This is a genomic window from Bradyrhizobium sp. CCBAU 11434, assembly GCF_028128895.1.
Classification (GTDB): domain Bacteria; phylum Pseudomonadota; class Alphaproteobacteria; order Rhizobiales; family Xanthobacteraceae; genus Bradyrhizobium; species Bradyrhizobium zhengyangense.
In genome coordinates this window covers 396925-451507 of the sequence record NZ_LBJX01000103.1, presented here as the reverse complement: position 1 = coordinate 451507, position 54583 = coordinate 396925, and the positions used below count along the sequence as shown (strand labels likewise).

The window sequence follows — 54583 nt, the reverse complement described above, 5'->3', positions numbered from 1 at the left end:
CGGTCGAACAGCAGCGCGCGGCTACCACGGAGATCTCGCGCAACTTCCAGCATGCCGCCCAGGGCACCCGCGAGGTCACCGACACCATCGGCAGCGTGGCCCAGCTCAACCAGGAGACGGGCAATGCCGGCACGGTGCTGTTCCAGTCCGTGACCAAGATGTCGGCCGACGCCGACCGCCTGCGCGTCGCGGTGGAAGGCTTCCTCGGCGCCGTAAAGTCCGCTTAAGGCCTCATTCCCGGCTCAACGGAACGCGGTTCGGCATTGCCGCGCCTGCCTGCGACCTGTAAATGGTAGCGGTACCAAGCTCTAACGGACGGGACTACAGGGAGATAATTTCGATGCCGGTCACCCCACATAAGGCCCAGCGCCCCTATCGCGGCGTGTTTCCGGTCGCACCCACCATCTTCGACGAGCGCGGCGAGCTCGATCTCGAGGGCCAGCGCCGCTGCATCGACTTCATGATCGATGCCGGCTCGCATGGCATCTGCATCCTTGCCAATTTCTCCGAGCAGTTCGTGCTGACCGATGCCGAGCGCGAGAGCGTCATGCATGCGGTGCTGGAGCAAGTCGCCGGCCGCGTGCCCGTCATCGTCACCACCACTCATTTCAGCTCGGCGGTGTGCGCGGCGCGCAGCAAGCAGGCGGAGGCCGCCGGTGCCGCCATGGTGATGGTGATGCCGCCCTATCACGGCGCCACCTTCCGCGTGCCGGAGAAGGGCATCGTCGAATTCTTCAAGGTGCTCTCGGGCGCGATCGACATCCCGATCATGATCCAGGATGCGCCGGTTGCGGGCACGCCGCTGTCGGTCGAGCTGCTGGCGCGGCTGGCGCGCGAATTCTCCAACATCCGCTATTTCAAGATCGAAGTGCCCGGCGCGGCCGCGAAGCTCCGCAGCCTGATCGAGGTGGGCGGCAAGGAGATCGAGGGCCCCTGGGATGGCGAGGAAGCGATCACGCTGATGGCCGATCTCGACGCGGGCGCGACCGGTGCGATGACCGGCGGCGGCTATCCCGACGGTATCAGGCAGATCATCGATCCTTATTTCGCGGGCGATCGAGAGAAGGCGAAGGCCGCCTATGAACGCTGGCTGCCGCTGATCAACTACGAGAACCGCCAATGCGGCCTGATCGCTTGCAAAGCGATGATGCAGGCTGGGGGCGTGATCAAGTCGGATATGGTCCGCCATCCGCTGCAACCGCTGCATCCGGCGACGAGGGCGGGATTGCTGGAGCTCGCCAAGGAGCGCGACGCGCTGGCGCTGCGGTGGGGGAAGTAGAGCCACGCGCTCAGCCCTTGTAGGGTGGGCAAAGCGGCTTGTCCGCCGTAGCTCGAAAAGCGGAGCGGAAGCGTGCCCACGACCTGCGTATTTTTGAAAAAAGAACGTGGGTACAGCGCTTTGCGCCTTTGCCCGCCCTACGAGACCGGTGCCAGCGTCCACTCGCTGATGATGCGGAAGCACGCCTTCGCATCATCCTGCTTGAACAGCGCAATGCGATCGATCTCCAGCGTATCGAGACCAAGCCCCGCAAATCTCGCTCGCAGCATCTCCAGGATCGGGCCGCGGCGCTCCGCATCGAGCCGTCCGGTCAGGGTCATGTGGAAGCGGAATTCTTCCATCACGTAAGGGTAGCCCCAGCGGTCAAGATGCTCACGCTGCCGCTCGCTGAGCTTTTCGGGTCGGCGACGCGCGCGGTCTTCCGCCGTGAGGATAGGGCGGAAGCAATCAAAATCGCGGGTGCAATCGGCGGCGAGCTGTTGAAGCGCGTCGCCCGGCTCGGCCGGAATGACGGCAATGAAGCCGCTGATGGAATCGACGATTGGGCGGATCACCGGGATCGGGCGCGCCTTGCCGGCGAATGTCGCACAGGCCGCCACGAGTTCGGCCTCGGTCTTGCCTGAGGCCAGCGCCATCGGCGCCTTCAGCGTGCCGTGAAAACCGTATTTGCGGGGATCGGCGGTGACGTCGTGCCAGTCGGCGGCGACGCGCAGGGCGTCGCCGGGAAAGGGCACTTCGTCACCCGTGTAGGCATCATAGCCCAGCAGCTCGGCGCCGAAGCGCGAGAGCGCGTTGTCGGCGCCGGCGGCAAAATAGATCGCGTAGCGGGGGAAGCCTGTCATCCGCAAAGCATAGCCAATTTATGCCGCAACGACAGTCTCGCGCGATGTTGCCGCCATGCCAGCCAGCCGCGCCGCATCGGTGAGATGGACGAGTTTGCCGGCCGCGATGACCGCGACCAGCCGCGGACGCATCGGCGTGCTGTCGTCGACGAGCAGGATGTCGGCGCGACGGCCGGCAGCGAGCGTGCCGCGATCGGTCAGGCCGGTGGCCTCTGCTGGCGCCGACGAGATCAGCTTCCAGGCTTCGTTAAGCGGTAGCACGCCGTCGGCGGCAAGCCGGAATGCGGCGAGCAACGGCGCCGGATAATAATAGTCCGAGGCCAGCACTGTGCAGAGTCCCTTGGCGACCATGTCGGACGCCTTGGTCCAGCCGGTGTGGCTGCCGCCGCGCACGACGTTCGGTGCGCCGTAGACGATGGCATCGCCATGACAAGCGGCCTCGCGCGCCGTCTCCTCGTTGACCGGAAACTCGGCGAGCCTCACGCCCATGTCGCGAAAATTCCGGCGCATCTCCGGCGTCTGATCGTCATGCGAGAGCATCCGCACCTCAGCCGCGCGCGCCGCTGCTGCGAGCCGGGTGATCGAGGCCGGAACATCGGCCGCGCGCGAGACGATATGCGCGACGAGCTGGTCGAAATCCTCGCTCGACAGGCCAGTGCGCTCCACCATGCGGTTGCGCTTGCGTGGATTCGAGATGTCGGCAACGACCCCGTCCATGTGGTCGTTGAAGGCGAACAGGTCGACGCGGCCCTCGGCCAGCCACTGTCTTATCTCGGCCTCCGCATCGAGATTGTAGGTCTCGTGCCGCAGATGGAAACGGGTGTCGGCGGCGAAGTGAGGACGCTGCCGCTCGATCGCCTCGAGTAGGCGCCTGGCATTGTCGCCGCTGCGCAGGCCCGGCTCCCACGACCAGGTGGTGGCATGGAAGACTGTGGTGATGCCGTTGCCGATGACCTGGCGGTCGGTATCGGCTAGCGCGACGTCGATCGGGAAATCGACGCCGGCGCGCGGCATCATCTGCCGCTCGAAGGCATCGCCATGCAGGTCGACGATGCCGGGCAGCACCAGCAAATTGCGCGCGTCGATCGCCATGAGCGCGCGGCCGCGAGGTGCATCGATCTGCGCAATATCGGTTCCGAATGTGGTGAGCGATGTTTCGGCAAGCTCGGAGCCAATCAGGGTCCGGCCACCCTCGATGAAAATGTCTGTCACGCGACCGCGCTTCGTTTGCTGGAAGAGGAACTTGCTTCTGCTTCGTATGCCGACAGGAAATCTTCAATTGCGAGCTTGCGGAAATTGGGCAGCGCGTCACGCAATTTGTCGTGATCCCAATCCCACCATGCCAGCTTGGCGAGCCGTCCGGCAACCTCCTCCGAGAACCGTCGCCGCAAGATGCGCGCCGGATTGCCGGCGACAATGGTATAGGCCGGCACGTCCTTGGTGACGATGGCACCGGCCGCGATGACCGCGCCGGTGCCGATGTTGCGGCCCGGCAGCACCACCGCCCCATGGCCGATCCAGACGTCGTGGCCGATGTGAACGTGATGCTGGCGCCGCCAGTCGAAGAACTCGTGGTCGTCGCTCTCGCCCGGAAAATAGGCGCTGGAGCGGTAGGTGAAATGTGCCTGCGTGGCGCGGTGCATCGGATGGTTGCCGGGATTGATGCGCGTCATCGCCGCGATCGAGCAGAACTTTCCGATGGTGGTGTAGGTGATCTGCGCGTCGTTGACGACGTAGGAGTAATCCCCCATCGCCACCTCGTGAAGGATGGTGCGCGCTCCGGCCTCGGTATAGGCGCCGAGCCTGACCACGTGCAGCTTCGCCGAAGGATCGATGGTCGGCTCGACCGATAGCACCTTGGCCATGTTGCATCCGGACGTTCGAGGGCGGGGCGCTCGTCTTCGAGTGGCTTGATGACATCATCATGACGATGCGATGACAGGGGATGAAGTGTGTAGGATCGCCGCACCGCATTGTGCATGTCACACAAGTGTCAACCGCCGGGGATAGCGGTGGGCTCCAGCTACTCTGGAGCCCTGCATGCTGGTGGTTGAAGGTCTGACGTGCTGCTTCGGCGCAAAAGCCGCGGTGGACGAGGCTTCGTTTCAAATCTCCCCCGGCGGCTTCGTCGGCGTGATCGGGCGCTCCGGCGCCGGCAAGTCGACGCTATTGCGAACCATCAATCGTCTGGTGACGCCGACGCAAGGCCGCATCCTGTTCGACGGCCGCGACGTGACGGCGCTGCGCGGCAAGGAATTGCGGCAGTGGCGGGCGCGATCGGCGATGATCTTTCAACAGTTCAATCTGGTCGGCCGGCTGGACGTGCTGACTAATGTGCTGATGGGACGCCTCGCCACCATGCCGGCCTGGCGTTCCCTGTCGCAGATCTGGCCCGAGCAGGACAAGGCGCTCGCCATGTCGGCCCTCGAACAGTTCGATATCGCCGCGCTGGCCGCCCAGCGCGCCGACCAGCTCTCCGGCGGCCAGCAACAGCGCGTCGCGATCGCGCGGGCGCTGGTACAGCAGCCCGACATTATCCTCGCCGATGAACCGATTGCCTCGCTCGATCCGCGCAACACCAAGATCGTCATGGATGCGCTGCTGCGCATCAACAAGCATTTCGGCATCACCGTGCTTTGCAACCTGCATTCGCTCGACCTGGCGCGCAGCTATTGCGATCGCCTGATCGGTATGGCAGCGGGCCGGGTGGTGTTCGACGGCGCGCCGTCCGCGCTGACTGACCTTGTCGCGCGTGACCTCTACGACCTCGAAGCCGCCGATGTCATGGGCGGCACATCTGCCCCGGCGCCCGAGGCCGTCCCGGCACTCGGAACGGCAGCGGCGGCCTGAGCGGCTCCGCATCGCTACTTTCGCTTCAACCGACCTCAACCTGGGAAGAGGACTAATATGATCACTCGCAGACTCATTCTTGCCGGCGCCGCCGCACTGACCTTTGCCGGATCCGCTTCCGCCGAAGACTGGAAGACGAAATATCCGGAGATCACCTTCGCCGCCATTCCGGCCGAGAACGGCTCGGGCGTGACCGAGCGTTATGGCCCCTTCATCAACTATCTGTCGAAGGAGCTCGGCGTGAAGGTGACGCTGCGCGTCGCCAATGACTACGCCGCCCTCATCGAAGGCCAGCGCGCCGGCAACATCCACATCGGCTATTACGGTCCGGCTTCCTTCGCGCGTGCCCGTCTCACCGGCGTCAAGACCGACGCTTTCGTCATCGACGTCAACTCTGACGGCTCGAAGGGTTACTACTCGGTATTCTACGTGCTGGCGAAGTCTCCGTACCAGAAGATCGAGGATCTCAAGGGCAAGAATCTCGGCCTGGTCGACCCGAACTCGACCTCGGGCAACAACATGCCCCGCTTCAAGCTGAACGCGATGGGGATCGATCCGGACGCTTACTTCTCCAAGGTCGTCTTCACCGGCAGCCATGAGAACGCGGTTCTTGCTCTCGCCCAGGGCACCGTCGACGTCGCCGCCAATTGGTGGAACGCCGACGATGATTCCAACCTGACTCGCATGCTCAACAAGGGCATGGTGAAGTCGCCCGATGGCGCCGTGATGAAGAAGGAGGACTTCCGCATCATCGTGAAGTCCGACCTCATCATCAACTCGCCCTATGCCTATCTCAGCGATCTGCCTGAAGACATGAAGGCAGCGATCAAGAAGGCCTTCATCGACGCGGCGACCAAGGACCCCGAGGCGTTCAAGAAGCTCTCCGACGGCAAGAACAAGCCGTGGGAGCCGGTCGCCAACGACGATTACAACAAGACCATCGAGCTGATTAAGTTCGTCGACAATCTGCGTAAGAAGGCGTCCTGAGCTCGTCGGGACGACGCACTGGAGCCGGGTCGATGGACCCGGCTCTTTTTCTTGATGGACCCGTATTCTCAATGACGGTTGCGGTTTCGATCCTTCCCGAGCAGCAACTCGCTGCCCTGAACGCCGCGTATAGCAAGGCGCTCGCGCGCAAGCGCTTGCGCCTGCTGGCGGGCTTCGCCGTCTTCGTTGCCGCGCTGATCGTGGCGTCGATCGGCGCCGAAGTGAACTTGCGTACTTTCTTCACTTATTTCGGCAACTTCATCAGCTATTTCGACCGTATCCTCACCCTCGACAGCGGCCAGCGGGTCTGGACCAATTTTGGCGAATGGTTCTGGGGCCTGCGCAAATGGCTGAAGCTGCTCGGCGAGACGCTGCTGATCTCCTATGTCGGGACGCTGATCGGCGCCGTTCTCGCCTTCCTGCTGAATTTCTTCTCCGCTGAGAACACCTCGCCCGCGCCCTGGTTGCGCTTCACCGTCCGGCGCCTGCTGGAATTCGCCCGCACGGTGCCAGGTATCGTCTTCGCGCTGATCTTCGTCATGGCCTTCGGCCTCGGTCCGGTGGCGGGCGTGCTCGCGATCGCGATCCACTCCACCGGCGCTCTCGGCAAGCAGTTTTCCGAGATCGTCGAGAACGCCGACATGAAGCCGGTCGAAGGCATCCGCTCGACCGGCGCGAGCTGGATCTCCTGCATGCGCTTTGCGATCCTGCCGCAGGTCTCCGCGGGCTATGCCAGCTACGCGCTGCTGCGTTTCGAGATCAATGTGCGCGAGGCCTCGGTGATGGGCTTTGTCGGCGCCGGCGGCATCGGGCAGGAGCTGATCGTCGCTATCAGAAAATTCTACTACTCCGACGTCAGCGCCATCCTTGTGACCATCATCGTCACGGTCTTCCTGATCGACATCACCACCGGCTGGGTGCGCACCCACCTGTTCGGCAAGGAGGCGCGGAATTGAGCAAGCCGCAGGACGTCAACACCGCAGAGCTCCGCGCGCGCTATCCCGATGTCTTCAACGGTCCGGCATCGGCGCGCCTGGCGACGCCGTCGATGCTCGTCGCGGCGCTTGCGATCTTCGTGTTCGGCCTGGTCGATCTCGATTTCTCGCCGTCGCGCTTCATCTCGGGGCTGAGCCAGCTCGGCTGGATCAGCATGATGATGATGCCGCCCGATCCCGGCTCGTCGTTGCCGCTCTATCTGAAGGCGCTGGGCGAGACGCTGTCGATCGCGCTGCTCGGCACCACGCTCGCCGCCCTGCTGGCGCTGCCGGTCAGCCTGCTTGCGGCCCGCAATATCGTGCCGGGCATCGTCCGCTTCCCGGTGCGGCGCTTTCTCGATTCGATCCGCGGCGTCGACACGTTGATCTGGGCGCTGGTCTGGATCAACGTCGTCGGGCTCGGTCCGTTCGCCGGCGTGCTCGCCATCGCGGTGTCGGATTTCGGCGCATTCGGAAAACTGTTCTCGGAAGCGATCGAAGGCGCCGACCAGAGGCAGGTCGAGGGGATCCGTGCCTCCGGCGGCAGCGCGCTGCACGAGATCCGTTTCGGACTGCTGCCGCAGGTGCTGCCTGTCATCGCCGGCCAGGTGCTGTATTTCATCGAGTCGAACACGCGCTCGGCCACCATCATCGGCATCGTCGGCGCCGGCGGCATCGGCCTCCAGCTCGCTGAGCAGATTCGCGTGCTGGAATGGCAGAAGGTGTCGTTCCTGATCCTGATGATCCTGGTCGCCGTTGCCGCGATCGATTTCATCTCGGGCAAGCTGCGGTTTGCGATCATTGGACGAAGGGCCGTCGCCTAAGCGCAGGTGCCGTAGGGTGGGCAAAGCGTAGCGTGCCCACCACTTCTCTCGAATCATGGAAAGATCGTGGGCACGGCGCAAGAGCGCCTTTGCCCACCCTGCGGCACCGTTTTCGTGGAGAGAGCGGCCGCCCTACGGCTCGACCAGAAACTCTACCCGCTCCGCCGCAAACCGCGAATGCTTCGTCACCAGCGGCTTGCCCTCGAGATCGAGGTCCGTCGCGTCGACCACCAGGATCGGCCGCCCGAGCGGCAGGTCGAGCCGCGCGGCATCGGTCGCATCGATGATGCCGGCGGTGATCCTGGTCGCACCGCGGCGATAGTCGCGGATCCCGTAATGCTCGAGCATCTTTGTCATCGAGCGCGTGGCTGAAAACACCGTGCCGGCGCCTGGAAACCGCTCCGCCGACAGCCAGGTCGTGGAGACGCAGATCGGCGTGCGATCGGCGAGGCGGATGGCCTCGATCCGCACCAGCGGCGCGCCGGTCTTCAAACCCAGTTCGCGCGCCAGTTCGCGGGTTGCGACATCCTCTGACGCCTCAATCAGGCGGCCATGCGGCTCGCGGCCTTCGGCGCCGACGATCTCCGAGAAGCGCGTGCGCGAGCGCAAGGGATAGGCGAGCTTCTGCGCCTCGACATAGGTTCCGCTGCCGCGCTCGGCGCGCACGATGCCGCGCTCGGCAAGGGCTGCGAGCGCGCGCCGCACGGTGTGCCTGTTGACGCGATAAGTTTCGGCGATCTCCATCTCGCCCGGCAATTTATCGCCGGCGGCAAAACGGCCGTCGGCGATGCCGCGCTCGATGCCGTCGGCAACGAGGCGCCACAGCGCGACGCCTGAAGAGGCGGTGTCCTGCATACTCATGTCGGCGGCCAGCCTAGCCCGGAAATCACACGTTTGTCACGAAACAGTCATGGCGCTTCCGTATCAAGTTGTCTATTATCATAGACAACTTGAGTTCGACAAGAGTCGGTGGATTCGGTGAGCCAACACAACACCCAGCAAGCCCAGCGCAAGGCCGCCATGGCCGTGCTGGCGCACGCGGAGGCGGGCGAGATCGCCGCCCGTCTCCGCACAATCTCCTTGCCCGGTCATCAGGATTTACGCGAACCGGAGAATGGTCTGGTGATGCTGCGCGGCCGGGTCGGCGGCGATGGCGCGCCTTTCAATCTCGGTGAGGCCACGGTGTCCCGCGCAGCGGTGCGGCTTGCGAGCGGCGAGGTTGGTTTTGGCTACACGCTTGGGCGAAATAGCGAGAAGGCGCGGCTGATCGCCCTGTGCGACGCATTGGTGCAGTCGCGCGACTTCGGCGCCGCCGTCGAACGCGACGTAATCGCACCGTTGCGCGAGCAGCTTATGGTCAGACGCAAGCAGCAGGCCGAAGAGACCGCTGCGACGAAGGTTGATTTCTACACCATGGTGCGCGGTGAAGGGTGAGGCCATGACAACGATTGCGGAACTGCCGCCGGGGTTCGTCGACAAGGTGTTGTCGGCGCAATCGACCTTTCGCTCGGTCATGGACGCGATGGCGCGGCCGGGTGCGGTCCAGCGCATCGTGCCGATGGCGGGAACACCTGAAACGATGATGCGCGGCACCGCCGCGATCGCGCTGACCCTGTTCGATCACGACACCCCGCTCTGGCTCGATGCGCGCATGGCTGAGAGTACTGACGTCCTGAAGTGGCTCAAATTCCACACCGGTGCACCGGTGATTCAGGATTGCTCCATCGCGGCTTTCGCGCTGATCAGCGACGGCGTGTTGCTGCCCAATCTCGAGCGTTTCGCGCTGGGCACCAACGAATATCCAGACCGTTCGACCACCGTCATCCTTCAGGTCGAGAGCCTGGATTCGGGGCAAAACTTCGAGCTCCGCGGCCCCGGCATCGACGGCGTCGCGACGCTCCAGGCCTCGTTCAAGCCTTTCGATTTGTTCGAGCAGCTGCGCTTCAACGAGACCCTGTTTCCGCGCGGCATCGACGTGGTGCTGGTCGCCGACGATGCCGTGGTTGCGATCCCGCGCACCACGCGTGTCATGAGCAAGGGAGGCTGATGCATGTATGTCGCGGTCAAAGGCGGCGAACGCGCCATCGAGAACGCCCATCGCCTGCTCGCCAATGCCAGGCGCGGCGACCAAAGCGTTGCGGAAGTCTCGCTCGACCAGATCTCGGAACAGCTTGGGCTCGCCGTCGACCGCGTCATGAGCGAAGGTTCGCTCTATGACCGCGAGCTCGCGGCGCTCGCGATCAAGCAGGCACGCGGCGATCTGATCGAGGCGATCTTCCTGGTCCGCGCCTTCCGCGCCACCCTGCCGCGCTTTGGCGCCAGCGAGCCGGTCGACACCGGCGCGATGCGGGTGCAGCGGCGGGTGTCCTCGACCTTCAAGGACATTCCGGGCGGCCAGATCCTCGGGCCCACCTTCGACTATACCCATCGCCTGCTCGATCCCTCGCTCGCCCAGGGCTTTGTGCCGGAAGCGCCGGCCGTGGCCGAAGCATCCACGGCGCCGACGCCGCGCGTGACCGACATTCTCGGCCGCGACGGGCTGATCGAATCATCGCCGCAGGCCGAAGACGGCGCCAGCGTCGGCGATCTCACGCGAGAGCCGCTGAACTTTCCGGCGGACCGCGACCTGCGCCTGCAAAATCTCGCCCGTGGCGACGAAGGCTTTCTGCTGGCGATGGGCTACTCCACCCAGCGCGGCTACGGCCGCAACCATCCCTTCGCCGGCGAGATCCGCTTCGGCGAGGTCGAGGTGGAGTTCGCTGCCGAAGACGTTGGCTTCGCCGTGCCTCTCGGTTCTATCGAGCTGACCGAGTGCCAGATGGTCAACCAGTTCAAGGGCTCGGCCACGGAAGCACCGTGCTTCACCCGCGGCTATGGCCTTGCCTTCGGCCAGAGCGAGCGCAAGACCATGTCGATGGCACTGGTCGACCGGGCGCTGCGTGCCCGCGAGCTCGGTGAAGAGGCCTTGGCCCCTGCGCAAGATGAAGAATTCGTGTTGTCGCATTCGGACAACGTGCAGGCGACCGGCTTCGTCGAGCACCTCAAGCTGCCGCACTATGTCGACTTCCAGTCCGAGCTCGGCCTCTTGCGCAAGCTGCGCAAGGAATTTGCCGAAGCCTCTCCCGATGCCAACGCGCCCGATGCCATGAAGGAGGCCGCGGAATGAACGCGCCCGCCTACAACTTCGCCTACTTGGACGAACAGACCAAGCGGATGATCCGCCGCGCCATCCTGAAAGCGATCGCGATCCCCGGTTACCAGGTCCCGTTCGCCAGCCGCGAAATGCCGATGCCGTATGGCTGGGGCACCGGCGGCGTGCAGGTGACAGCTGCGATCCTGGGACCGCGGGACGTGCTGAAGGTGATCGATCAGGGGTCTGACGACACCACCAACGCGATCTCGATCCGCAAATTCTTCGCCAAGACCGCCGGCGTCGCCACGACGACGTCGACCGACGAGGCGACCGTGATCCAGACGCGCCACCGCATCCCGGAAGCGTCGCTGCACCAAAGCCAGGTGCTGGTCTATCAGGTGCCGATCCCCGAACCGTTACGCTTCCTCGAGCCGCGCGAGACCGAGACGCGGCGCATGCATGCGCTTGCCGAATACGGCCTGATGCATGTGAAGCTCTACGAGGACATCGCCCGCTTCGGCCACATCGCGACCGCCTACGCCTATCCGGTGAAGGTGAACGCGCGCTACGTGATGGATCCGTCGCCGACGCCGAAATTCGATAATCCCAAGATGGATAATTGCCCGGCATTGCAATTGTTCGGCGCCGGCCGCGAGAAACGCATCTATGCGATCCCGCCTTATACCCAAGTGGTGTCGCTCGATTTCGAGGATCACCCGTTCGAGCCGTACCGCTTCAACGCGCCCTGCGCGCTGTGCGGCGCCGAAAATTCCTACCTCGACGAGATCGTCACCGACGACAAGGGCAGTCGCATGTTCGTCTGCTCGGACACCGACTATTGCGAGGGACGTCAGGCCGCCGGCCATCACGGTGCGCTGAGTGCTGCGCCGTACAAGGACAAGGCGCGGGGAGAAGCAAATGGCTGATCAGGACCTTCTTGAAACCGATCAGCCGCTGCTGATCGCCGATCGCCTCAGCAAGTCCTACGGCCGCATCGTCGCCTGCCGTGATGTGTCGTTTGCGCTCTATCCCGGCGAGGTGCTGGCGATCGTCGGCGAATCCGGGTCCGGCAAGTCGACGCTGTTGCAGATGCTATCGGGCCAGCTCGCGGCGAGCGGCGGTGGTGTGTCCTATCGGATGCGCGACGGCGTCACCCGCGATCTCGCCGCGCTCGGCGAGGCCGAGCGGCGCCTGCTGTTCCGCACCGATTGGGGCTTTGTGCACCAGGATCCGGCACAGGGCCTGCGCATGGCGGTCTCGGCCGGCGCCAATGTCGGGGAGCGGCTGATGGCCGTGGGCTGGAACCATTACGGCCGCATTCGCGAGAGCGCTTCCGACTGGCTCACGCGCGTCGAGATCGACGTCGCGCGTATCGACGATGCACCGCGCACCTATTCCGGCGGCATGCGTCAGCGTCTGCAGATCGCCCGCAACCTCGTCACCGGCCCGCGGCTGGTGTTCATGGACGAGCCGACCGGCGGGCTGGATGTTTCTGTGCAGGCGCGTCTGCTTGATCTCCTGCGCAATCTCGTCGCCGAATTGCATCTCGCTGTGGTCATCGTCACCCACGATCTCGCGGTCGCACGGCTGTTGTCGCATCGCGTGATGGTGATGAAGGGCGGCTGCGTCATCGAGACAGGTCTCACCGACCAGGTGCTCGACGACCCGCGCGAGCCCTACACCCAGCTCCTCGTTTCCTCGATTCTGCCGCCATGAACTTTGCAACATGAGTCTTCCGATGACCGCCATGATCGACATCGCCGACGCTTCCAAGACCTTTACGATGCACCTGCAAGGTGGCATCGAACTGCCCGTCGTGCGCGGCGTGACCTTTCAGGTCCCGCCGGGCGAGTGCGTCGTGCTGTCGGGGCCGTCAGGCGCCGGAAAATCGTCGATCCTGAAGATGATCTTCGGCAATTATCGCTGCGACTCCGGCCGCATCGGCATCCGCCATCGCGGCGATGTGATGGATCTTGCCACCGCCGAGCCGCGGCAAGTGCTCAACGTCCGGCGTTCCACAATCGGCTATGTCAGCCAGTTTTTGCGGGCGGTGCCGCGGGTTGCTACCATCGACGTCGTCGCCGAGCCGCTGATCGCCGGCGGCATGACCCGCGCGGATGCGCAGGCGCGTGCCGGTGAGCTGTTGCATCGTCTCAACATCCCCGAGCGACTCTGGCAGCTTCCGCCCGCGACCTTCTCCGGTGGCGAGCAGCAGCGCGTCAACATTGCGCGCGGCTTTATTTCGGATCTGCCGATCCTGCTGCTGGACGAGCCGACCGCCTCGCTCGACGCCGCCAACCGCGCCGTCGTGGTCGCGCTGGTCGCCGAGAAGAAACGTAGTGGCGTCGCCATGGTCGCCATTGTCCATGACGACGAAATCCGCCATTTGATTGCCGACCGCATCGTCGACGTCACCAGTTTTGCCGCCGCGGCCTGAAGGACAAGGGACATGAAGCCGAAGGAATCAATCATCGCCAACGCCAGGATCGTGCTGGCTGACAGGGTGATCGAACAGGGCTGGCTTGCTCTTGCCGATGGACGCATTGCCGGGATCGGCGAGGGCAGGGCCCCCGCGGGCGCAGAGGACGCCGGCGGCGATCTCGTGATGCCCGGCTTGATCGAACTCCACACCGATCATCTCGAAGCGCATTACGTGCCGCGCCCCAAAGTGTTCTGGAATCCGGTCGCGGCCGTCATCTCCTATGACGGCCAGCTCGCGACCTCAGGCATCACCACTGTGTTCGACTCGCTCCGGGTCTGGCGCGAGGACGGCGCCGAGGAGGTCGATGGCCGCGCTGGCGTGCTTGCCGCCGCGATCACGACCGCGCGCGATGGCAATCTGCTGCGCGCCGACCACTTTCTGCATCTGCGCTGCGAAATCCCGATGCCGAGCGTGGTGGAAGAGGCCAAGGAGCTGATCGACCGGCCCGACGTCAAGCTGATGTCGCTGATGGACCATACCCCCGGCCAGCGCCAGTTCCGCGACGAGGTCAAGCTGCGCGACTATTATCGTGGCAAGGGCGGCGGCATGACGGATGCCGAGCTCGACGAACTGTTCACAAGGCGCTTCGACTATCAGAAGAGATATGCTGCGGCCAACATGCGCGAGATCGTGGCGCTGGCGCATGAGTACAAGATCCCCTTGGCGAGCCATGACGACACCACGGAGGAGAACGTCGCCGATGCCGTGCGCGACGGCGTCGCAGTGGCGGAATTCCCGACCACGCTCGAGGCCGCGCGCGGCCTGCACCAGGCCGGGATTGACATTTTGATGGGCGCGCCGAACGTGGTGCGCGGCGGCTCGCATTCCGGCAACATCGCCGCGATCGATCTCGCCCGCGAAGGCCTGCTCGACATCCTGTCGTCGGACTACATTCCGTCGAGCCTCTTGATGGGCGCACTGCAATTGCCCGAGCATGCGCCGTCGATCAGCCTGCCGGCCGCGGTTCGGACCGTGACCAAGGCGCCCGCCGATGCGGTCGGCCTCACCGATCGTGGCGAGATCGCAATCGGCAAGCGCGCCGACCTGATCCGGGTGCATGTTGCCGGCAGTGTTCCCGTGGTGCGCAGCGTCTGGCGCGAAGGGGGCCGCGTCGCATGAGCGAGGTCGCGGCCATGGCGCAGGGTAAGGCGGGTGCGATTGGTCCCGGCCGCCTCGTGCTCGTGGTCGGGCCGAGCGGCGCCGGCAAGGACACGCTGCTGCGGTTGGCGCAGGCGGCCTGTGCCGACGACCACGACATTGTCTTCCCGCGCCGCGTCGTGACGCGTGCATCGTCCGCTGACGAGGATAATGTCGCAGTGAGCCCCGACGAATTCACCCGCGCCCGCGAGCGCGGCGATTTTGCCGTGCACTGGAACGCGCATGGCCATTCCTATGCGCTGCAGCTGGAAATCAACGACGACATCCGCGCCGGGCGCGTCGTCGTCGTCAACGTCTCACGCACCGTAATCGCCGCCTTGCGCCAGGCCTATGCCAATGTCATCGTGGTCGCGATCACGGCGCCGCCGGACGTGTTGGCGCAGCGGCTCGCCGCGCGGGCGCGGAACAGCGATGGCAATATCGCCAACCGGCTCGCGCGCAACGTTGACGACGCCTCGGCCAGTGCCGATGTCACGATCCTCAACGCCGGCAGCGCGGAGGATCACAGCCGCCAGCTCGTGGGCGTGATCAGGAACGAAGGCTGGCACGATTAGCCCGCACAACAAGGAGACTGGAATGTCGGTGATAGAGACGGTCGAACAGCTGGAAGCCATCTACGGCACCACCAACGACGCCTCGACTGTGAAAGTTGCCGATCACGTCACCCCGCTCTACCGTGTCTTCATCGAGAAGGCGCCTTTTGCGGCACTCGCCACCATCGGGCCTGAGGGCATCGATTGCTCGCCGCGCGGCGATCTGCCCGGATTCGTCCGTATCCACGATCCCAAGACGCTGATGCTGCCGGATCGCCGCGGCAACAACCGGGTCGACTCCTTGCGCAACATCGTGCGTGACTCTCGCGTGTCGCTGATGTTCCTGATCCCTGGCTCCGGTAACGCCGTCCGCGCCAACGGCCGGGCGCATCTCTCTGTTGATCCCGAGCTGCTGGCCTCGTTCAAGGTCGAAGGCAAGGCGCCCCGCAGCGTCATGGTGATGAACGTGGAAGAGATCTATTTCCAATGCGCCCGCGCCATCGTCCGCTCCGATCTCTGGAATCCCGACAAGCGCGTCGATCCGAAGATGTTGCCGACGCCGGGGCAGATTCTGGCGGAGATGAGCCAGAACAAGGTCGGCGGCGCGGAGTATGACCGCATCTGGCCGGAGCGAGCGGCTGCGACGATGTGGTAGTTGTTTCTTCCGTCCCCCCTTGTGGGAGAGGGTGGCTCGCCGCGAAGCGGCGAGACGGGTGAGGGGGCTCTTCTCACGAAAGGCGTTGCGTGTGGAACGAACCCCTCATCCGGCGCTTCGCGCCACCTTCTTCCGCAAGGGGAGAAGGAAGAACGGCACCTCTATCCCATCAATTAAACGCCATCCCTCCACTCAACGCGATCGTCTGCCCGGTCATATACGCATTGTCCACCAGCAGCATCACTGCTTTTGCCACCTCGTCCGCCGTGCCGAAGCGGCCGAGTGGGATGCGGCTGATGAGTTGCGGCTGGCCGATCATCATGTCGGTCTCGATCAGCGACGGCGCCACGGCATTGACGGTGATGCCTTCCTTCACCAGCCGTGCGGCATAGCCACGCGTGAGGCCCTCCATGCCGGCCTTGGAGGCATTGTAGTGCGGACCGATCGAGCCGGCGCCGCGCGCGGCACCCGAGGAGATGTTGACGATGCGGCCCCATTTTCGCGCGCGCATCGATGGCAGCACGGCCTGGGTGCACAGGAACACGGATTTCAGATTGACCAGAATGGTGCGGTCGAAATCATCCTCGGTGAGATCGTCGACGCCGCGGGTGATGGCGATGCCGGCATTGTTGACGAGAATGTCGATGGGCCCGAGCCCCGCCGTGACGCGCGCGACCATATCGGCCACGGCGTCCCGCTGAGAAACATCGGCGGCAGCGACGATGGAGCGTCGGCCCTGCCGCGCGATCTCGTCGGCCAGCTTATCGGCCTGACCGATCTGCTCGCGGCAGTTGATCGCCACGGCTGCGCCTGAGGCGGCGAGGGCGCGACAGACGGCCGCGCCAATTCCGCGCGAGCCACCGGTGACAAGCGCCACGCGCCCTTGCAGATCATTTGCCATCTCCGGGCCTCCCGTTGTTCTGCTTTATGGTCGCGCGAAGCGTATCACGCCGGTCGATGGGCGGTGTTGAATTGATCGCGAGATGAATCCGCCTGCCGGTGCGCGCACGTGGAGAAGTGCCCCAGCACGCCCGTCGCAAATATGGATAGCCATTTCATTGATGGCCTGCTTCGTCGAGCGTGCGCCGTGCTTGCCCTTCCTGATCTTGTCGATCTCGTCCTTGACGAATTCGCCGGCTTGCGTGCGGGCCGATTTACCGGCGCGCTTGTCCCTGCAACGCGCCGACGCGACAATTGATCCTATCAGCCCTTCAAGGCGGCGAGCAGTTCGTCCGGCCGCTCGGCCATGATCATGTGGCCGGCGCCCGGCACCACGACGGTCTTGGCGTGCGGGATCGCAGCCGCAAGCGCCTTGCCGGCTTTCGCGGGGGTCATCATGTCCCGCTCGCCAAGGATCAGGGTTGTCGGCACCTTCACGCTCGCAGCAGCAGCAAGCGCATTCGCATAGGCATTGCAGGCCGACAAATCCCTGAACAGCACGCCCGGCTCGCAAGCCTGCAGCACCGCCTGCGCGCCGCCATGCATCCAAAGGCCGGGAGCGAGGCTGCCGCCGAGCTCGGCGTTGAAGCCGAGGCCCCAGATCGAGACCATGTCGTTGGCATCCTGCGAATTGGCTTCGGCGGCCTTCAGCAGATCCGGCCCGACCGTCATGGTCGCCGCCGTGCCGATCAGGCTCAGCGCCGAGACTTTGTCGGGGTGGCGCGCTGCGGTCTCCAGCGAGATCAGCGATCCCATGGAATGACCAATGAGATGGGCCTTCGTTGCGCCCGCCGCTTCGAGCAGCGCTGCGGTCCAGTCCGCCATCTCGGAGATGCTTCCGAGCGAGGGGCCGGCCGAGCGGCCGTGGCCGGGCAGGTCAGGCGCCAGCACGCCAAAACCGTGATGGGCGAACCAGCGCGTATGCAGCGCCCAGGTCGAATGATCGAAGCCCGCACCATGGAGGAAGACGACCGTTGGCAGGGATTTGTCGAATTCGCGGCCGCCGGTTGCGGCAAAGACCTCGTCGCCGTTGACTGAAAGCTTCATGATGTCAGACCTTCTGCGAGATGCGTAGCGCCTGCGCGAGATCGTCGATGATGTCGCTGGCCGTCTCGATGCCGACGGAGAGCCGCACCAGCTCCTCGCCGATGCCGGCGGCGTTGAGCTGCTCGGCATCCATCTGCTGATGCGTCGTCGAGGCCGGGTGGATCACCAGCGTCTTGGCGTCGCCGACATTGGCGAGATGGCTGATCATGCGCAGCTGCTCGATGAATTTCCGACCGGCGGCCCGGCCGCCCTTGATGCCGAAGGAGATGATCGAACCCGCACCACGCGGCAGCAGCGTCTTCGCAAGCTGATAGTCGGGGTGATTTTCCAGCGAGGGATGCAGCACCCAGTCAACGGCCTTGTTGGACTTCAGCGCCTCCAGCACCAGATGCGTGTTCTGCATGTGCCGGTCCATGCGCACGCCCAGCGTCTCGACGCCCTGCAGCAGCTGAAACGCGTTGGTCGGCGAAAGGCAGGCGCCGAAATCTCGCAGGCCTTCGGTGCGCGCGCGCATGATGAAGGCCGCGGTGCCGAACTGCTCGTCGAAGACGATGCCGTGGTAGCCGCCATAGGGCTCGGTCAGCACGCCGAACTTGCCGGAGCCGCGCCAGTCGAACCGGCCGCCATCGACGATGGCGCCGCCGATCGCGATGCCGTGGCCGCCGATCCATTTGGTCGCCGAATGCATGACGATGTCCGCGCCCAGCTCGATCGGGCGGCTGAGATAGGGCGTCGCAAACGTATTGTCGATCAGCAGCGGAATCTTGGCCTCGTGCGCGATCGCAGCGACCTTGGGGATGTCGAGCACTTCCAGCCCCGGGTTGCCGATGGTTTCGCCGATCACAAGTTTTGTGTTCGGCCTGATCGCGGCGCGGAACGCATCGAGATCGCGCGGCTTGACGAAGGTGGTCGTGATACCGAAGCGCGGCAGCGTGTGTGCCAGCAGATTGATGGTGCCGCCATAGAGCGAGCTCGACGCCACGATGTGGTCGCCGGCGTTCAGCAGCGTCGCGATGGCCAGATGCAATGCGGCCATGCCGCTGGCAGTGCAGATCGCGCCGACGCCGCCTTCCAGCGCCGCAAGCCGCTCCTCCAGCACGCCCGTGGTGGGGTTGGAGATGCGCGTGTAGATGTGGCCGGCGCGCTCCAGATTGAACAGCGCCGCGGCGTGGTCGGAATCCTGGAACACGTAGGACGTGGTCTGGTAGATCGGCACCGCGCGGGCGCCGGTCGCGGGATCCGGATGCTGGCCCGCATGCAGGCTCAGGGTCTCGAAGGCGGGCGGTTTTGGCGCGGGCATGCGTGGCCTCGTTGGTCGGTCGCGGAGGCGGCCCTTGTGCCACAAAAACGAGCGGCACGTCAGCCCATTGACAGCGCCGCGTGAGTTCACGCACTCGCGCGAATGGCCTGCTCGATCACGCGCGTCTCGCGCAACAAGATCTCCGCAACCTCCTGCTCGCGGCGCGGGCCGAGCCTCGTTCGAACGGCGGAGACGGTCATTGCAGCGGCGGGGCGGCCGTCCGGGGTCTTGATCCAGGTCGAGATCGATTTGGTGCCCTGGATGAGACCGATCTCCCTCATACCGTATCCCAGCCGTCTGGCTGCGGCGATTTCGCCGAGCACCGTCGCGACGTCGGTCCGGTAGGCTTCGAACCGCGCCTCATTCGCCGTGACAATTTTGCGCGCGTCCTGCGCCGGCAGCGCGGCGAGGATGGCGACGCCGGCGCTGGAGACACCGAGCGGTCGGCGCGCGCCGACCTCGATCGATAGCACCTGGATCGGATAGGCGCCGATCCTGCGATCGACGCACAGCGTGTCGTTGCCGGTCCGCACCGTCAGGAACAGCGTGTCGCCGATCTCGGCGGAGGCGCGGCGCAGCGAAGGACCCGCGGCGACCAAAAGCGGCGAGGGGCGGGGACGTGCCAGCGCCAGCTCCGGCACCTGGTTGCCGATCGCGTAACGGCCGGTCTTGTCGTGCCGTTCGACAATGCTTTCCTCGATCAGTACGTGGACGATCCGATGCACGGTCGGCCGCGTCAGGCCGGTGGCCCGCACGACCTCGGCCAACGGCACACCGTCCTCGCGCCCGGCGGCAAGAATACGCAGCACCGACAGCGCGCGCCGGATCGCCTGCGCGCCTTGTCGCGGCTCCGTGGCGCGCGTGGAACTTCTGGGGGATGTTCTGTCCATAATATGGACAAGAACGCCACAATTCGCTCGACAGGTAAAGGGTGCATCTGAAGATGGCGCTTTCGTCAGGGATGCCGTGCGCGATGTCACGGCGCCCGAGCCGGAGTTGGAGACGCTGGGAGGTTGGGATGAGATCGCTCTGGATAGCGGTAGCCGCAGTGGCCGCGATGCTGACGGGGCCCGCCTCTGGCCAGCAATGGCCGGCGCGCAGCGTCAAGCTGATCGTGCCCTATCCGGCCGGCGGCAACGTCGACAGCGCCGCGCGCATCATTGCCGACAAGCTGCAGGAAAAGCTCGGCCAGTCCTTCATCATCGAGAACAAGGCCGGCGCCGGCGGCATGATCGCGGGCGAGGCCTTCGCGAAATCGGCGCCTGATGGTTACACGCTGTTCGTCGGCGCCAACGGCCCCGTGTTGTTCGCCCCCGAAATCAACAAGCGCGACGCCTATGTCTGGAAGAAGGACTTCCTGCCGATCTCCACCATCTCGATGACGCCGCTGGTGCTCGAGGTGCATCCGTCGGTGCAGGCCACGACCTTCAAGGAGTTCATCGATCTCGCCAAGCGCGAGCCTGGCAAGCTCACCATGGCCTCGCCCGGCCCCGGCACCACCAACCATCTGCTCAGCGAGCTGATGCAGTCGAGCCTCGATCTGCAATGGGTCACCGCGCATTACCGCGGCAATGCGCCAGCGATCAACGATCTGCTCGGCGGCCAGGTGCAGTTCGCGTTCGACCAGCTCACGGTCAGCCTCCAGCACATCAAGGCCGGCTTGTTCCGCGCGCTTGCCGTCACCAGTCCGCACCGGCTGAAGTCGCTGCCTGACGTGCCGACCTTCACTGAACTCGGTTACAAGGACTTTGACGCCCAGACCTTCACCGGCCTGTTCGCGCCGGCGGGCACGCCGGCCCCTGTTGTCGACAAGCTGCAGGAGACGCTGACCGCGATCCTCAGGGATCCCGGCGTGATCGACAAGTTCGACAAGTTAGGAGCGGACGCCACGGCGATGACGCCTGACGAGTTCAAAGCCTATCTCGAGCGCGAGGATGCCAAATGGATTCCGATCGTGCGCAAGGCCAACATCAAGGCTGAGTGATGCGGATCGATCCCACCGAGCTTGGCGCGGAACGTATCTACCGGCTGATGACCGGCATCGTGGTGCCGCGCCCGATCGCCTGGGTGACCAGCCTGTCGCGGTCAGGCGTGCTCAATCTCGCGCCGTTCAGCGCCTTCACCTTCGTCTCGCAGAAGCCGCCGATGCTCGCCATCAGCGTCGGCCGCAAGGGCGCCGATTACAAGGACACAGCGCACAACATCCTCGACACCGAGGAATATGTCATCCACATCGCCGATATGCCGCTGATGTCGGCGGTGCACGACAGCTCCGTCGAGCATCCGCCTGAAATCAGCGAGGTCGAGCATCTTGGCCTCGAGACGCTGGATTGCGAGCGCGTCAGGGTGCGCCGGCTCGCGGCCGCGCCCGTCGCGATGGAGTGCCGCTTCCGCCAGTGCCTCGAATTCGGCGACGCCCGCAGCCGCCTGATCGTCGGCGAGGTCGTCATGTTCCACATCCGCGACGGCCTCGTGAATGACGGCAAGGTCGAGACCAAGGCGCTCGATCCGATCGCCCGCATCGGCGGTCCCCGCTATGCCCGCCTTGGCGAGATCGTGACGCTGAACACCGTGTTCCAGACGCCAAAATCAAGAGACTGAGCGCGCCAGCCGCTCGCCGGCCAAGTCGTCTCGAGATCATTGGAGGAAATGATAATGCGACTCCTGAGCTATCTCCTGGGCGGAGAGCCGCGCTACGGCGCAGCCGTTGCAGGCGGTGTGGTCGATCTGAGCAAACGGATCGGTCGCGACCATCCCGACGTCAAGGCACTGATTGCCGCCAACGCGCTCGCCGATGCGCAGAAGGCGGTCACCGGCCAGAAGCCGGACTACCCGCTGGAAAACCTCGCCCTGCTGCCGCCGGTGCTGGCGCCGGAAAAGCTCTGGTGCATCGGCGTCAACTACGCCGAGCGCAACGCGGAATATAAGGACAATTCGGACCTGCCCAAATATCCGAGCCTGTTCGTGCGCAACATGTCGTCGATGACGGGTTCCGGCCAGCCGTTAGAGAAGCCGCACGTATCAGATCAGCTCGACTACGAGGGCGAGCTCGTCATCGTGATCGGTCACGGCGGTCGCCATATCAGCCGCGAAAACGCATGGTCGCACATCTTCGGCATGACGCTGTGCAACGAAGGCACGATCCGCGACTGGCTGCGCCACGGCAAGTTCAACGTCACGCAAGGCAAGAATTTCGACCGCTCCGGCAGCATCGGTCCCTGGATCGTCACGGCGGACGAGCTCGACCCGCGTGGACCCCACGACATCATCACGCGCGTCAACGGCGAGGTGCGGCAGCAGGACACGACCGAGCGGCTGATGTTCCCGTTCGATTTCCTGATCTCCTATCTTTCGACCTTCGCGACGCTGAAGTCAGGGGACATGATCGTGACGGGCACGCCAACGGGAGCAGGCGCCCGCTTCGATCCGCCGCGCTGGCTCAAGGTTGGCGACGTCGTCGAGGTCGAATCCAGCCGCATCGGCGTGCTGCGTAACACCGTGGCTGCGGAGCACTAAACCATGCTGGATCCTGCGACGATCGAGCGCAAAGGGCGACACCTTTCATACCGACTACGGCGCTTTCGGCTCCGTGTCGTGCCAGTTCATCTGAACCAACAACAAGAGGAAACGCAGAATGACGAGCCACTCGCGGCGCAGGAGCATTCATATCGGCAGCTTCAAGCACGCCAACCCGATTCCGAACGCCTGCCGTATCGGCAATCTCGTGATGTCAGGCGTCATTCTCGGCCGTGACGCGGCCGGCGTAATGCCCGAGAGCCTGGATGCGCAATGCGCCAACATGTTCGCGCATATGAAGGCGACGGTAGAGGCCGCCGGCGGCACCACCGACGACATCATCAAGATGACGGTGTGGCTGAAGGATCGCACGCAGCGCGGCCCCGTCAACGTCGAATGGCTGAAAATGTTTCCGGACGAGCATTCGCGGCCGGCGCGGCACGCGCTGCCGATGGACGTCATGGACGGCGGCGCGCTGGTGCAGTGCGACTTCACCGCCGTGATCGACTGAAGGAGTTTTGCGCATGCCGACCTATCTGCCGTTCGACCCGAACCCACGCCGCCCGAGCAAGGCGCCGCCGCCAAAGACCATCGACAGCCAGTTTCACGTGCTCGGTCCCGTGGACAAATATCCGGAGCGTCCGGGGGCGGCCTACCGGATGCCATCAGCGACCTGGGAAGCTGCGCTGCGCATGCACAGAGCGCTCGGCATCGAGCGCGGCATCATCGTGCAGACCACGACTTACGGCGCCGACCATTCCGTCGTGCTCGACGGTCTCGCCGCGATGGGTCCGAACTATCGCGGTTGCGCCAACGCGCTGGTGTTTGCGGAAGCGAACGATGCCTATCTCGCCAAGCTACATGACGCGCGCGTGCGCGGCGCCCGCTTCAGCTTCCGCCAGGAGCTCGGCGCCGTGCTGTCGGACGCCGATTTCGCCCGCGCGATCGCGCGCATTCGCGAGCTCGGTTGGTATGTGAAGATCCAGCCGGAGAAGGACGGCATTGTCTCCAGCGTGGCGAAATACGAAAATCTCGACGTGCCCGTGCTGATCGACCACATGGCGCGGCCGCTGCCCTCGAATGGCAAGGACGATCCCAACCTGCGCAAGATGCTGGAGCTCCTCAAGAAGGGCAATTTCTGGGTCATGCTCTCGCTCGGCGAGAAGACCTCGCAGACCGGTGCTCCTTACGACGACGTGATCCCGATCGCGCGCGCCTATATCGAGGCAGCGGTCGATCGCTGCGTCTGGGCCAGCGACTGGCCGCATCCGGTCTCCGTCAAGCAACCGCCGAACGATGCGGATCTGCTCGAACTGATGTATCGCTACGCGCCCGATCAGACCGAACTCGAGAAGATTCTCGTGCACAATCCGGCGAAGCTGTTCGGCTATGCGGACTAGAGCGATCGAGGCTCGTCGTGATGACCGGTGTGTTCCCTCCCCGAGGGACCGCCTCTTTATCGTCGCGTCAACCGGGGCCGATCACACCGTCCGTCCCGCCAGCCGGTCGCGTACCTCGGCCGCGATCTCGAACGAGCGCAGCCGCGCGGCGTGGTCGTAGATCTGGCCCGTGGTCATCAGCTCGTCCGCCGCGGTGTCGGCGATCAGCGCCTTCAGCTTCTCCTCGACCAATGCGGGCGAGCCGACGGCGGAAATCGCCAGCGACTGCGCGACGCCGGCTTTCTCGGCCGGCGACCACAGCGTATCCATGTCGTCGACCGGCGGCGGCAGCTGGCCGGGCGTGCCGCGGCGTAAGTTGATGAATTGCTGCTGCAGCGAGCTGAACAAGCGCTGCGCCTCGGCATCGCTGTCGGCGGCAAACACATTGACGGCGACCATGGCATAGGGCTTTTCCAACTGCGCCGAGGGCTCGAACCGGGCGCGGTATTCGCGCAGCGCCGGCATCAGCATCTGCGGCGCGAAATGCGAGGCAAACGCAAAGGGCAGGCCGAGCATCGCCGCGAGCTGCGCGCCGAACATGCTCGAGCCGAGAATCCAGAGCGGCACCTTTGTCCCCATCCCTGGCACGGCGCGGATGGCCTGGTTCGGTTGCACATCGCCGAGCAGCGCCTGCAGTTCCAGCACGTCATGCGGAAAGTTTTCGGCCGCCGTCGCAAGGTCGCGCCGCATCGCCCGCGCGGTGAGCTGGTCGGTGCCCGGCGCGCGTCCGAGCCCAAGATCGATCCGGCCGGGATAGAGCGACTCCAGCGTGCCGAACTGCTCGGCGATGACAAGCGGCGAATGGTTCGGCAGCATCACGCCGCCGGACCCGATGCGGATCGTCTTGGTGCCGCCTGCGACATGGGCGATCACCACGGAGGTTGCGGCACTGGCAATCCCCATCATGTTGTGATGCTCGGCGAGCCAGAACCGCTTGAAGCCCCACCGTTCCGCATGCCTGGCAAGATCGAGCGAGTTACGAAAAGCCTGCGCGGCGTCGGCGCCCTGCTTGATGGGCGCGAGGTCGAGCACGGAGAAGGGGATCATGGGCGGCACCGGATGAAGGCGCGGGAGGTGCGCCGGGGCCCCAGATGTGGGGACCGTCCCCAAGGATTCCAGCCCCCGCTACCGCATGACTGTCACGCCAGCAGGCGGCGTGCGTTCGCGAGTGTCTGCGAAGGGAGCTCTCCAATCATGTCGTGATAGAGCTTTGAGAAGTCGCCCATGTGCCAGAAGCCGTGCGCGTAGGCACTGGCCTTGATCGTCAGCCCGGGCGTGCCGTTCCGCAATTGCCGCCGCACGGCCCAGAGCCGGTTGAGCTGGCTGTAGCGGAGCGGGCTGGTGCCGCAGACGGCGTGAACCGCGTTTTGCATCGTTCGCGCTGAAATGCCGATCTCTTTGGCGAGAGTGTCACAGTAGATGTTGGTGGTCTGGTTCGACGTCACGACACGCTCGATCTGGTCCACGATCGTCTTGTAGCGTGAGCGTGCGTTGCTTCGGTCCACGTGCCCGGCAGACATGGCCTCCTGGAATGCCGAGAACAAAGCCGTCTCGATCGTTTCCGGTGCGCCCTCCGCGCGGATGGCTTCCGGATGCGCGGCGGCGGTCTCGAGGATGCCCCGAACGTGCATTCGCAACCGGTCCAATGCCAGCTCCGGTAATCGCAGCAAAAGGTGGCCGTCGTCCAAAGCTAACCAGTTCTCCGCGAGCGCATCCCGTTTGATCGACAGGATGGCAACGATGCGTGCTTCCGGTTCATAGACCGTGCAGTTGGCGTCGCCCTTAAAGACGATCAGCGACCGGCCGACATCCTTGCCATTGACACGGGTCGAGCCGATCTCGTCCATCGGAACGACGATGACGAGCCGCCCGGCAAAATCGTACCCCTTGATGATGCGCGGAAAGGTTCGTACCAGCGACAGGGTGCTGGCGGGCAGGGCGAGACTGGCGCGCAGGACCGAGAATTGTCCGCTCCTGAGAGGGACGCTCTCCGCACGGGCATACCGCTCGCTCACGCGAAACTGGTCGATGTCCGCGTAACGCACCAGCTCCAGGGATGTCGAGGATTGAAGATTTCTGAAAAGCATCGGATTCGAAACAATGATATGAGATGCGTCATACTACCATCGGTGTCGCTCGGGAAGAAGGAATATTTGCCGTAGCCCGGTCGAGTCTCCGTAGAATCGCGGAGCACACGCTCGTCTCGCCCTATCGAAATTCGGCAGCGCGTGAAACGCGCCGGTAACGGGACGATGGATCGGACCACGGCGCGATGTTGCGCGTTCGGATTTGCTGAAGAAGAACTTACGGAATTTCGATACGGAAGTTTGTTGCCGCGTTGGACGACTTCCAACATACTAAACGCGAAAACTCCAAAGACTGGGACGAGGGCACGCTGATGTCGAATGTTGCGGCATTCCCGGCGCAATCGAGCGCGTCCGCCTCAAAGGCGGTGCATCGGCTGAACGAGATCTGGACGTCCGTCGAGACCTTCACGCGGCAGGTCGAGTATGATCGGGTGACGCCAGTCGACATGCTGCGGATCCTCAGGATCTTCAACACGGCGAACAGCTGCATTCGCATCGTCTTGTTGGACTTCAAGGATGATCCCGCGATCGATCAGCTCGTCAGCTATTCTTGCGGGATCACCGGGATGATCGAACAGGCCCGACAAAAGGTCGCCGGCCTGATCGACGGAAGCCGGGAGCGGGTCCCAATTCCCAAACCCTTTCCAGCCGGGCGCCTCGGCGACTGAACTCTGCCGCTCCGAGCCTGCGATCGGCGCGAGTTGTCCGACGAGGCTGCCGCCTTCACAACCCTGTTATTGCGACCCATGGCGCCCTTCGTCTCAACTGGGCGTTTCGCGCCTAATGTTGTACCCTCGGCTGCGCCACCGTCGCCAGGAGGACACACATGACCCTTGTCGTACTCAATCGCCGCAACCTCCTCATTGCCGGCGGTACCGTCCTCGCATCGGGCGTCTTGGCAGCGGGAACGTCAGGCCTCCTGCTGCCTGCCCGCGCGGAAGGTCTCGCGCCGACGGAATCGATGACCGGCGGTGCCAACAACTACCGCAAGGGCGCGCCGATCGTGGAGCGGATCGGCAAGGGCGGCTTCGTGATGAGCGGCACCGTACGCCGCGCCGGCGACGGCGCGCCGCTGGCCGGGCAGCGCATCCAGATCTGGGCGCACACGGTCGAAGGGCAGGAGCACGAGCCGCAGAGCCATGGCGCCACGCTCACCGACAAGGACGGCGCCTTCCGGCTCGAGATGCCGCAGATCATTCCGATCTTCGGCCAGCCGCATGGCCACCTCGCCTATGACAGCGGTGAGTTCAAGACCGTCTTCCTGCGGCCGATCATGCGGAGCGCAAAGGACACCAGCCTCGAGGCGCATTTCGTGCTTCAACCGGCCTGATCGCGTCGCAAATGAAGGGGTCGAGATCCCTGATCTGGGCGGCCCTTGGCTTGGCCCTTGGCGTGCCGATCGCGCTCGCCGCGACGAGCGAGCAGCTTGCATGGCGCGGCCCGGTCTACATCCTCGCCGGCTTCGCCGGCATCATCGCCCTCGGTCTGGTGCTGGTTCAGCCCCTGCTGATCGGCGGGTATCTGCCGGGCCCGTCGGCTTATCGCGCAAGGTGCGCTCATTATTGGATCGGCGGCGGGCTCGCCCTGGCCGTGGTGATCCACGTCGCTGACCTCTGGTTCACCAGCCCGCCCGACATGATCGACGCATTGACCTTCTCGTCGCCGACACCGTTCTCCCCCTTTGGCGTGATCGCCATGTGGGCGATCTTCGCGGTGGCGCTTCTGGCAGGCTTGCGCCGACGGCTGGGCCTGCGGCTGCGCACCTGGCGCATCGTCCATATCCCGCTCGCGATCGTCATCGTCATGTGCGGCGTGGTCCATTGCCTGCTGATCGAGGGAACGATGGAGACCATCTCGAAGGCGGCGCTATGTGCGCTTGTCGTCGCCGCAACAGTCAAGGTCATGGTCGACCTCTGGCGAAAGCGGGCGCTGCGCGGCGAGAGCGCATAGGGCAGAAGGCGTAGGTTGAACCAAGGCGGAACCCCATGCGTCTGCTTCTGCATTTGCTGGTCGGGCTGCTCAGCGCCTTCTGCGTGATTGCTGCAAGTGTATTCAGTCGCGAGGTGATGCCGCCTGTTTTCTCGATCGTCTGGACTCCGGCCATGTGGCTGGTTCGTCTGTCGGACGTACTTTGCCCACCGCAAGGTGTAAGATGCTTTCCGGGGTCGGTCAGCCAGGGCTCACATCACCTGTGGTTTGGGCTCTGCCTTCTTGGCTTTTGGTGGATTGTCATGTCATTCTTAACATGGCTACTCTTTCGCTTGCGCCGTTCGTCTCCGCCCGAAGTCCTTCCGGGCAGTGGGCTGGGTGAATCGCGATGACCGTCAGCTCCCCCGATCTGAAAGCATTCCTGCTCGCGACGCCGTTCTTCGGCGGCCTCTCGGACGCGAGTCTCGACTTGCTGATTTCGATGCTGGTCGAGTGCCGCTTCGATGCCGGCGCAACCGTGGTGGCGGAGGGCGAGCCGGGACGCTCGATGTTCATCGTCAAATCCGGCCGGCTCGCGGTCAGCAAGCGCAGGGATTCAGGGACCGCCGTCCCGATCTCCGCTCTGGAGCGTGGTGATTTCTTCGGCGAGATGACGCTGATCGAAATGCAAAACCGCTCCGCCACCGTCGTTGCGGAGAGCGAGACTATCCTCTACGAGCTGACCGCGCAAAAGCTCTACGCCTGCTACAAGGCCGACATCCACGCCTATGTGATCGTCCTGCAAAACATCAATCGCGAGCTGTGCCGGCGGCTAAGGCGCGCCGACAATCGCATTACGGGGCATCAGGCGGGCGACGACATCTGACGGGGGCGCCGGTTCGCGGCTACGGCTACAGCAGCGCCAACGAGTGCAGCGAGTTTCTATGAAGGCCAAAGGCAACCAGGCCGGAGAGAAGCAATGCAGTCCCAGTCACGATCAGGCAAAACGCAAACACTATCGAAGCCCCTCGTTCGTCTTGAATGCGAGGAACGATAATAGATAAAATTTTACCGACAATCGAAAGGAAGAATTAACCTTACTTGGGCGGTCGAAGAGAGCGTGCGTGGCAAGGTCGCTAGCTCAAATGACGGCCAAAGAAGTCGATCAGCTGTTCGTTGTGCTGGTTCTCGATATCGCTGTTCACGCTGTGCCCTTCCCCTTCATAGAGGTGGACTTCCGGAGCGCGGCCATGACGTTTCAGCCGGTCCCGTAGCCGGTACGTCATCTCGACGGACCACGTGGCGTCCTTGGTGCCGTGACTCAGGAAGATTGGACCATTGAAACGTTCGATTTCGATCGGCGTCGTTGGAAGGAGCTCATTCGACGATCCGCGCCAGCTCCAGGCACGATCCGCCGGGCCCCAAGGGCGCCAACCTGGATCCCCGGCGTCTCTCCACATCCTCGAGTTAAATGCTCCACAAATGACATCAGGTGGAGTGTGCACAGCAATCGCGTCAGGAAGTCCGGCTACGTCATCTCTCGACATCAGCGACGCCAGCAAGAGAGCATGTTCAGCACCGCGCGAACTTCCGTAGAGTCCGACCTTCGTTCCGACGATCGACCACGCACGCAGGCTGGAAAGGGCCTCCGCCGTGCGGTCGAGGGGCACCTCTATGATGTCGCCGCTGTGCTTGCCGTTTGAATAGGGAAACGCCATCGCGAGAAAACCATGCGCGGCCAGAACAGCGGCGGTCCTGTAGATCATCCCCGACCGACTGCCTTCCGAACCGTGCAAGAGCACGATCGCCGGAAATGGACCTTCACCGGGAGGACCATACCCCCAACCCCAGTTCGGCAACGAGCGGCGAAGGATCTTGAGCGGCATGGCGAATCCTGTGAGGGAGCACTCTTCGGAAGTGAACACGCGATGAGGAGAGCCAAGGTTCGATTGTCGTCGACCACACTTCGCTTAGCAAGCAAAGCAGCGCTTGTACGTGCTCGCCAGTCTAACCCGTCGGGCAAAACACCTCGCCTCCCGCTAAATCCCGTCAATCCCTGTCCGCAAAAATATTCCACTTTACCGAAATTCGGTTTGCGGCATTCTCTCGACCATCCCGACCCGATGGAGAGGGGCGATCGTACGTCGTAACGAACGTGGGTTGGGGAAGCGGTGGACGCGGCGGGCCGGCGCGGATGTGAGGGCAGGGCGGGCGGAGGATTGGGCCGAAACCCGTGAGCCCGGCACAAGCCGTGTCGTACGAACGGCGCCTGTATCCGATGACGCTTTGGGCCGAAGCCGGCTGCGTCCAGCGAAGCCCCTTGGCGAAGCGGGAGCGCTGCGTACTGCAAAACCGTGTGGTCCTGGCCGTCGTCGCTATGGTCAAGCCTTTGCGGAGGCGGCACTGGCGTCAACCGGCGCGGTGTCGGTGAATTCCGCGAGGCGACGGTGACAACAAGAATTCGTCGCCGTGGAGAGCACGGCATAAGCCGTCCAACCATCGCGCAGGGAAGGCCGAGTGTTCGGCGCCACCTGTTCGTTGCTGTGCGGTCTCCTTGCGCTACACTTTCGCGCAGCGGACCGCGGGTGCCCGTCGGCACCCGGTCTTCCCTGCACCTTCTTCAAGGGAGGAGGGCAACGGAAACGAGCAAAACTCGGGCGTTTCCTGCCGCGAGAATGCCTGTTCACGCTCATTTTCGAAGATGAAGAATGGTGCTGCCAGACAGGATTGAACTGTCGACCTCTCCATTACCAATGGAGTGCTCTACCACTGAGCTACGGCAGCATGTGCTGGGATCAGAATCGGCCGCCCGAGGGGCCTACCAAGCGGGCCGATATCTGCCACAGGCCTCCCCGCTGCGCAAGCTTGCATGACCCGTCCAAGCGAGAAAATCGGGGCAATACCGGGGGTATTGCGGCTGTTTCCGCTCGAAACGACCGACTTTCGGCCGATTTCGGTTCCGATCCCCGCCAACTGGCCAGTTGGCCGGCGCGGTGGATTCGGCCCATTTTGGATTTCGCACGATCGGGACATCAGGGCCTCTTGAGCTGCCGCATTCTCCGGGCATGTTATCGCCACAAGCTGGATGGACCCGTGATGGCTGACGAGATCGACAGGAACGCAAGACAAGACCGCACGTCGCGGGACGATCGGCTGAAATCGGCGCTGCGGGAGAATCTGAAGCGCCGCAAGGCGCAGGCGCGCGAACGCGCCGCAAGCGCCGACCCCTCGCAAGATGGCGATGGGTCCCTAGATGAGGGGACCGCCGGCGAGACCTGAGTTGGGACGCGAGCGGCTGGACATTTTGGAGTGCATGCAGTGGCCACGGGGCAAGACGAATCACAATCAACCGATCGCAATGCGCAGATGGCGCGCTTCACCCGGCCCGAGCAGACGTTTCCGACGTTGACGTCCGCCGAGATCGAACGTCTCAGGCATTTTGGCGAGCTTCGCACCTATAAAGACGGCGAGCTGCTGTTCGAGACCGGCAAGCCGGGTCCGGGCATGTTCGTCGTGCTCAAGGGCCATGTCGCCATCACCCAGCGCGATGGCCTCGGCAATATCAGCCCCTTGATCGACCAAGGTCCCGGCCAATTCCTCGCCGAGCTCGGCCAGCTGTCCGGACGCCCGGCGCTGGTCGATGGCCGCGCCGAAGGCGACGTTGAAACGCTGCTGTTGCCGCCGGAGCGCCTGCGCGCGCTGCTGGTCGCCGAGGCCGAGCTCGGCGAGCGCATCATGCGCGCGCTGATCCTGCGCCGGGTCAATCTGCTCCAGGCCGGCGTCGGCGGCATCGTGCTGATCGGTCCCTCGCATTCAGTCGGCGTGGTGCGCTTGCAGGGTTTTCTCACCCGCAACGGCCAGCCGCATCATCTGCTCGATCCCGACAGGGACCGCGATGCCGCCGAGGTAATCGCGCGCTATTCGCCCAAGCCTGAGGATTGGCCGCTGGTCGTCACGCCAGACGGCGCGGTGCTGCGCAACCCCGGTGAGACCGAGCTTGCGCGCGCGATCGGCATGATCGGCGGCCCGCGCAATGATCGCATCTACGACGTCGCGATCGTCGGCTGCGGCCCGGCGGGGCTCGCGACCGCCGTGTACGCGGCCTCCGAAGGCCTGTCGGTGGCCGTGCTAGACACCCGCGCCTTCGGCGGCCAGGCCGGCGCCAGCGCGCGCATCGAAAACTATCTGGGTTTTCCGACCGGCATTTCCGGCCTGGCGCTCACGGCGCGCGCCTTCAACCAGGCGCAGAAGTTCGGCGCCGACATCATGATCCCTGTCACGGTGGAGTCGCTCGATTGCGCGCGCAAGGACGGGGCATTCTCCGTCGCTCTCGACGGCAGCGATCCCCTGCGCTCGCGTTCGGTGGTGGTCGCAAGCGGCGCGCGCTATCGCCGGCCTGAGATCGCCAACCTCGACAAGTTCGAGGGCCGCGGCGTCTGGTACTGGGCCTCTCCGGTCGAAGCAAAACTGTGTGCCGGCGAGGAAGTGGCGCTGGTCGGCGCCGGCAATTCGGCGGGACAGGCGGCGGTGTTCCTGTCGGGACATGCCAGACGCGTCTTGATGATCATTCGCGGCGGCGGCTTAGGGGCCAGCATGTCGCGCTATCTCATCGAGCGCATCGAGGCGACGCCGAATATCGAGCTGCTGTTCAACACCGAGATCACGGCGCTCGAAGGCGACGAGGCTTCGCTGCTGCGGCGGATCTGCTGGAAGAGCCGGCTGTCCGACGATGAGGATTCCGCCGACATCAAGAATCTGTTCTTGTTCGTCGGTGCCGATCCCGCCACCGGCTGGCTCGATGGCTGCGGCGTGACGCTCGATCGCGGCGGCTTCGTCGTCACAGGCGCGCAATCCGAGCTGAACCAGGGCAGGCCGGTGGCGCCGCTCGAGACCTCTGTGCCCGGCGTCTACGCCGTTGGCGACGTCCGCTCCGGCTCGGTCAAGCGCGTCGGCGGCGCCATCGGCGAAGGCGCGCAGGTCGTGGCCTCCCTGCACGGCTATCTCGGCGACGCCGCAAAACCGGCGCTTTAGTCAAGCAGAAGACAAGCAGACGGCAAGTCGATTGTGGCTTGCCATCTTGCCGTGTCCCACAGACACTCGCCGCGTCGCGACCAATCGCGCGTGGAAGAACAAATATTCAACGGGAGGACTCAATGGCCGAACTCGTCGTGCTCTACAAGACGCCCAAGGACGCTGCAGCTTTCGACAAGCATTATGCCGAGACCCACATTCCGCTCGCCAAGAAACTTCCCGGCCTGAAGAAATACGCCGTCAGCACCGGCGCAGTCGGCTCGCCCGCAGGTCCTTCGGGCATTCACCTCGTTGCCATCCTCACTTTCGACAGCGTGGGCGACATCCAGAAAGCGTTTGGAAGCGAAGCCGGCAAGGCGGCGGCCGGCGACGTGCCGAAATTTGCCAGCGGCGGCGCCGACCTCTTGATCTTCGACACCAAGGAAGTCTGATCGCGACGATCGACTCAACTTTCGTCGAAAGCTGCTGTCGTTTGTGACAGCGCTGCAAAAATTCAGCCATGCGTTTGTCGATTCGCACGATGACGCATGGCTGCGCGCGCATATGTGACGTCAGCGCAGGTGGCAATCCGATGAGGAGCGTAATATCAATCCTCTGATCTCAATGCAGAGACGAGGAGAGATGTCATGGTTCTCGGGATGAGCCTGCAAGCCTTCACACTGGTCCATGTCATCATCAGCCTGATCGCCATCGCCGCGGGCCTGATCGTGATGTTCGGGCTGCTCGGCTCGAAGCCCATGCCGGGCCTCACTGCGATCTTCCTGCTCTTCACCATCCTGACCAACGCCACGGGCTTTTTGTTTCCGTTCAAGGAACTGCTGCCCTCTTACATCATCGCAGGCATCTCGCTGGTGCTGCTCGCGATCGCCTGCATCGCGCTCTATGGCATGAAGCTCAAAAGCGTGTGGCGGCCGGTCTATATCGTGACCGCGATGATCTCGCTCTACTTCAACGTCTTCGTTCTGATCATCCAGTCGTTCCTGAAGATCCCGGCGCTGGCCGCGCTCGCGCCCGCCGTGCCGCCGGCGCCGCCGTCCGGGCCCGTGTTCGCCGTGGTGCAGGGCCTCGTGCTGGTGTTCTTCGTGGTGCTGACCATCGGCGCCTGGCGCCGCTTCAAGCCGATGGCGTTCGCCTGATCGTTTCTGACTACAAGGAGTCCTCCAATGCCCACCATCACCACCAAAGACGGCGTCGAGATTTTCTACAAGGATTGGGGCTCGGGCCAACCGATCGTGTTCAGCCATGGCTGGCCGCTGTCGTCGGACGACTGGGACGCGCAGATGATGTTCTTCGTCACCCGCGGCTACCGCGTCATCGCCCATGACCGCCGCGGCCATGGGCGTTCTTCGCAGGTCGCCGACGGCCACGACATGGATCATTACGCCGACGATCTCGCGGCGGTGATCGCGCATCTCGACCTCAAGAACGCGCTCCATGTCGGCCATTCCACCGGCGGTGGCGAGGTCGTGCATTACATCGCGCGGCATGGTGAGTCTCGCGTGGCGAAGGCCGCGATCCTCTCTGCCGTGCCGCCGCTGATGGTGAAGACGGACGCCAATCCGGGCGGTCTGCCGAAGAGCGTGTTCGATGGTCTCCAGGCCGCACTCGCCGCCAGCCGCACGCAATTCTACCGCGACCTCCCCACAGGGCCCTTCTACGGCTACAACCGCCCCGGCGCAAAACCGTCGGAAGCGGTGATCCAGAACTGGTGGCGCCAGGGCATGATGGGCGGCGCGAAGGCGCATTACGACGGCATCGTTGCGTTCTCGCAGACCGATTTCACCGAGGATCTGAAGAAGATCAACGTGCCCGTGCTGGTGATGCATGGCGACGACGACCAGATCGTGCCCTACGCCGATTCCGCGCCGCTGTCGGCCAAGCTGCTCAAGAACGGCACGCTGAAGACCTACAAGGGTTTTCCGCACGGCATGCCGACCACGGAAGCCGAAACCATCAACGCGGACCTGCTGGCGTTCTTCAAGAGCTGAGCGGATCGCTCTGCTTAGGGGCGAGGGTGGGATGTCTCAGCGCCGCTGACGGTGTATCCTTCGACGAGTTCGCAGCCCCCGTATCGGCTGCGAGCTTTGGATACTTCAGCGCCGGCGTGCGTTGAATCCCGTTCGGTCCCCTCGAGGAGAAGTGTCGGTGATGTCTCCCCAGCTCAAACTGATCGCGCTCGACGCCGATGATCTCGCCGTCATCTCGACCCATGTGCAGGACGCGCGCGTCCAGCCCGCCGATATCATCTGGCGCCAGGCGGAGAAGCGCCTCGTCGTTGGCATGAGCCGGTTGGATTGGGAGCAGACGCTGGCGGGCGAGACCGAGCCGCGCCGGCTGGTGTCGGCGCTCCGCTTCGATCGCGTGCTCGCCTGCAAATCGCGCAATATCGATCTGGCCACGCCCGAAGCGGTTCTGGACCTCGTCGGAATCGAGTTTCATCCCCAAGACGGCCGCGACGAGGAGCCCGGCGGCAGCGCCCTTCTGCTGTTCGCCCAGGGCGGTGCCATACGGCTCGACGTTGAATGCCTGGAATGCCAGCTGACCGATCTGGGCGCGGACGAACTGGGCACCGGACTGGGGCTCGAGGGGGAGGGGTGAGGCGGCCTGTATACCAGCCGAGGCAGCTCAGGTTGCCGCCGAGCCTTCCAAGGGTTGACGCAGCTTCCCCGCCGCGCCATTGAGCAGGGGGCCGGTAAGCCAAACTGCGCCCCCTAAAACCAGCAGAAGCCAAGCCAAAATGCCCGTTCGTCTCGACCGCAGCAGTGCCGATTTTGACCAGCGATTCGCGGCCTTCCTCGCCGCCAAGCGCGAGGTCTCGGCCGATGTCGAGACCGCTGTGCGCGCCATTGTCGACGATGTGGCCAGGCGCGGCGACGCCGCCCTGCTCGAGGCCACCGCCAAGTTCGATCGGCTGGCACTGGATGCATCCGGTCTTCGCGTCTCGGCCGCCGAGATCGAAGCCGCGACCAAGGCCTGCGATGCCGCGACGCTGGATGCGCTCAAGCTCGCGCGCGACCGCATCGAGACTTATCACCGCCGCCAGCTGCCGAAGGACGAGCGCTTCACCGACCCGCTCGGCGTCGAGCTCGGCTGGCGCTACACCGCGATCGAATCCGCCGGCCTTTACGTCCCCGGTGGCACCGCGGCCTATCCGTCCTCGGTGCTGATGAATGCAATGCCGGCGAGGGTTGCGGGCGTCTCGCGCCTCGTGATGGTGGTCCCCTCGCCCGACGGCAAGCTCAATCCGCTGGTGCTGGCGGCTGCCTCGCTTGGTGGTGTCACGGAAATCTACCGTGTCGGCGGGGCGCAGGCTGTCGCCGCGCTTGCCTACGGCACCGCGACGATCGCGCCTGTTGCCAAGATCGTCGGCCCCGGCAATGCCTATGTTGCCGCGGCCAAACGCCTGGTGTTCGGCAAGGTCGGCATCGACATGATCGCCGGCCCCTCCGAGGTGCTGGTGATGGCCGACGACACCGGCAATGCCGACTGGATCGCCGCTGACTTGCTGGCGCAGGCCGAACACGATGCCAGCGCGCAGTCGATCCTGATCACCGACTCCACGCGCCTTGCCGCCGATGTCGAGAGAGCGGTCGAAGCGCAGCTGAAGACGCTGCCGCGCGCCGCGATTGCCGGCAAGTCCTGGGCTGATTTTGGCGCCATCATCATGGTGAAGAACCTTACTGAAGCCATTCCGCTCGCGGACGCGATCGCCGCCGAGCATCTCGAGATCATGACCAAGGATCCGGATGCGCTCGCCGCAAAGATCCGTAACGCCGGCGCTGTGTTCCTCGGGGCGCATACGCCGGAGGCGATCGGCGATTATGTCGGCGGTTCCAACCACGTGCTGCCGACGGCGCGCTCGGCGCGATTCTCCTCAGGACTCGGGGTTGCCGATTTCATGAAGCGGACCTCGATCCTGAAATGCGGCCCGGACCAGCTGCGCGCGCTTGGACCGGCCGCGATGACGCTCGGACAAGCGGAGGGGCTGGATGCCCATTCGCGCTCGATTGGATTGCGCCTCAATCTGTCATGACAAAGCCGCCCGAACAGGACGACTCGACCAATCGCATCGTCGCGGTCACCCTCGACGAGGACTCGATCGGCCGTTCCGGGCCGGACATCGAGCATGAGCGTGCGATCGCGATCTACGATCTGATCGAGCAGAACCTGTTCGCGCCTGATGGTGCCGAAGGAAAGGGCCCGTTCACGCTGCACATCGGCATCAGCGGCAACCGGCTGATGTTCGACATCCGCCGCGAGGACGGCACGCCCGTCGTGGCGCACCTGCTGTCACTGACGCCGTTCCGGCGGATCGTGAAGGACTATTTCATGATCTGCGACAGCTACTACCAGGCGATCCGGACCGCGACCCCCGACAAGATCGAGGCCATCGACATGGGCCGCCGCGGCATCCATGACGAGGGATCGCGTACGCTGCAGGAGCGGTTGAAGGGCAAGGTGCGGGTCGATTTCGAGACGTCGCGCCGGCTGTTCACGCTCATCACTGTTCTTCACTGGAAGGGCTAAACGCGGATGGCTGCGCCCGCACGCGCACGCGATCCGCAATCGGTGCTGTTTGCCTGCGCGATGAACAGCGTGCGCTCGCCGATGGCCGCGAGCCTGCTCCAGCACATGTTTCCGCAAGGCCTGTACGTAAAGTCCGCCGGTGCCAGAAAAGGCGAACTCGATCCGTTCGCCGTCAGTGTGATGGCCGAGCTCGGCCAGGACATCTCGACTCACAAGCCGCAGACCTTCGAGGAGCTGGAGGATTGGGAGGGGCTCAATTTCGACCTCATCATCACGCTCTCGCCGGAGGCGCATCACAAGGCCCTGGAGCTGACCCGGACGCTCGCCGCCGACGTCGAATACTGGCCGACGCACGATCCGACCACGATGGAAGGCAGCCGCGACCAGAAGCTCGCCGCCTACCGCGAGGTCTGCGACCAGCTGCTGATGCGGATCCGCCGACGGTTCGCGAAGGTGGGCGCTGCGAGCGGGTAGCTGCCGTAACACCTGCGTCACAGATTGAGGGCACACGCATGTCGGAAACCTCGAATCAGCAAAGTCGGGTTCCCGGGTTGTGAAATCAGCCCCCTTCCGATAGGTTCCGCGCGCAATTCACCCCCTGCCTGATCCCCAAAATCACCTGATGCTCGGCCGCCCCAAATTCGTTCTTGCCTCCGGTTCGCCGCGGCGCCTGTCGCTGCTCAACCAGGCCGGCATCGACCCGGACGCGCTCCGGCCGGCCGACGTCGACGAGACGCCGCGGCGGGGCGAGCTGCCGCGCGCCTGCGCCAACCGCCTTGCGCGGGCCAAGGCCGATGCGGCGCTCAAATCCGTGCAGCTGGATGACGAGTTGCGCGGCGCCTTCATCCTGTCCGCCGATACGGTGGTGGCGGTCGGCCGCCGCATCCTGCCCAAGGCCAATCTGGTGGACGAAGCCGCGCAGTGCCTGCGGCTGCTGTCGGGCCGCAACCACCGCGTCTACACCGCGATCTGCCTGGTGACGCCGCGCGAGGCCTTCCGCCAGCGCCTGGTCGAGACCCGCGTCCGCTTCAAGCGGCTCTCGGAGGACGACATCCAAGCCTATATCGGCTCCGGCGAATGGCGCGGCAAAGCCGGCGGCTATGCCGTGCAGGGCATCGCCGGCTCCTTCGTGGTGAAGATGGTCGGCTCCTACACCAACGTGGTCGGCCTGCCGCTCTACGAGACCACGACGCTGCTCGGCGGCGAAGGCTTTCCGATCCGCTTCGGCTGGCTCAACGCCACCGCGGTCTGACAAATTCTCGAAAACAACCCCATGCACAGTAGAATCCCCTGGCGGGGTTTTTGCGCCGTGACCTGAGAAACCTGTTTGCCCGCGGGCCCTTGAATGCCCCGACCTCGTGTACAGCTATCCCGACCATGGACGACCAGATCAAAAAGCCCGCCGCGCCGCTCAAAACCTGCCCGATCTGCGGTAAGCCGCAGGCGCAGGCCACCCGCCCGTTCTGCTCCTCGCGCTGCCGCGATGTCGATCTGAACCGTTGGCTGAAAGGCTCCTACGTCATCCCCGGCCGGGATGATGAGGTCGATGATATCGAATAATTAAATATATCAATGGCTTATAAGGCCGTCCGGCGCGCTGCGGCAAGCCCGCCGAAGCTTGTACACAGCCAAGCCATGCCCCGCGAAGCCGACGGCGAAGCGTGGGTGGACAGGCCGCTCCGAGCCCACTATAAACCGCCCGCTCGATGGGCTTTGGCCCCTCTCTTGGAGCACGCCCAGGTAGCTCAGTTGGTAGAGCATGCGACTGAAAATCGCAGTGTCGGTGGTTCGATTCCGCCCCTGGGCACCATGGCTCTCGAAGCTACGCTTGGCGCGGCCATTCTGATCTCCCTCACAGCGAAGCCGTGAAGCTTGCCCGGCGAAGCCTTTTGGCGAAGACGCGCTGCCCTGGATGGGCTCCCTCGCATCGCTGGTTTGCTCCAGGACGCCCGTCCGATTATTCTCCAGGTTGTAGCGTCTGCACTTGAGTTGCCGAGCGGCGCTTCGATGACAACAATCCGTCGGCTCGCGCAACGTCTGTGCAACATCTTGGGCTTCGCCGGTGGGAATCGCGGACAGCATGGAAGCCACCGCACTTGACCTCGGCCTGCGCGGCGCAGTTGCCGGTCTCTTCCTGATGATGGTGGTCGTGACCCTGGGGCGTGTTCGCCCGCTGGATACGATCAAATGGCTCAGCGTCGCCATGGCCGCCTCGGGCGCGCTCTACGCGATCGTGACGGCACCGTTCGTGCCCAAGGCCACGGTCTGGTGGATCATGCCGGTTTTGGGCGCCAATCCGGTGCTCGTATGGTTATGGGCGCGTGCGAGTTTCGACGACGATTTCGTGGTTCGGCGCTGGCATGGCGCCCTGTGGCTGGCCGTTGTCGGCGTCTGGTTCTCGGTGATCTTCAAATGGACGACATGGCCGATATTCGCCAAGGCGGGCGTTCGATCGATGTCGATCCTGGCGATCATCCTGGCACTCTCCGCAGCCGTGCAGACGATCAGAACGTGGAAGACCGACCTCGTTGCCGGTCGGCGCCGGCTGCGGCTCGCGGTCCTGATCCTGGCGCTGCTCATTGTGGTCATGCTGTCCGTCCCGGACCTGACGTCGATCTCGGCCAACAGCGTCGGCATATCAGGCAGCTTGGCTACGTCAGCCGGTCTGCTGGCGATCGCGGCACTGGCCGGATGGGCCCTGTTCCATCCGCCGCCGGCCATTCCCGCTGTCGTCGCGATGGCCGCGGCACCTGCGTCCGAAACTGCGGAACGCGCGGCGCCGATCAGGGCGGCCGACGGCGGTCGCGATGCGACGGCGTCGCTGCTGTTGCGCCGGCTCGACATCTTGATGACGGTCGAACGGGTCTATCGGCAGGAAGGCCTCACCATCGGCGCCCTCGCGGCCAAGCTCGACTTGCCGGAATACCGGCTCCGCCAGGCCATCAACGAGGGTCTCGGCTATCGCAACTTCAACGCCTTTCTCAACCGCTATCGCATCGATGAGGCCAAGGCGGCGCTGTCCGATCCGAGTCAACGCGACGTCGCGGTGCTGACGATTGCCATGGACGCCGGTTTCCAGTCGATCGGTCCGTTCAATCGTGCGTTCAAGGCCGAGATCGGCCTGACGCCGACCGAATTCCGTCGTGACGCACTTGCCCGGTCGGCAGCCATCGCATTGGAAAACGACGAAAAACTTCAGAATCGGCCAATCCCGTTGAAAATCGGCTAGCCGAATTCTGTAACGGGCGAGAGAGAGCTCGCCGGAGCAGGCAAGCTGTGGAGATGGATGACAGGACGCGATCGCTCCGCTCGCTCACGATCGAACGGTCTCCCCCGGCCGGGCCTTCGTCGCGGCCGCGACGATGGCTGCTTCCGGCCACCGGGATATTGATCGCCCTGATCGTCGTGGGAAGCGGCGCGGTGCTTTGGCTCGGCAGCCCGATACAGCCGGCGCAGGCACCCGCCGTCGAGAGGCCGTCTCCCCAGGTTGTCCAGTCCGATAATGCGGTTCAGAAGAGTGTGGCGGTTCCGCCTGGTAGCACGGGCAGCCTGATTGCGTCCGGCTACGTCGTGGCGCGCCGCAAGGCCACGATCGCGGCCGAGGTCACCGGCAAGGTGGTCGAGCTCCTGGTTGACGAGGGCATGGTGGTGCAGGCCGGCCAGGTTCTCGCCAGGCTCGACGATGTCCTGGCCGACAAGGATTACGCACTGGCACAGGCGCGCGCGGAGGCTTCCGAAGCGGCCGTGGCCGCCATTGCGGCTGACCTCGCCGACGCCGAGCGAATCCTCAATCGAACCCAGACGCTGTCGGGGAAGAACTATGCCACCGAGGCCGATCTGACCAAGGCGCAGGCGAGAGCCGGCGTGCTGCGGGCTCAGCTCCACCAGGCGGAAGCGCAACTGGCGGCAGCGCGGCTCGAGGCGCAGCGCTACGGCGAGGTGCTCGGCAAGCACCGGATCCGCGCGCCGTTCGCCGGCGTCGTGGTCGACCGCAGCGCGCAACCGGGCGAGATGATCTCGCCGCTGTCGGCCGGCGGCGGCTTCACCCGCACCGGCATCTGCACCATTGTCGACATGGACTCGATCGAGATCGAGGTCGACGTCAACGAAGCCTCGATCGGCCGCTTGCATGCCGGCACTCGCGTCGAAGCCGTGCTCGATGCCTATCCGGACTGGCGCATCCCTGGCGCCGTCATCGCCATCGTGCCAACCGCCAATCGCGAGAAGGCGACCGTCAAGGTCCGTGTCGGCATGGACCTGAAAGATCCGCGCATTCTGCCTGACATGGCGATCAAGGTGACATTCCTGGACGACGGCGCGCCCGCCGCGGCGCGGTCGGATTCCCCTTAAGCACGCGGGAGCAAGACCCATGTTATCGCCGACCGATCCGATCGACCCGATGATCGACATCGTCGATCTGTGCAAGCGTTTCACCAAGGGGAAGGAGACGATCACCATCTTCGATGGTCTCAACCTTGCCATTCCACGCGGCGATTTCGTCGCCGTGATGGGGCCGTCGGGATCTGGCAAGACCACCCTGCTCAACCTGCTTGGTGGCATCGATCGATCCGACGCCGGTGAGATCGAGGTTGCCGGTGAGCGCCTTGATCTCCTGTCCGAGAGCGAGCTTTCGCGCTGGCGCGCATCCCATATCGGCTTCATCTTCCAGTTCTACAATCTGATGCCGATGCTGACCGCGGCGCAGAATGTCGAATTGCCGCTGCTGCTGACGCGGCTCGGCCGCAAGGAGCGGCGCCAGCGGGTCGAAACGGCGCTCGGCGTGGTCGGGCTCGCCGATCGGGTCAAGCACTATCCCAAGGAAATGTCGGGCGGGCAGCAGCAGCGCGTCGCCATCGCGCGCGCCATCGTCTCCGACCCGGCGCTGCTGTTGTGCGACGAGCCGACCGGAGATCTCGATCGCACCACCGCCGACGAGGTGCTGTCGATCCTGCAAGTGCTCAACCGCGATCTCGGCAAGACCATCGTGATGGTGACCCACGATCCGGCGGCGGCGCAATACGCCAAGCGATCGCTGCATCTCGACAAGGGCCACTTCATCGAAAAGGAGCTTGTGGCGTGAACGATCTGGTCCTGATCCGCAAGAATCTGTTCCGCCGGAAACTGCGGGCCATCCTGATGATGGTCTCGATCCTGATCGCGTTTGCGATCTTCGGTGTGCTGGCGAGCTTCGAGCGCGCCTTCAACGCCGGGCAGGATCGCGCCACGCCCGACCGCCTGGTGGTGCTCAACAAGATCAACTTCACCCAGCCCTTGCCGATCTCCTACTACAATCGCGTCGCCGCCATCGACGGCGTCGCCCAGATCACCCATTTCAGCTGGTTCGGCGGCTATTACCAGGAGCCGAGGAACTTCATCGCGGCCTTTGCCGTCGATCCGGAGAACTGGATGAAGCTCCGCGACAGCGACTACGTGTTTGCACCCGAGGTTCGCGCCGCCTTCATCCGCGAGCGAACCGGCGTTCTGGTTGGGGCGCGCATGATGGAGAAGTGGGGCTGGAAGGTCGGTGATCACATTCCGATCTCGAGCAGCATCTGGTCACAAAAGAGCGGCTCGCACGCCTGGGACTTCATCATCGTCGGCAGCTTCACCGCCCGCATTCCGCAGGCCGACACCAACGTCATGCTGATGGGCTACGACTATTTCAACGAGACCCGCTCGTTCGGCAAGGACCTGATCAACTGGCTGGCGCTGCGCACCACGTCCGTGGCCGCGAACGAGCGCGTGATCGACGCCATCGACGGGATGTTTGCCAATTCTCCCTACGAGACGACGACCGACAGCGAGAAGGCCTTCAACAAGGCGTTCGCCGCCCAGCTCGGCAACGTCGCGCTGATCGTGGAGCTGGTGGTCGGGGCGGCCTTCCTGACCATCCTGATGATCGTGGGCAACACCATGGTGATGACGGTGCGCGAGCGCACGCGCGAAATCGGCGTGTTGAAGACGCTGGGCTTTTCCGGCGGCCGAATCCTGCGCATGGTGCTCGGCGAATCGATCCTGCTGGCGCTGCTCGGCGGCCTGCCCGGCCTCGGCGTCGCGCTGCTCCTGATCACGCGGGTGCGGGACAGCTTGATGAGCTTTGTTCCGACGCTGTCGCTCTACCCCGATATCGCAGCGGCGGCGGTGGGACTGATGGTCGTGTTCGGCATCATCACGGGCCTGGTGCCGGCGCTCAACGCGATGCGCCTCAATATCGTCACTGCGCTCGGACGGAGCTGACGCGATGCGCTCGATCATGCTGCAGATCCTGGCGGTCACCGCCATCAATCTCAAGAGCCTGCCGCAGCGCCTGTGGCTGTCGCTGGCGACCGTGATCGCGGTCGGCCTCGTCGTCACGGTCCTCCTGGCGTTCCTCTCCATGGCCAACGGCTTCCGGCGCACCATCGCCGATTCCGGAGCGGAGGATATCGCCGTGGTGTTGCGCAGCGGCGCGGTTTCGGAGATCAACAGCGTCGTCCTGCGCGACCAGGTCCGGCTGATCGAGGACGGTCCCGGCATTGCCAAGGGATCCGACGGCAAGCCGCAGACCTCGGGCGAGCTCTATCTGACCGTCAATGGAATCAAGCGCAGCACCGGGACCAAGGCGAGCCTGCCGCTGCGCGGCCTCGGCCCGCAAGGCCCGGGCTTGCGTCGTGGCGTCGTCATGATCGCGGGCCGGATGTTCAATCCGGGCACCAACGAGATCATCGTCGGCAGGGCGCTGGGCAAGGAATTCGAGGGCTTCGAGCTCGGCCGGACTGTGGCGTTCAACAACACGCGGTGGACGGTGGTCGGGATCTTCGCCGCCGACGGCAGCGTGTTCGAATCGGAGATATGGGCCGATCTGCCGGTGCTGCAGAGCCTGTTCAAGCGCACCGGCGCCGTCCAGACCGTGCGGGCGCGGCTCACCAGTCCGGCGGCGATCGAGACACTGCGCGCGTACAGCGACAACGATCCACGTCTCAAGCTCGACGTGATGTCCGAGGCCGCCTATTTCGCCCAGCAGGCGTCGAATACGTCGGACCTGATCCAGAAGCTCGGCTGGCCGCTGGCGATCGCGATGGCGTTCGGCTCGCTCGCCGGCGCGCTCAACACGATGTACTCCTCGGTCGCGGCACGGGCGACCGAGATCGCGACCTTGCGCGCCATCGGGTTCGGCGGCTTTTCGGCGTTCGTCGGCACGCTGGTGGAGTCGCTGATCCTGGCTGCGATCGGCGGCGTGATCGGCGCCGCAGCCACCTATCTGGTGTTTGACGGCTTCACGGCCTCGACCATGGGCGCAAGCTTCAGCCAGGTGGTCTTCAACTTCGAACTCAGCCCGCGCCTGATCGGCCAGGGCCTGTTGCTCGCGCTCGCAGTCGGCTTGTTCGGCGGATTGTTTCCCGCCCTGCGCGCTGCCCGCATGCCGATTGTCGCCGGGCTCTATGGGTGATTCTGGCGACCTAAACCACCCTCTTCCTCTGCCCCAAATACCGCAGCGCCAGCTTGATGAAATTGTGCACCACCATCGACGTCTCGTCCTGTCTGAACACCAGGAACACGTCGGCAGCCGGCGGTGACGGCCTGATCGGACGAAACGCGATGTCTGCTGTCGTGAAACGCGCGATCGACTGCGGCACCAGCGCGACGCCGAAGCCGGCCGCGATCAGACTCGGGATCGACTGCGCGTCGACGACCTGCTGGGATACTTTTGGCAGGAAGCCGGCATCGACACAGCACGTCTGCACATAGCGCGCGAAATCGGAGCTGTCGGGGTCGAGGACGACGTGATCCTCCGACGCCAGTTCGCCAAGCGCGACGCGCTTGCGTTTTGCAAAGGGGTGCGTGCGGGGCACGGCGAGAACGACCTCTTCCCGCCATGCCAGCTTGCTGGTGAGGTCGCGCTCGGTGGGAACGCCGCGGATGAGCGAGATGTTGGTGGTGCGGTTGAGCAGGGCCGCGATCTGTCGCGCCGGCGCCTGCTCGTGCACGGTCATCTTCACCAATGGCGCGACTTGCCGGTAGGCGGCCAGCAGCTCGGCAAGGCGCCCGCGCAGGATGGAGCCGGTCGCGCCGAGATCCAGCGTTCCGACCATACCGGCGCCGATCGAGCGCACCTCGTCTTCCGCTGACTTGACCTGCTGCAGGATGGCGCGGCCGCGCAGCAGCATCGCTTCGCCGGCCTGCGTCAGCTCCACCTTGCGGCTGGTCCGGTAGAGCAGCGGCGTGCCGAGCTCTGCCTCGAGGGCCTGGATATGCTGGCTCAGCGGCGGCTGCGACAGGTTCAGCCGCCGGGCGGCGAGGGTGAAGCTGCGCTCTTCGGCCACCGCGATGAAGTACCTGACCTGGCGAAGATCCATAGCGAAACCCTATCAATCGTGTCGTTCTATATATTGGACTTGATGTCGCACCTGGTCAACGAATGACCGATGCAGCCGTCGTCCGCCCTGCAAGCGGCGGGTGGCCCTGCACGCAGCGGCGTCGCGCCGCCAACGACAACAATGGCGAAAGGCTTAAGCCGCCGACCAAGCCAGACCGACACCAGCCCTTTGAGCGAGGAAAGCCATGCCCAGGATTTTCAAATCACTCTTCTTCCAGGTCGTCATTGCACTCGCGCTCGGCATCGCGCTCGGCATGGCCTATCCCGACACGGCCTTGCAGATGAAGCCGCTCGGTGACGGCTTCATCAAGCTGATCAAGATGCTGGTGCCCGTCATCGTGTTCTGCGTCGTGGTGCAGGGCATTTCGGCGGCCGGAGACCTTTCGAAGGTCGGCAGGGTCGGCATCCGCTCGCTGCTCTATTTCGAGATCGTCACCACGATCGCCTTGGTGTTCGGCATTGCGCTGGCCTATTATTTCCAGCCGGGCGCCGGAATGAACATCGATCCCTCGACGCTCGATGTCAAGGCGCTCAGCGGCTTCAGCCAGACCGCGGCCCAGGTCGCCGGCGGCGGCGTCTCCGAATTCCTGATGAAGCTGATCCCGTCGACGATCGTCGGCGCGTTCAGCTCCGGCGACGTCCTGCAAGTCCTGATCGTCTCGATCATGTTCGGCTGCGCCGTGTCATTGTGCGGCGAGCGTGCAAGGCCGGTCGTCGATTTCATCGAACGCGTCAACGAGATCATCTTCAAGATGATGAACTTCGTGGTCCGGCTCGCTCCGATCGGCGTGTTCGGTGCGATTGCCTTCACCGTCGGGAAGTATGGCATCGGTTCGCTCAAGCAGCTCGGCGGCCTCGTTGGGCTGTTTTATCTCGCCGTGGTGCTGTTCGTGGTGATCGTGCTCGGATCGATCATGCGGCTGTCCGGCTTCAGCCTGTTCAAGCTGCTGGCGTACTTGCGCGAGGAACTGATGATCGTGCTTGGTACCGCCGCCGGCGACAGCGTGCTGCCGCAGACCATGCGCAAGCTCGAGCTGCTCGGAATCAAGCGATCGACCGTCGGCCTCGTCATCCCGACCGGCTACTCGTTCAACCTCGATGCCTTCTCGATCTATCTGACCCTGGCGGCGGTCTTCATTGCGCAGGCGACCAACACGCCGCTCGCCATGGGCGACCTTCTGGCGATCCTCGGCGTCGCGTTGCTCACCTCCAAGGGCGCTCATGGCGTCCCCGGCTCGGCGATCGTCGTCCTCGCCGCGACGCTGTCGGCCATTCCGGCCATCCCGGCGATTGGCCTGGTGCTGATCCTGTCGGTCGACTGGTTCATCGGTATCGCTCGCGCGCTCGGCAACTATGTCGGAAACTGCGTTGCGACAGTCGTTGTCGCCTCGTGGGAAGGCGACCTCGATCGCGCCAAGGCGCATCGCATCCTGAACGGCGAGATCGTTCCTTCAGGTGAGGTGTTGCAGGTCGAGCCAGATGGTACGGCCGCTCCCGTCGCGGGCCTGCAAACGCTTTGAGCGCAGGAGCGGTTGAGGTTGGCAATGGCAGCGATTTCGATTGAGCCCCTGACGAAGCAGGCCTTCGCGCCGTTCGGCGAGGTCATCGAAACGGACGAGGCGATCCCCCTCTCGATCAACCAGGGCTTTGCGAAGCGTTTCAACGACCTCGCCAAGATCGATGTCACCGCTGAGGGTGGACAGACCAACATCAGCTGGTTTGTCGCCTCGTTGCGTCCTGCGCCGATTGCGATCCGCCTGATGGAGCGCCATCCGCTGGGAAGCCAGTTGTTCATGCCGCTCAATGGTGCGGACTGGCTGGTCGTCGTTTGCACGGACCCGCGCAACGCGGCGAGCTATCGGGCATTCGCGGCGAGGGGCCATCAGGGCGTGAATTATGCGCGCAACTGCTGGCACCATCCGCTGCTGGTGCTCAAGGACGCAAGCCCGTTCCTCGTCGTCGACCGCAAGGGCGACGGCGACAATCTCGAAGAATATTGGCTGGACGAGACCATGCAGCTCGAGCTCATGCCTGACCACCACGAGGCCTGACGATGCCATCGCGAACCTATCACGTCCCGCAGGGCGGCCTGCCGCCGCAGACGGATCTCCTGAGCGGCCGCGCCGTCTTCACGAACGCCTACGCCGTCATTCCGAACAGCGTGCAACGCGACATCGTCGTCAGCCATCTGCCGCATTGGGACAACACGCGTGTCTGGGTGCTGGCGCGACCGCTCTCCGGCTTCGCCGAGACGTTCTCTCACTACTTGATGGATATCGGGCCGAATGGAGGCAGCGAAATTCCCGAGCCCGAGAAGGACGCCGAGGGTGCGCTGTTCGTCGCGGGCGGGCAAATCACGCTCAAGTTGGCGGGCAAGGACAGAGAGCTGAAGGCCGGCGGCTTCGCCTATGTGCCGCCCGGTTACACCTGGAGCCTGCGCAATCGTGGCACGGGCTCCGCCCAGCTGCACTGGATCCGCAAGCTGTACCAGCGCGTGCCTGGTTTGGCCGACCCCGAACCGATCGTGACCAACGAAGACTCGATGACACGGGTGCCGATGCCGGATACCGACGGGCGGTGGGCCACCACGCGCTTCATCGATCCCTCGGACATGCGCTATGACATGCACATCAACATCGTGACGTTCGAGCCGGGGGCAACGATCCCGTTCACCGAGACGCACGTGATGGAGCACGGGCTGTACGTCCTCGAAGGCAAGGCGGTTTACCGTCTCAATCGCGACTGGGTGGAAGTGGAGGCTGGCGATTACATGTGGCTGCGCGCATTCTGCCCGCAGGCCTGCTACGCCGGCGGCCCCGGCCGGTTCCGCTATCTCCTGTATAAGGACGTCAACCGGCACATGAACCTGCGGCAGGGCGCGCCGCTGATCTGATGTCGCGTGGGCCGCTGGCTCACGTCTGCGCTCATGCCGCCTGTTTCTGGCATCCGGCTTGCTCAGTCCGCATCAAAGCCAGGCCTCAGCAGCGAGGCCGTTTCAGGTTGAGGCAAGTGATGCAGGAAGTGTCCCGTTCTGGTGCAGCAGGAGAACTCAAGCTCGATGCGTTGATCGCCGATTTGTGGTGGCGCGTCCGGCTGCTTAACACCGACATTCTCGAGGAAGAGGCCAAGGCCGGAGTGTTCGACGCGCAACAGCCGACCTATCCGCCGCTCGCGGCGAACCTTCGCGTGAGACGCGACAATCTGGTCGCGACGATCGGCATGCTCGAGCAGCGCGCGGCATCGGCACGCGAAGCGGCTTAATTCACGCGAGGCTGGCCTGAGGCACGCGAGGCGGCCTGAGAGCCTGCCTCACACCGGGCCGGCGTCAGCTCATGGCTTGATCCTAGCAAAGCTGACAACTCCGAGGCCTTTGTTGACCGAGCGGTCGAACACGGTGAAGTAGTTGTTCATCAAGGGCAGCCCGAGAATCGACGGGCCGTCGCCGGTGTAGAAGACCAGCGAGGCGTGGCCGGCTTTCGGGGCATTGGTCTGCCAATAGGTTTGCGGCGCGACCTCCAGGGTGACGTCGCTGCCGAGCGCGCCTTCCAGGACGAAAGTCAGCACCGGCCAGTCGGCCAGCTTGAGCTTGCTCATCGGCAGATATCCGGCGTGAATTTCATCATCGAGGCCGAGCGACCTGAAGCGGGCGAGGACCTCCTTGAAGACGGGTCTGTCGAGATAGATTCCATTGGTGCCGCTATCCACGATGGCGTTGGACGGATCGTGGCTTGCCTTGGTCGGTGGAGTCACCTGGACAGGCGCGGTCTTGCCGACCGTGACCGACTTCAGATTGACATTGTAAAATGTATCGTGAACCACGCGCGCGAGCTGGAAGGCGCCCTCGTAGAGATCCGTTTGCTCTTCGCCGCCTCCGAGGATGAGAAATCCGTTGTTGATCGGATCGCTCTCGGGTTTCGCCGTCGTCTTGTTGACCATCGAGCGCAGCGTGTAGAAGGCGAACTTGTTGGCGACCAGGCCCGCGGCCTCGAGTTGCGAGAAGTACGGTTCGATATAGGTGCGGTGGCCTTTCTGAATCTCGTTGTAGGTGTAGTGGGGCGGAATGGTCTTGCCCGGCATCGTGTAGGCGTCGTTGAGCCTGGTATAGGCGAGGCCGAGGATGCCGCCGTGTGACTTTCCGAACATCTCCTCGGTCGCATGATACGCGACGGCCGTATGGACCTTCGGCAGGACGAGAGGGTGAGCGGAGTTGACGGTGATGTCGGTCTGCACGATGCCACCAACCCAGCGGCTGCGATCCTGGTAGGAAACTTCCTGCCCGATCTTGGTCAGCTTGGCTGCGCTGTCCTTGGTGGGGTCGTAGAAATGGCCGTCCACCGCGAGCGTGCTGCTGCCGGTATCGAGAAGCACGTCGATCTCGACCTTCTTGGCGCCGACATAGATCTTGCCGCTGTAATCGCCGTCGTTGAGAACATTGGTGATCGGCATCCGCACTGTGGTTGCCGAGATTTTTCCGCCGAGGGCCGCTGCGGCGCTGAAGATGGGGTGCGTCAATTGCGGAGCGACCAGGGCCTTTGGCAGGTAGGCAGTCGTCGTGGCTTTGGCCATCACGGACCTCTCTGGCGACATGTTGCGGCGTTGCCGCGCCCAATCGAGTTGGGGCGAAATTCTCAGTGGTTGCTGGCGGTGCGCTCCGCAGTCGGGGGCCTGAGGAGCGTCAGGCGTTTCGTATGAATTGCGAGATCAAAATCGATCGTCCAAATGCCGTCGGGACTGAGCCCCGAGGCAGGATCCAGCATAGGGCGGGAATTTGGGGCGCGCAACGTCAACGCGATGAGAGGCCTGGCATATTGTTCAGATTGCAGCGAGGGGTACGGTCGGGAGATTGCCGTGCGGTCCTACCGAACCGCCTTCGTCAGGTTGGCCAGGCTCGCCGCCAGCTCATCGCTCCGGAACGGCTTTGTCAGCCGCGACAAATCCGGCGTGATGCCTTCGTTATTGGCGTAGCCTGATACGACGAGGATCTGGAGCTCGGGGTACTGGTTGCGCAGCGCCAGGCCGAGATCCGTTCCGCTCATGCCGGGCATCAGGTGATCGGTGATCAGCAGGTTCGGTCGCAGGCCGTCCTTGACGCGCTGGAGCGCGTCCTCCGCGGAGCTTGCTTCGACGACACGATAGCCGAGCTCGCGCAGCATCTCGGCGGTGCTCATGCGCACCAGCGGCTCATCATCCACCAGCAGTGCGGTGCCGGCTGGCAGTGGTCGCAGGTTTGTCTGCGGCTCAGCATCGGTCGCGCCAGCGGCAGCGTGGCTAACCGGCAGCCACAACTCAACTGTCGTGCCTGCCCCTACGGTGCTCCTGATCGTCAGCGCCCCGCCGAGCTGTGAGGCGAGGCCATGGACCATCGAGAGGCCGAGACCGGTGCCTTGTCCGATACCCTTGGTCGAGAAGAACGGCTCGACGGCGTGAGCCAGAGTCTCCTCGTCCATGCCGATGCCGGTATCCGCAACCGAGATGCAGACATAGGTGCCGGGCACGAGGTCTGCGCCGTGCGCGCGCTCGACCGTCCGGGCCTTGGCCGAGATGCTCAGCCTGCCGCCCTCGGGCATCGCGTCGCGCGCGTTCACGCTGAGGTTCAGGATCGCCATCTCGATCTGGTTGGGGTCGGCCATGGCCTCCGGCAGTCCTTCGGGCGTGTCGACAGTCACCTGGATCTGCGGTCCGGTCGTGCTGGAGATCAGCTCGCCCATATCGGCAACGAGCCGGCCGATATCGACCGGAACGGCCTGAAGCGGCTGCCTGCGGGCGAAAGCAAGCAGGCGCTGCACCAGCGTCTTGGCGCGCTCGGCCGCCTGTGCAGCGCCGGCGATCAGGCGATGCTCGCGCTCGCCGCCGATGCCCTTGCGCTGGAACATGTCGAGCAGGCCGACAATCGGCGTCAGCAGATTGTTGAAATCATGTGCGACGCCGCCGGTGAGCTGGCCCATCGCTTCCATCTTCTGGGCCTGACGTAGGGCTTCCTCGGCTTGCGCCAGCCGCGCCTGCTCCTCCAGGCGATCCGTCACGTCGATCCCGGTCAGGAACGCACCGATCCGCGTGCCGTCAGGCGCGCGCAGCGACTCGAATTTCATTTCGTAGACGCGGCGGTCGAAACTGATATCGCCGAACTCCTCAATGCTGGTGAAGGCTTCGCCCGCCAGCGCGCGGCTCCAGATGGCCGTCGCCGCCGCGAGATGCTCGGGCCGGTCGGCCAGGAATTCGTGCAGGGAATCGCCGATCTTCGGCCGCTTGCCATAGATGCGCTGATAGGCGTCGGCGCAGGATGCGTTGATGGCGAGCCAGCGATAATCGAGATCGAGTGCCTGGATCTGACCGTCGGTGGTTTCCACGATGGTGGCGAGCAGATGACGTTCGGCAGTGCGCTCAGCCACGCGCTGTTCGAGCGTCGCGTTCAACTCCCTGTAACGCGCTTCGCTCGCCCGCAACTGCGTCTCGCCGAGAACGCGCTCGGTCGTCTCCGAGACGATGCAGAGCACGCCGCCAACCGAACCGTCATCGTCAGGCACCGCCGAGTAGGAGACGTCCCAATAGCTCGTCTCGCCATAGCCATGGCGCTCGACATAGAAGGCACGATCCTTGGCCGCGAAGGTCTTTCTCGTTTGGCGCACGCCCGACAGCAGCGGCTCGAGATCGTCCCACAGCTCGCCCCAATTCTCGATCGCGGGCCGGCCGAGCGCACGGGGGTGATTGGCACCGATGCCAGGCGCATAGGCGTCGTTGTAGAGCGCGACGTAATCGGGGCCCCAGAACAGCACGATCTGGGCCTGTGCGGCCAGCAACATACTGACCGTCGTTTTAAGCGCCCGGGACCATTGGTTGGGAGGGCCGAGTGGCGAGCCCGACCAGTCGAGGGCGCGCATCATCGCACCCAGCTCGCCACCATCGGCGAGGAAGCCCAGATCAGTCGACTGCCGAGTAGCCTTCTCCGACAGCACCGGCCCCCCTTGCGACGCGAGACATGGGCGTCCTTGCCCATTCGAGCCCGATTTCGAGGGCTCGTACTCAAGGCCCCACAACGCGCGGGGCAGCCTTCCGGTTCCATGACAGGTGTTTCGCGCTGCCCGTGTGCTATTGCTGCTGCGCGCAACGACGCGAGGTCTCCATGCTCCCCATTCCTGCCGACATCTTCACCGAGCCCGAGGACGTTTCTCCGGACAGTCTTGCCAATCTCGGGCCGCTGCGCCGGCTCGCCGGCACCTGGCAGGCCGACAAGGGCATCGACATCAATCCGAAGGCGGAAGGGCCGGAGCGGCGCACCTTCATCGAGCACATCAGGATGGATCCGATCGACCCGCAGGCCAATGGGCCTCAATTATTCTATGGCCTGCGCTATCACATTCACATCAACACGCCCGAGGAAGACATCACCTTCCATGACCAGGTCGGCTATTGGCTGTGGGAGGCGGCGACCGGGCTGATCATGCAGACGCTGGCGATTCCGCGCGGGCAGGTGCTGCTCGCCTCGGGGAAGGCCAAGCCGGACGACAAGAAAATCTCCGTCACGGCGAAACGCGGCGACACGACTTACGGGATCTGCTCGACCGACTTCCTGGAACAGGCCTTCCGCACCGACTCTTATCGTTGCGACATCACCTTCAACGATGATGGCAGCTGGAGCTATCAGATCCAGACCGAGTTGTTCGTCCGCGGCGCCCCGTTCAATCATCACGACAGCAATACGCTTCGGCTGGTCGCGCCGCCCAAACTCAATCCGCTCGCGGTGATCGTGAACGATCGCGAGAGGGGCAACAAGCCGGCCTGAGAAGCTGGCGCGGAGATCTTGCATGAAGCCTTACGTCATCTGCCTGATGCATTCGAGCCTCGACGGCCGCACCCATCCCAGCCGCTGGCGTCCGAAGGGCGCCGGCACCGATTGGTTCGAGAAGATCCATGACCAGCTTGGCGGCGATGCCTGGGTGATCGGCCGCGTCACCGGCTCCGAGTTCGCCAAGGGCAAAGCCTATCCCGAGACGAGCGAAAGATTTCCGCGCGAAAACTGGTTCGCGCGGGGCGATGCCAAGACCTCCAATATCAAGACCTACGGCGTCGTGCTCGATGCGCACGGCAAGATCGGCTGGGGCCGCTCCGATATCGGCGGCGATCCCATCGTCGTGGTGCTGACCGAGAGCGTGCCGGATTCGCATCTGGCCGGACTGCGCGGTGAGGGCGTGTCCTACATTTTTGCGGGCAAGTCCGAGATCGACCTCGCCTTGACGGTCGAGATCCTCAATCGCGAGCTGGGCGTCAAGCGCCTGCTGGTCGAAGGCGGCGGTGTTGCCAATGGCGCATTCCTGCGCGCCGGCCTGATCGACGAATTCAATTTGATCCTCAGCCCCGCGATCGATGGTGCCAGGGGCGCGCCTTTCGTGTTCGATTCTGCCGAGGAGGATCACGACAAGCGCGCGCCGATCACTGCGATGACGCTGGAGAGCTCGCGGGATCTCGGCGGCGGTGTCCTGCTGCTGCGCTATCTGATCCAGAACGATCCCGCGCGCCAATAGCAGCATGCCAGACAGTTCGGAGCACATCGTCATCGTCGGCGCGGGCGCGGCCGGCCTGATGGCGGCCCGCGAGCTCGCGCGCGCGGGAAGACGGGTCACGATCCTGGAAGCGCGCGAGCGCTGCGGCGGACGTATCCATCCGCTGCCGGCCGCGGAATTCGGCTATGCAGCCGATGGCGGCGCGGAGTTCGTCCATG

The 54583-nt window shown here is 64.3% G+C and carries 61 protein-coding genes and 2 tRNA genes (2 of these 63 running past the window's edge); 48 read left to right on the top strand and 15 right to left on the bottom strand.

The genetic code is table 11. From position 1 onward, the window contains the following. Both XI06_RS42275 and XI06_RS42270 read left to right on the top strand, forming a co-directional pair. Positions 1–227 carry the final stretch of a methyl-accepting chemotaxis protein gene (locus tag XI06_RS42275; RefSeq protein ID WP_271607984.1) on the top strand. It extends 1855 nt beyond the left edge of the window, so 227 of the gene's 2082 nt are visible here — the last part of the coding sequence; the start codon falls outside the window, past its left edge; the stop codon is at positions 225–227. Between the two features lie 113 nt (positions 228–340). Beyond that, on the top strand, positions 341–1279 hold the full coding sequence (locus XI06_RS42270) for a dihydrodipicolinate synthase family protein (RefSeq protein WP_237859649.1): 939 nt from the start codon (positions 341–343) through the stop codon (positions 1277–1279). Positions 1280–1416: 137 nt separating this feature from the next. On the opposite strand, the gene XI06_RS42265 is transcribed toward XI06_RS42270, so the two are convergent. Genes XI06_RS42265 through XI06_RS42255 form a run of 3 tightly spaced genes read right to left on the bottom strand, consistent with a single transcriptional unit; the run spans position 1417 to position 3986 of the window. Beyond that, positions 1417–2121 carry a DUF1045 domain-containing protein gene (locus XI06_RS42265; RefSeq protein ID WP_237859648.1) on the bottom strand — a complete coding sequence of 235 codons (705 nt, stop codon included), beginning with the start codon at positions 2119–2121 and terminating at the stop codon, positions 1417–1419. Positions 2122–2139: 18 nt separating this feature from the next. After that, a complete protein-coding gene (locus XI06_RS42260; RefSeq protein WP_237859647.1) occupies positions 2140–3333 on the bottom strand; it encodes an alpha-D-ribose 1-methylphosphonate 5-triphosphate diphosphatase in 1194 nt (397 codons plus the stop codon). After that, positions 3330–3986, bottom strand: a complete 657-nt coding sequence (locus tag XI06_RS42255) for a chloramphenicol acetyltransferase (protein WP_271607983.1) — start codon at positions 3984–3986, stop codon at positions 3330–3332. Before XI06_RS42255 ends, XI06_RS42260 begins: the two co-directional genes overlap by 4 nt. Before the next feature lie 175 nt (positions 3987–4161). Between XI06_RS42255 and phnC the strand changes: the two genes are divergently transcribed. The 4 genes from phnC (at position 4162) to phnE (XI06_RS42235) (ending at position 7756) form a co-directional block, all read left to right on the top strand. Next, positions 4162–4971: a phosphonate ABC transporter ATP-binding protein gene (gene phnC / locus XI06_RS42250; protein ID WP_271607982.1), complete on the top strand. Its 810-nt coding sequence runs from the start codon at positions 4162–4164 to the stop codon at positions 4969–4971. 57 nt (positions 4972–5028) lie between these two features. Next, a complete protein-coding gene (gene phnD, locus XI06_RS42245; RefSeq protein ID WP_237859640.1) occupies positions 5029–5958 on the top strand; it encodes a phosphonate ABC transporter substrate-binding protein in 930 nt (309 codons plus the stop codon). 71 nt (positions 5959–6029) lie between these two features. Further along, positions 6030–6914 (top strand): phosphonate ABC transporter, permease protein PhnE, encoded by an 885-nt coding sequence (gene phnE / locus XI06_RS42240; RefSeq protein WP_271607981.1) that lies wholly within the window; start codon positions 6030–6032, stop codon positions 6912–6914. Continuing rightward, positions 6911–7756 carry a phosphonate ABC transporter, permease protein PhnE gene (gene phnE, locus XI06_RS42235; protein WP_271607980.1) on the top strand — a complete coding sequence of 282 codons (846 nt, stop codon included), beginning with the start codon at positions 6911–6913 and terminating at the stop codon, positions 7754–7756. Before phnE (XI06_RS42240) ends, phnE (XI06_RS42235) begins: the two co-directional genes overlap by 4 nt. A gap of 132 nt (positions 7757–7888) precedes the next feature. Here the strand turns inward: phnE (XI06_RS42235) and phnF are convergent, their stop codons facing one another. Continuing rightward, on the bottom strand, positions 7889–8617 hold the full coding sequence (gene phnF, locus XI06_RS42230; RefSeq protein ID WP_237859636.1) for a phosphonate metabolism transcriptional regulator PhnF: 729 nt from the start codon (positions 8615–8617) through the stop codon (positions 7889–7891). A 159-nt stretch (positions 8618–8776) separates the two neighbouring features. Here phnF and phnG point away from each other — a divergent pair, with 159 nt between their 5' ends. From phnG to XI06_RS42185, 9 genes are read left to right on the top strand one after another with little or no spacing between them, the layout of a single operon-like run. Then, positions 8777–9190: a phosphonate C-P lyase system protein PhnG gene (gene phnG, locus XI06_RS42225; protein ID WP_249798114.1), complete on the top strand. Its 414-nt coding sequence runs from the start codon at positions 8777–8779 to the stop codon at positions 9188–9190. A 4-nt stretch (positions 9191–9194) separates the two neighbouring features. Further along, on the top strand, positions 9195–9803 hold the full coding sequence (gene phnH, locus XI06_RS42220) for a phosphonate C-P lyase system protein PhnH (protein WP_271607979.1): 609 nt from the start codon (positions 9195–9197) through the stop codon (positions 9801–9803). A 3-nt stretch (positions 9804–9806) separates the two neighbouring features. Next, entirely contained in the window at positions 9807–10922 is a 1116-nt protein-coding gene (locus XI06_RS42215) for a carbon-phosphorus lyase complex subunit PhnI (RefSeq protein WP_237891663.1), read from the top strand. Next, positions 10919–11815: an alpha-D-ribose 1-methylphosphonate 5-phosphate C-P-lyase PhnJ gene (locus XI06_RS42210; RefSeq protein ID WP_237859628.1), complete on the top strand. Its 897-nt coding sequence runs from the start codon at positions 10919–10921 to the stop codon at positions 11813–11815. Before XI06_RS42215 ends, XI06_RS42210 begins: the two co-directional genes overlap by 4 nt. Further along, on the top strand, positions 11808–12605 hold the full coding sequence (phnK, locus tag XI06_RS42205; RefSeq protein WP_237859626.1) for a phosphonate C-P lyase system protein PhnK: 798 nt from the start codon (positions 11808–11810) through the stop codon (positions 12603–12605). Before XI06_RS42210 ends, phnK begins: the two co-directional genes overlap by 8 nt. A gap of 22 nt (positions 12606–12627) precedes the next feature. Further along, positions 12628–13326, top strand: a complete 699-nt coding sequence (gene phnL / locus XI06_RS42200; protein ID WP_237859624.1) for a phosphonate C-P lyase system protein PhnL — start codon at positions 12628–12630, stop codon at positions 13324–13326. A 12-nt stretch (positions 13327–13338) separates the two neighbouring features. Next, on the top strand, positions 13339–14490 hold the full coding sequence (locus XI06_RS42195; protein ID WP_237859622.1) for an alpha-D-ribose 1-methylphosphonate 5-triphosphate diphosphatase: 1152 nt from the start codon (positions 13339–13341) through the stop codon (positions 14488–14490). Then, on the top strand, positions 14487–15083 hold the full coding sequence (gene phnN, locus XI06_RS42190) for a phosphonate metabolism protein/1,5-bisphosphokinase (PRPP-forming) PhnN (protein WP_237859619.1): 597 nt from the start codon (positions 14487–14489) through the stop codon (positions 15081–15083). Before XI06_RS42195 ends, phnN begins: the two co-directional genes overlap by 4 nt. A 22-nt stretch (positions 15084–15105) precedes the next feature. Beyond that, positions 15106–15717, top strand: coding sequence for a pyridoxamine 5'-phosphate oxidase family protein (locus XI06_RS42185; RefSeq protein WP_237891658.1), 612 nt, complete (start codon positions 15106–15108; stop codon positions 15715–15717). 169 nt (positions 15718–15886) lie between these two features. Here the strand turns inward: XI06_RS42185 and XI06_RS42180 are convergent, their stop codons facing one another. The 4 genes from XI06_RS42180 to XI06_RS42165 form a co-directional block, all read right to left on the bottom strand. Further along, entirely contained in the window at positions 15887–16618 is a 732-nt protein-coding gene (locus tag XI06_RS42180; protein WP_271607978.1) for an SDR family NAD(P)-dependent oxidoreductase, read from the bottom strand. Positions 16619–16920: 302 nt separating this feature from the next. Then, the gene (locus tag XI06_RS42175) at positions 16921–17703 is read right to left on the bottom strand and encodes an alpha/beta fold hydrolase (RefSeq protein ID WP_271607977.1); all 783 of its coding nucleotides are present in this window, start codon (positions 17701–17703) and stop codon (positions 16921–16923) included. A gap of 4 nt (positions 17704–17707) precedes the next feature. Beyond that, positions 17708–19003, bottom strand: coding sequence for an O-acetylhomoserine aminocarboxypropyltransferase (locus XI06_RS42170; protein WP_271607976.1), 1296 nt, complete (start codon positions 19001–19003; stop codon positions 17708–17710). A gap of 86 nt (positions 19004–19089) precedes the next feature. After that, entirely contained in the window at positions 19090–19893 is an 804-nt protein-coding gene (locus tag XI06_RS42165) for an IclR family transcriptional regulator (protein ID WP_237871678.1), read from the bottom strand. A 128-nt stretch (positions 19894–20021) separates the two neighbouring features. Here XI06_RS42165 and XI06_RS42160 point away from each other — a divergent pair, with 128 nt between their 5' ends. The 5 genes from XI06_RS42160 (at position 20022) to XI06_RS42140 (ending at position 23919) form a co-directional block, all read left to right on the top strand. Continuing rightward, entirely contained in the window at positions 20022–20987 is a 966-nt protein-coding gene (locus XI06_RS42160; RefSeq protein WP_271607975.1) for a Bug family tripartite tricarboxylate transporter substrate binding protein, read from the top strand. After that, positions 20987–21604 (top strand): flavin reductase family protein, encoded by a 618-nt coding sequence (locus XI06_RS42155; RefSeq protein ID WP_271607974.1) that lies wholly within the window; start codon positions 20987–20989, stop codon positions 21602–21604. Before XI06_RS42160 ends, XI06_RS42155 begins: the two co-directional genes overlap by 1 nt. Positions 21605–21658: 54 nt before the next feature. Further along, positions 21659–22519, top strand: coding sequence for a fumarylacetoacetate hydrolase family protein (locus tag XI06_RS42150; RefSeq protein ID WP_271607973.1), 861 nt, complete (start codon positions 21659–21661; stop codon positions 22517–22519). A 118-nt stretch (positions 22520–22637) separates the two neighbouring features. Further along, positions 22638–23030, top strand: coding sequence for a RidA family protein (locus XI06_RS42145; protein WP_271607972.1), 393 nt, complete (start codon positions 22638–22640; stop codon positions 23028–23030). 13 nt (positions 23031–23043) lie between these two features. Beyond that, positions 23044–23919 (top strand): amidohydrolase family protein, encoded by an 876-nt coding sequence (locus tag XI06_RS42140; protein WP_271607971.1) that lies wholly within the window; start codon positions 23044–23046, stop codon positions 23917–23919. An 81-nt stretch (positions 23920–24000) separates the two neighbouring features. Here XI06_RS42140 and XI06_RS42135 read toward each other — a convergent pair whose 3' ends face one another. Beyond that, on the bottom strand, positions 24001–25005 hold the full coding sequence (locus XI06_RS42135; protein WP_237891650.1) for an LLM class flavin-dependent oxidoreductase: 1005 nt from the start codon (positions 25003–25005) through the stop codon (positions 24001–24003). A 92-nt stretch (positions 25006–25097) separates the two neighbouring features. Next, the gene (locus XI06_RS42130; protein WP_271607970.1) at positions 25098–26045 is read right to left on the bottom strand and encodes an AraC family transcriptional regulator; all 948 of its coding nucleotides are present in this window, start codon (positions 26043–26045) and stop codon (positions 25098–25100) included. Between the two features lie 311 nt (positions 26046–26356). On the opposite strand from XI06_RS42130, the gene XI06_RS42125 reads away from it, so the two are divergent. The 4 genes from XI06_RS42125 (at position 26357) to XI06_RS42110 (ending at position 28839) form a co-directional block, all read left to right on the top strand. Continuing rightward, positions 26357–26713 carry a hypothetical protein gene (locus tag XI06_RS42125; protein WP_271607969.1) on the top strand — a complete coding sequence of 119 codons (357 nt, stop codon included), beginning with the start codon at positions 26357–26359 and terminating at the stop codon, positions 26711–26713. A 158-nt stretch (positions 26714–26871) separates the two neighbouring features. Further along, on the top strand, positions 26872–27375 hold the full coding sequence (locus XI06_RS42120) for a Twin-arginine translocation pathway signal (protein WP_237859588.1): 504 nt from the start codon (positions 26872–26874) through the stop codon (positions 27373–27375). Between the two features lie 11 nt (positions 27376–27386). Beyond that, complete coding sequence (locus tag XI06_RS42115) at positions 27387–27995, top strand: ferric reductase (RefSeq protein ID WP_271607968.1); 609 nt, start codon at positions 27387–27389, stop codon at positions 27993–27995. A 367-nt stretch (positions 27996–28362) separates the two neighbouring features. Continuing rightward, positions 28363–28839: a Crp/Fnr family transcriptional regulator gene (locus XI06_RS42110; RefSeq protein ID WP_271607967.1), complete on the top strand. Its 477-nt coding sequence runs from the start codon at positions 28363–28365 to the stop codon at positions 28837–28839. 250 nt (positions 28840–29089) lie between these two features. Here XI06_RS42110 and XI06_RS42105 read toward each other — a convergent pair whose 3' ends face one another. Both XI06_RS42105 and XI06_RS42100 read right to left on the bottom strand, forming a co-directional pair. Beyond that, positions 29090–29839 carry an alpha/beta hydrolase family protein gene (locus XI06_RS42105; protein WP_271607966.1) on the bottom strand — a complete coding sequence of 250 codons (750 nt, stop codon included), beginning with the start codon at positions 29837–29839 and terminating at the stop codon, positions 29090–29092. Between the two features lie 823 nt (positions 29840–30662). Beyond that, positions 30663–30737, bottom strand: a tRNA-Thr gene (locus tag XI06_RS42100). A gap of 312 nt (positions 30738–31049) precedes the next feature. Here XI06_RS42100 and XI06_RS42095 point away from each other — a divergent pair. The 17 genes from XI06_RS42095 (at position 31050) to XI06_RS42015 (ending at position 44940) form a co-directional block, all read left to right on the top strand. Further along, positions 31050–31232, top strand: a complete 183-nt coding sequence (locus XI06_RS42095) for a hypothetical protein (protein ID WP_271607965.1) — start codon at positions 31050–31052, stop codon at positions 31230–31232. Positions 31233–31319: 87 nt separating this feature from the next. After that, the gene (locus XI06_RS42090) at positions 31320–32984 is read left to right on the top strand and encodes an FAD-dependent oxidoreductase (RefSeq protein WP_237890352.1); all 1665 of its coding nucleotides are present in this window, start codon (positions 31320–31322) and stop codon (positions 32982–32984) included. 122 nt (positions 32985–33106) lie between these two features. Further along, positions 33107–33415, top strand: coding sequence for an EthD family reductase (locus XI06_RS42085; protein WP_100175035.1), 309 nt, complete (start codon positions 33107–33109; stop codon positions 33413–33415). 195 nt (positions 33416–33610) lie between these two features. Beyond that, complete coding sequence (locus tag XI06_RS42080) at positions 33611–34120, top strand: hypothetical protein (RefSeq protein WP_237859577.1); 510 nt, start codon at positions 33611–33613, stop codon at positions 34118–34120. A gap of 27 nt (positions 34121–34147) precedes the next feature. Then, positions 34148–34972, top strand: a complete 825-nt coding sequence (locus XI06_RS42075) for an alpha/beta fold hydrolase (RefSeq protein ID WP_271607964.1) — start codon at positions 34148–34150, stop codon at positions 34970–34972. 160 nt (positions 34973–35132) lie between these two features. Next, on the top strand, positions 35133–35582 hold the full coding sequence (locus XI06_RS42070) for a DUF2948 family protein (protein WP_237859573.1): 450 nt from the start codon (positions 35133–35135) through the stop codon (positions 35580–35582). Between the two features lie 139 nt (positions 35583–35721). Next, positions 35722–37017 carry a histidinol dehydrogenase gene (hisD, locus tag XI06_RS42065; RefSeq protein ID WP_237890217.1) on the top strand — a complete coding sequence of 432 codons (1296 nt, stop codon included), beginning with the start codon at positions 35722–35724 and terminating at the stop codon, positions 37015–37017. Next, on the top strand, positions 37014–37511 hold the full coding sequence (locus XI06_RS42060; protein WP_057759780.1) for a UPF0262 family protein: 498 nt from the start codon (positions 37014–37016) through the stop codon (positions 37509–37511). The genes hisD and XI06_RS42060 overlap by 4 nt, the downstream gene beginning before the upstream one ends. A 6-nt stretch (positions 37512–37517) precedes the next feature. Beyond that, complete coding sequence (locus XI06_RS42055; protein WP_237859569.1) at positions 37518–37985, top strand: arsenate-mycothiol transferase ArsC; 468 nt, start codon at positions 37518–37520, stop codon at positions 37983–37985. A gap of 148 nt (positions 37986–38133) precedes the next feature. Beyond that, on the top strand, positions 38134–38763 hold the full coding sequence (locus XI06_RS42050; RefSeq protein WP_188098821.1) for a Maf-like protein: 630 nt from the start codon (positions 38134–38136) through the stop codon (positions 38761–38763). Positions 38764–38888: 125 nt separating this feature from the next. Further along, on the top strand, positions 38889–39071 hold the full coding sequence (gene yacG, locus XI06_RS42045) for a DNA gyrase inhibitor YacG (protein WP_237859567.1): 183 nt from the start codon (positions 38889–38891) through the stop codon (positions 39069–39071). A gap of 174 nt (positions 39072–39245) precedes the next feature. Continuing rightward, a tRNA-Phe gene (locus tag XI06_RS42040) sits at positions 39246–39321 on the top strand. A 270-nt stretch (positions 39322–39591) separates the two neighbouring features. Continuing rightward, entirely contained in the window at positions 39592–40740 is a 1149-nt protein-coding gene (locus XI06_RS42035) for an AraC family transcriptional regulator (RefSeq protein ID WP_271607963.1), read from the top strand. A gap of 290 nt (positions 40741–41030) precedes the next feature. Beyond that, positions 41031–41861: an efflux RND transporter periplasmic adaptor subunit gene (locus XI06_RS42030; RefSeq protein WP_237863242.1), complete on the top strand. Its 831-nt coding sequence runs from the start codon at positions 41031–41033 to the stop codon at positions 41859–41861. Between the two features lie 19 nt (positions 41862–41880). Further along, a complete protein-coding gene (locus tag XI06_RS42025) occupies positions 41881–42591 on the top strand; it encodes an ABC transporter ATP-binding protein (protein WP_442869497.1) in 711 nt (236 codons plus the stop codon). Continuing rightward, positions 42588–43748: an ABC transporter permease gene (locus XI06_RS42020; RefSeq protein WP_271607962.1), complete on the top strand. Its 1161-nt coding sequence runs from the start codon at positions 42588–42590 to the stop codon at positions 43746–43748. The genes XI06_RS42025 and XI06_RS42020 overlap by 4 nt, the downstream gene beginning before the upstream one ends. Before the next feature lie 4 nt (positions 43749–43752). Next, entirely contained in the window at positions 43753–44940 is a 1188-nt protein-coding gene (locus tag XI06_RS42015) for an ABC transporter permease (protein ID WP_271607961.1), read from the top strand. Positions 44941–44950: 10 nt separating this feature from the next. On the opposite strand, the gene XI06_RS42010 is transcribed toward XI06_RS42015, so the two are convergent. Further along, positions 44951–45847 (bottom strand): LysR substrate-binding domain-containing protein, encoded by an 897-nt coding sequence (locus XI06_RS42010; protein ID WP_271607960.1) that lies wholly within the window; start codon positions 45845–45847, stop codon positions 44951–44953. A gap of 205 nt (positions 45848–46052) precedes the next feature. On the opposite strand from XI06_RS42010, the gene XI06_RS42005 reads away from it, so the two are divergent. The 4 genes from XI06_RS42005 to XI06_RS41990 all read left to right on the top strand — a co-directional run bounded on the left by XI06_RS42005 (position 46053) and on the right by XI06_RS41990 (position 49128). Next, positions 46053–47387: a C4-dicarboxylate transporter DctA gene (locus XI06_RS42005; protein ID WP_271607959.1), complete on the top strand. Its 1335-nt coding sequence runs from the start codon at positions 46053–46055 to the stop codon at positions 47385–47387. Positions 47388–47411: 24 nt separating this feature from the next. Next, positions 47412–47918 carry an ureidoglycolate lyase gene (locus tag XI06_RS42000; protein ID WP_237890225.1) on the top strand — a complete coding sequence of 169 codons (507 nt, stop codon included), beginning with the start codon at positions 47412–47414 and terminating at the stop codon, positions 47916–47918. Positions 47919–47920: 2 nt separating this feature from the next. Further along, positions 47921–48760, top strand: coding sequence for a bifunctional allantoicase/(S)-ureidoglycine aminohydrolase (locus XI06_RS41995; RefSeq protein WP_271607958.1), 840 nt, complete (start codon positions 47921–47923; stop codon positions 48758–48760). Between the two features lie 119 nt (positions 48761–48879). Then, a complete protein-coding gene (locus XI06_RS41990) occupies positions 48880–49128 on the top strand; it encodes a hypothetical protein (protein ID WP_237863232.1) in 249 nt (82 codons plus the stop codon). A gap of 69 nt (positions 49129–49197) precedes the next feature. Here XI06_RS41990 and XI06_RS41985 read toward each other — a convergent pair whose 3' ends face one another. Then, a complete protein-coding gene (locus XI06_RS41985; RefSeq protein WP_237890226.1) occupies positions 49198–50433 on the bottom strand; it encodes a pepsin-like aspartic protease in 1236 nt (411 codons plus the stop codon). 290 nt (positions 50434–50723) lie between these two features. Continuing rightward, entirely contained in the window at positions 50724–52748 is a 2025-nt protein-coding gene (locus tag XI06_RS41980; protein WP_417281630.1) for a hybrid sensor histidine kinase/response regulator, read from the bottom strand. A 239-nt stretch (positions 52749–52987) separates the two neighbouring features. Here XI06_RS41980 and XI06_RS41975 point away from each other — a divergent pair, with 239 nt between their 5' ends. The 3 genes in view from XI06_RS41975 to XI06_RS41965 are tightly spaced (at most 22 nt apart) and all read left to right on the top strand, a layout consistent with a single transcriptional unit that may run on beyond the window. After that, positions 52988–53647: an FABP family protein gene (locus tag XI06_RS41975; protein ID WP_237863229.1), complete on the top strand. Its 660-nt coding sequence runs from the start codon at positions 52988–52990 to the stop codon at positions 53645–53647. A 22-nt stretch (positions 53648–53669) separates the two neighbouring features. Continuing rightward, on the top strand, positions 53670–54386 hold the full coding sequence (locus tag XI06_RS41970) for a RibD family protein (RefSeq protein ID WP_237863228.1): 717 nt from the start codon (positions 53670–53672) through the stop codon (positions 54384–54386). 4 nt (positions 54387–54390) lie between these two features. Further along, a protein-coding gene (locus tag XI06_RS41965; protein WP_237863227.1) for a flavin monoamine oxidase family protein crosses the window boundary here: on the top strand, positions 54391–54583 show its 5' portion. It continues 1079 nt past the right edge of the window; only the first 193 of its 1272 coding nucleotides appear in the window; it begins with the start codon at positions 54391–54393; its stop codon lies beyond the right edge, outside the window.

Coding starts and splice junctions, on each gene's coding strand:
- XI06_RS42270 (WP_237859649.1), top strand. CDS start 341: ATGCCGGTCACCCCACATAAGGCCCAGCGCCCCTATCGCGGCGTGTTT.
- XI06_RS42265 (WP_237859648.1), bottom strand. CDS start 2,121: ATGACAGGCTTCCCCCGCTACGCGATCTATTTTGCCGCCGGCGCCGAC.
- XI06_RS42255 (WP_271607983.1), bottom strand. CDS start 3,986: ATGGCCAAGGTGCTATCGGTCGAGCCGACCATCGATCCTTCGGCGAAG.
- phnC (WP_271607982.1), top strand. CDS start 4,162: ATGCTGGTGGTTGAAGGTCTGACGTGCTGCTTCGGCGCAAAAGCCGCG.
- phnD (WP_237859640.1), top strand. CDS start 5,029: ATGATCACTCGCAGACTCATTCTTGCCGGCGCCGCCGCACTGACCTTT.
- phnE (WP_271607981.1), top strand. CDS start 6,030: ATGACGGTTGCGGTTTCGATCCTTCCCGAGCAGCAACTCGCTGCCCTG.
- phnF (WP_237859636.1), bottom strand. CDS start 8,617: ATGAGTATGCAGGACACCGCCTCTTCAGGCGTCGCGCTGTGGCGCCTC.
- phnG (WP_249798114.1), top strand. CDS start 8,777: ATGGCCGTGCTGGCGCACGCGGAGGCGGGCGAGATCGCCGCCCGTCTC.
- phnH (WP_271607979.1), top strand. CDS start 9,195: ATGACAACGATTGCGGAACTGCCGCCGGGGTTCGTCGACAAGGTGTTG.
- XI06_RS42215 (WP_237891663.1), top strand. CDS start 9,807: ATGTATGTCGCGGTCAAAGGCGGCGAACGCGCCATCGAGAACGCCCAT.
- XI06_RS42210 (WP_237859628.1), top strand. CDS start 10,919: ATGAACGCGCCCGCCTACAACTTCGCCTACTTGGACGAACAGACCAAG.
- phnK (WP_237859626.1), top strand. CDS start 11,808: ATGGCTGATCAGGACCTTCTTGAAACCGATCAGCCGCTGCTGATCGCC.
- phnL (WP_237859624.1), top strand. CDS start 12,628: ATGACCGCCATGATCGACATCGCCGACGCTTCCAAGACCTTTACGATG.
- XI06_RS42195 (WP_237859622.1), top strand. CDS start 13,339: ATGAAGCCGAAGGAATCAATCATCGCCAACGCCAGGATCGTGCTGGCT.
- phnN (WP_237859619.1), top strand. CDS start 14,487: ATGAGCGAGGTCGCGGCCATGGCGCAGGGTAAGGCGGGTGCGATTGGT.
- XI06_RS42185 (WP_237891658.1), top strand. CDS start 15,106: ATGTCGGTGATAGAGACGGTCGAACAGCTGGAAGCCATCTACGGCACC.
- XI06_RS42180 (WP_271607978.1), bottom strand. CDS start 16,618: ATGGCAAATGATCTGCAAGGGCGCGTGGCGCTTGTCACCGGTGGCTCG.
- XI06_RS42175 (WP_271607977.1), bottom strand. CDS start 17,703: ATGAAGCTTTCAGTCAACGGCGACGAGGTCTTTGCCGCAACCGGCGGC.
- XI06_RS42170 (WP_271607976.1), bottom strand. CDS start 19,003: ATGCCCGCGCCAAAACCGCCCGCCTTCGAGACCCTGAGCCTGCATGCG.
- XI06_RS42165 (WP_237871678.1), bottom strand. CDS start 19,893: ATGGACAGAACATCCCCCAGAAGTTCCACGCGCGCCACGGAGCCGCGA.
- XI06_RS42160 (WP_271607975.1), top strand. CDS start 20,022: ATGAGATCGCTCTGGATAGCGGTAGCCGCAGTGGCCGCGATGCTGACG.
- XI06_RS42155 (WP_271607974.1), top strand. CDS start 20,987: ATGCGGATCGATCCCACCGAGCTTGGCGCGGAACGTATCTACCGGCTG.
- XI06_RS42150 (WP_271607973.1), top strand. CDS start 21,659: ATGCGACTCCTGAGCTATCTCCTGGGCGGAGAGCCGCGCTACGGCGCA.
- XI06_RS42145 (WP_271607972.1), top strand. CDS start 22,638: ATGACGAGCCACTCGCGGCGCAGGAGCATTCATATCGGCAGCTTCAAG.
- XI06_RS42140 (WP_271607971.1), top strand. CDS start 23,044: ATGCCGACCTATCTGCCGTTCGACCCGAACCCACGCCGCCCGAGCAAG.
- XI06_RS42135 (WP_237891650.1), bottom strand. CDS start 25,005: ATGATCCCCTTCTCCGTGCTCGACCTCGCGCCCATCAAGCAGGGCGCC.
- XI06_RS42130 (WP_271607970.1), bottom strand. CDS start 26,045: ATGCTTTTCAGAAATCTTCAATCCTCGACATCCCTGGAGCTGGTGCGT.
- XI06_RS42125 (WP_271607969.1), top strand. CDS start 26,357: ATGTCGAATGTTGCGGCATTCCCGGCGCAATCGAGCGCGTCCGCCTCA.
- XI06_RS42120 (WP_237859588.1), top strand. CDS start 26,872: ATGACCCTTGTCGTACTCAATCGCCGCAACCTCCTCATTGCCGGCGGT.
- XI06_RS42115 (WP_271607968.1), top strand. CDS start 27,387: ATGAAGGGGTCGAGATCCCTGATCTGGGCGGCCCTTGGCTTGGCCCTT.
- XI06_RS42110 (WP_271607967.1), top strand. CDS start 28,363: ATGACCGTCAGCTCCCCCGATCTGAAAGCATTCCTGCTCGCGACGCCG.
- XI06_RS42105 (WP_271607966.1), bottom strand. CDS start 29,839: ATGCCGCTCAAGATCCTTCGCCGCTCGTTGCCGAACTGGGGTTGGGGG.
- XI06_RS42095 (WP_271607965.1), top strand. CDS start 31,050: ATGGCTGACGAGATCGACAGGAACGCAAGACAAGACCGCACGTCGCGG.
- XI06_RS42090 (WP_237890352.1), top strand. CDS start 31,320: ATGGCGCGCTTCACCCGGCCCGAGCAGACGTTTCCGACGTTGACGTCC.
- XI06_RS42085 (WP_100175035.1), top strand. CDS start 33,107: ATGGCCGAACTCGTCGTGCTCTACAAGACGCCCAAGGACGCTGCAGCT.
- XI06_RS42080 (WP_237859577.1), top strand. CDS start 33,611: ATGGTTCTCGGGATGAGCCTGCAAGCCTTCACACTGGTCCATGTCATC.
- XI06_RS42075 (WP_271607964.1), top strand. CDS start 34,148: ATGCCCACCATCACCACCAAAGACGGCGTCGAGATTTTCTACAAGGAT.
- XI06_RS42070 (WP_237859573.1), top strand. CDS start 35,133: ATGTCTCCCCAGCTCAAACTGATCGCGCTCGACGCCGATGATCTCGCC.
- hisD (WP_237890217.1), top strand. CDS start 35,722: ATGCCCGTTCGTCTCGACCGCAGCAGTGCCGATTTTGACCAGCGATTC.
- XI06_RS42060 (WP_057759780.1), top strand. CDS start 37,014: ATGACAAAGCCGCCCGAACAGGACGACTCGACCAATCGCATCGTCGCG.
- XI06_RS42055 (WP_237859569.1), top strand. CDS start 37,518: ATGGCTGCGCCCGCACGCGCACGCGATCCGCAATCGGTGCTGTTTGCC.
- XI06_RS42050 (WP_188098821.1), top strand. CDS start 38,134: ATGCTCGGCCGCCCCAAATTCGTTCTTGCCTCCGGTTCGCCGCGGCGC.
- yacG (WP_237859567.1), top strand. CDS start 38,889: ATGGACGACCAGATCAAAAAGCCCGCCGCGCCGCTCAAAACCTGCCCG.
- XI06_RS42035 (WP_271607963.1), top strand. CDS start 39,592: ATGGAAGCCACCGCACTTGACCTCGGCCTGCGCGGCGCAGTTGCCGGT.
- XI06_RS42025 (WP_442869497.1), top strand. CDS start 41,881: ATGTTATCGCCGACCGATCCGATCGACCCGATGATCGACATCGTCGAT.
- XI06_RS42015 (WP_271607961.1), top strand. CDS start 43,753: ATGCGCTCGATCATGCTGCAGATCCTGGCGGTCACCGCCATCAATCTC.
- XI06_RS42010 (WP_271607960.1), bottom strand. CDS start 45,847: ATGGATCTTCGCCAGGTCAGGTACTTCATCGCGGTGGCCGAAGAGCGC.
- XI06_RS42005 (WP_271607959.1), top strand. CDS start 46,053: ATGCCCAGGATTTTCAAATCACTCTTCTTCCAGGTCGTCATTGCACTC.
- XI06_RS42000 (WP_237890225.1), top strand. CDS start 47,412: ATGGCAGCGATTTCGATTGAGCCCCTGACGAAGCAGGCCTTCGCGCCG.
- XI06_RS41995 (WP_271607958.1), top strand. CDS start 47,921: ATGCCATCGCGAACCTATCACGTCCCGCAGGGCGGCCTGCCGCCGCAG.
- XI06_RS41990 (WP_237863232.1), top strand. CDS start 48,880: ATGCAGGAAGTGTCCCGTTCTGGTGCAGCAGGAGAACTCAAGCTCGAT.
- XI06_RS41985 (WP_237890226.1), bottom strand. CDS start 50,433: ATGGCCAAAGCCACGACGACTGCCTACCTGCCAAAGGCCCTGGTCGCT.
- XI06_RS41980 (WP_417281630.1), bottom strand. CDS start 52,748: ATGATGCGCGCCCTCGACTGGTCGGGCTCGCCACTCGGCCCTCCCAAC.
- XI06_RS41975 (WP_237863229.1), top strand. CDS start 52,988: ATGCTCCCCATTCCTGCCGACATCTTCACCGAGCCCGAGGACGTTTCT.
- XI06_RS41970 (WP_237863228.1), top strand. CDS start 53,670: ATGAAGCCTTACGTCATCTGCCTGATGCATTCGAGCCTCGACGGCCGC.